General features: G+C 55.9%; 56 protein-coding genes and 1 riboswitch (1 of these 57 running past the window's edge). Of the genes, 34 read left to right on the plus strand and 22 right to left on the minus strand.

Going from position 1 to position 50,704, the window contains the following annotated elements; all coding sequences use genetic code 11:
• From TW80_RS16025 to thiD, 9 genes are all read left to right on the plus strand, one after another.
• Window positions 1-680: the 3' portion of an aldehyde dehydrogenase family protein gene (locus TW80_RS16025; protein WP_045998468.1), read on the plus strand. Its footprint begins 700 nt before the window's first position; the window shows 680 of its 1,380 coding nt (coding positions 701-1,380); the start codon falls outside the window, past its left edge; the stop codon is at window positions 678-680.
• Window positions 680-1,825 carry an iron-containing alcohol dehydrogenase gene (locus tag TW80_RS16030; protein WP_045998469.1) on the plus strand — a complete coding sequence of 382 codons (1,146 nt, stop codon included), beginning with the start codon at window positions 680-682 and terminating at the stop codon, window positions 1,823-1,825. The genes TW80_RS16025 and TW80_RS16030 overlap by 1 nt, the downstream gene beginning before the upstream one ends.
• A gap of 136 nt (window positions 1,826-1,961) precedes the next feature.
• Window positions 1,962-2,082: riboswitch (TPP riboswitch) on the plus strand.
• Between the two features lie 97 nt (window positions 2,083-2,179).
• The gene (thiC, locus tag TW80_RS16035) at window positions 2,180-3,976 is read left to right on the plus strand and encodes a phosphomethylpyrimidine synthase ThiC (protein ID WP_045998470.1); all 1,797 of its coding nucleotides are present in this window, start codon (window positions 2,180-2,182) and stop codon (window positions 3,974-3,976) included.
• The gene (locus TW80_RS16040) at window positions 3,973-4,926 is read left to right on the plus strand and encodes an FAD-dependent oxidoreductase (protein ID WP_045998471.1); all 954 of its coding nucleotides are present in this window, start codon (window positions 3,973-3,975) and stop codon (window positions 4,924-4,926) included. The genes thiC and TW80_RS16040 overlap by 4 nt, the downstream gene beginning before the upstream one ends.
• A complete protein-coding gene (gene thiS / locus TW80_RS16045) occupies window positions 4,910-5,107 on the plus strand; it encodes a sulfur carrier protein ThiS (RefSeq protein WP_045998472.1) in 198 nt (65 codons plus the stop codon). The genes TW80_RS16040 and thiS overlap by 17 nt, the downstream gene beginning before the upstream one ends.
• A 2-nt stretch (window positions 5,108-5,109) precedes the next feature.
• Complete coding sequence (locus TW80_RS16050; protein WP_084625830.1) at window positions 5,110-5,877, plus strand: thiazole synthase; 768 nt, start codon at window positions 5,110-5,112, stop codon at window positions 5,875-5,877.
• On the plus strand, window positions 5,877-6,470 hold the full coding sequence (locus tag TW80_RS16055; protein WP_045998474.1) for a thiamine phosphate synthase: 594 nt from the start codon (window positions 5,877-5,879) through the stop codon (window positions 6,468-6,470). The genes TW80_RS16050 and TW80_RS16055 overlap by 1 nt, the downstream gene beginning before the upstream one ends.
• Window positions 6,458-7,432 carry a HesA/MoeB/ThiF family protein gene (locus tag TW80_RS16060; protein ID WP_342585912.1) on the plus strand — a complete coding sequence of 325 codons (975 nt, stop codon included), beginning with the start codon at window positions 6,458-6,460 and terminating at the stop codon, window positions 7,430-7,432. The genes TW80_RS16055 and TW80_RS16060 overlap by 13 nt, the downstream gene beginning before the upstream one ends.
• Window positions 7,432-8,154 carry a bifunctional hydroxymethylpyrimidine kinase/phosphomethylpyrimidine kinase gene (gene thiD / locus TW80_RS16065; protein WP_045998475.1) on the plus strand — a complete coding sequence of 241 codons (723 nt, stop codon included), beginning with the start codon at window positions 7,432-7,434 and terminating at the stop codon, window positions 8,152-8,154. Before TW80_RS16060 ends, thiD begins: the two co-directional genes overlap by 1 nt.
• A gap of 236 nt (window positions 8,155-8,390) precedes the next feature.
• Here thiD and TW80_RS16070 read toward each other — a convergent pair whose 3' ends face one another.
• The 4 genes from TW80_RS16070 to TW80_RS16085 are packed head-to-tail and all read right to left on the minus strand — an operon-like array spanning window position 8,391 to window position 11,272.
• Window positions 8,391-8,999, minus strand: coding sequence for a pyridoxamine 5'-phosphate oxidase family protein (locus TW80_RS16070; protein ID WP_045998476.1), 609 nt, complete (start codon window positions 8,997-8,999; stop codon window positions 8,391-8,393).
• A complete protein-coding gene (locus tag TW80_RS16075) occupies window positions 8,977-9,720 on the minus strand; it encodes a lysophospholipid acyltransferase family protein (RefSeq protein WP_045998477.1) in 744 nt (247 codons plus the stop codon). Before TW80_RS16075 ends, TW80_RS16070 begins: the two co-directional genes overlap by 23 nt.
• Window positions 9,717-10,601 (minus strand): cell division protein FtsX, encoded by an 885-nt coding sequence (locus tag TW80_RS16080; RefSeq protein ID WP_045998478.1) that lies wholly within the window; start codon window positions 10,599-10,601, stop codon window positions 9,717-9,719. The genes TW80_RS16075 and TW80_RS16080 overlap by 4 nt, the downstream gene beginning before the upstream one ends.
• Window positions 10,598-11,272: a cell division ATP-binding protein FtsE gene (locus TW80_RS16085; protein WP_045998479.1), complete on the minus strand. Its 675-nt coding sequence runs from the start codon at window positions 11,270-11,272 to the stop codon at window positions 10,598-10,600. The genes TW80_RS16080 and TW80_RS16085 overlap by 4 nt, the downstream gene beginning before the upstream one ends.
• 168 nt (window positions 11,273-11,440) lie before the next feature.
• Between TW80_RS16085 and TW80_RS16090 the strand changes: the two genes are divergently transcribed.
• Window positions 11,441-12,313 carry a zinc-ribbon domain-containing protein gene (locus TW80_RS16090; protein ID WP_052701028.1) on the plus strand — a complete coding sequence of 291 codons (873 nt, stop codon included), beginning with the start codon at window positions 11,441-11,443 and terminating at the stop codon, window positions 12,311-12,313.
• A gap of 5 nt (window positions 12,314-12,318) precedes the next feature.
• Here TW80_RS16090 and TW80_RS16095 read toward each other — a convergent pair whose 3' ends face one another.
• From TW80_RS16095 to argH, 5 genes are all read right to left on the minus strand, one after another.
• A complete protein-coding gene (locus tag TW80_RS16095) occupies window positions 12,319-14,925 on the minus strand; it encodes a DUF4175 domain-containing protein (protein WP_045998480.1) in 2,607 nt (868 codons plus the stop codon).
• A gap of 46 nt (window positions 14,926-14,971) precedes the next feature.
• Entirely contained in the window at window positions 14,972-16,237 is a 1,266-nt protein-coding gene (gene lysA, locus TW80_RS16100) for a diaminopimelate decarboxylase (RefSeq protein WP_045998481.1), read from the minus strand.
• A 72-nt stretch (window positions 16,238-16,309) separates the two neighbouring features.
• Window positions 16,310-16,648: a DUF2834 domain-containing protein gene (locus TW80_RS16105; RefSeq protein ID WP_045998482.1), complete on the minus strand. Its 339-nt coding sequence runs from the start codon at window positions 16,646-16,648 to the stop codon at window positions 16,310-16,312.
• Window positions 16,648-16,821, minus strand: coding sequence for a hypothetical protein (locus tag TW80_RS18325; protein WP_204218522.1), 174 nt, complete (start codon window positions 16,819-16,821; stop codon window positions 16,648-16,650). The genes TW80_RS16105 and TW80_RS18325 overlap by 1 nt, the downstream gene beginning before the upstream one ends.
• Window positions 16,818-18,206, minus strand: a complete 1,389-nt coding sequence (argH, locus tag TW80_RS16110) for an argininosuccinate lyase (RefSeq protein WP_045998483.1) — start codon at window positions 18,204-18,206, stop codon at window positions 16,818-16,820. Before argH ends, TW80_RS18325 begins: the two co-directional genes overlap by 4 nt.
• A 13-nt stretch (window positions 18,207-18,219) precedes the next feature.
• Between argH and TW80_RS16115 the strand changes: the two genes are divergently transcribed.
• Entirely contained in the window at window positions 18,220-18,780 is a 561-nt protein-coding gene (locus TW80_RS16115; RefSeq protein WP_045998484.1) for a TlpA family protein disulfide reductase, read from the plus strand.
• On the opposite strand, the gene TW80_RS16120 is transcribed toward TW80_RS16115, so the two are convergent.
• Window positions 18,777-19,346 carry a YqgE/AlgH family protein gene (locus tag TW80_RS16120; RefSeq protein ID WP_045998485.1) on the minus strand — a complete coding sequence of 190 codons (570 nt, stop codon included), beginning with the start codon at window positions 19,344-19,346 and terminating at the stop codon, window positions 18,777-18,779. The two genes, TW80_RS16115 and TW80_RS16120, sit on opposite strands and share 4 nt — an antisense overlap.
• A gap of 104 nt (window positions 19,347-19,450) precedes the next feature.
• On the opposite strand from TW80_RS16120, the gene TW80_RS16125 reads away from it, so the two are divergent.
• Window positions 19,451-20,251, plus strand: a complete 801-nt coding sequence (locus tag TW80_RS16125; protein WP_045998486.1) for a protein-disulfide reductase DsbD domain-containing protein — start codon at window positions 19,451-19,453, stop codon at window positions 20,249-20,251.
• Here TW80_RS16125 and TW80_RS16130 read toward each other — a convergent pair.
• Genes TW80_RS16130 through TW80_RS16145 form a run of 4 tightly spaced genes read right to left on the minus strand, consistent with a single transcriptional unit; the run spans window position 20,244 to window position 26,469 of the window.
• Complete coding sequence (locus TW80_RS16130; protein ID WP_045998487.1) at window positions 20,244-23,636, minus strand: efflux RND transporter permease subunit; 3,393 nt, start codon at window positions 23,634-23,636, stop codon at window positions 20,244-20,246. The genes TW80_RS16125 and TW80_RS16130 overlap by 8 nt on opposite strands.
• Window positions 23,636-25,093 carry an efflux RND transporter periplasmic adaptor subunit gene (locus tag TW80_RS16135; RefSeq protein ID WP_045998488.1) on the minus strand — a complete coding sequence of 486 codons (1,458 nt, stop codon included), beginning with the start codon at window positions 25,091-25,093 and terminating at the stop codon, window positions 23,636-23,638. Before TW80_RS16135 ends, TW80_RS16130 begins: the two co-directional genes overlap by 1 nt.
• A 57-nt stretch (window positions 25,094-25,150) precedes the next feature.
• A complete protein-coding gene (gene moaB / locus TW80_RS16140; RefSeq protein WP_045998489.1) occupies window positions 25,151-25,693 on the minus strand; it encodes a molybdenum cofactor biosynthesis protein B in 543 nt (180 codons plus the stop codon).
• The gene (locus tag TW80_RS16145; RefSeq protein ID WP_045998490.1) at window positions 25,690-26,469 is read right to left on the minus strand and encodes a uracil-DNA glycosylase; all 780 of its coding nucleotides are present in this window, start codon (window positions 26,467-26,469) and stop codon (window positions 25,690-25,692) included. The genes moaB and TW80_RS16145 overlap by 4 nt, the downstream gene beginning before the upstream one ends.
• Window positions 26,470-26,614: 145 nt before the next feature.
• On the opposite strand from TW80_RS16145, the gene TW80_RS16150 reads away from it, so the two are divergent.
• The 6 genes from TW80_RS16150 (at window position 26,615) to TW80_RS16175 (ending at window position 30,951) form a co-directional block, all read left to right on the plus strand.
• On the plus strand, window positions 26,615-27,571 hold the full coding sequence (locus tag TW80_RS16150; protein ID WP_045998491.1) for an aspartate carbamoyltransferase catalytic subunit: 957 nt from the start codon (window positions 26,615-26,617) through the stop codon (window positions 27,569-27,571).
• Window positions 27,572-27,577: 6 nt separating this feature from the next.
• Window positions 27,578-28,102, plus strand: coding sequence for a hypothetical protein (locus TW80_RS16155; RefSeq protein ID WP_045998492.1), 525 nt, complete (start codon window positions 27,578-27,580; stop codon window positions 28,100-28,102).
• Between the two features lie 40 nt (window positions 28,103-28,142).
• On the plus strand, window positions 28,143-29,423 hold the full coding sequence (gene pyrC, locus TW80_RS16160; protein WP_045998493.1) for a dihydroorotase: 1,281 nt from the start codon (window positions 28,143-28,145) through the stop codon (window positions 29,421-29,423).
• A complete protein-coding gene (gene plsY, locus TW80_RS16165; protein ID WP_045998494.1) occupies window positions 29,423-30,031 on the plus strand; it encodes a glycerol-3-phosphate 1-O-acyltransferase PlsY in 609 nt (202 codons plus the stop codon). Before pyrC ends, plsY begins: the two co-directional genes overlap by 1 nt.
• A 131-nt stretch (window positions 30,032-30,162) precedes the next feature.
• A complete protein-coding gene (locus TW80_RS16170) occupies window positions 30,163-30,594 on the plus strand; it encodes a hypothetical protein (protein WP_157033310.1) in 432 nt (143 codons plus the stop codon).
• 12 nt (window positions 30,595-30,606) lie between these two features.
• A complete protein-coding gene (locus TW80_RS16175; protein ID WP_045998496.1) occupies window positions 30,607-30,951 on the plus strand; it encodes a hypothetical protein in 345 nt (114 codons plus the stop codon).
• A gap of 17 nt (window positions 30,952-30,968) precedes the next feature.
• Here TW80_RS16175 and TW80_RS16180 read toward each other — a convergent pair whose 3' ends face one another.
• From TW80_RS16180 to TW80_RS16195, 4 genes are all read right to left on the minus strand, one after another.
• The gene (locus tag TW80_RS16180) at window positions 30,969-32,339 is read right to left on the minus strand and encodes a glutamate--cysteine ligase (RefSeq protein ID WP_045998497.1); all 1,371 of its coding nucleotides are present in this window, start codon (window positions 32,337-32,339) and stop codon (window positions 30,969-30,971) included.
• 64 nt (window positions 32,340-32,403) lie between these two features.
• Window positions 32,404-32,922, minus strand: coding sequence for a hypothetical protein (locus tag TW80_RS16185; protein WP_045998498.1), 519 nt, complete (start codon window positions 32,920-32,922; stop codon window positions 32,404-32,406).
• Window positions 32,915-33,754 carry a GNAT family N-acetyltransferase gene (locus TW80_RS16190; protein ID WP_045998499.1) on the minus strand — a complete coding sequence of 280 codons (840 nt, stop codon included), beginning with the start codon at window positions 33,752-33,754 and terminating at the stop codon, window positions 32,915-32,917. Before TW80_RS16190 ends, TW80_RS16185 begins: the two co-directional genes overlap by 8 nt.
• 88 nt (window positions 33,755-33,842) lie before the next feature.
• A complete protein-coding gene (locus tag TW80_RS16195; protein WP_045998500.1) occupies window positions 33,843-34,565 on the minus strand; it encodes a 16S rRNA (uracil(1498)-N(3))-methyltransferase in 723 nt (240 codons plus the stop codon).
• Window positions 34,566-34,576: 11 nt separating this feature from the next.
• Here TW80_RS16195 and ubiA point away from each other — a divergent pair, with 11 nt between their 5' ends.
• The 3 genes from ubiA to TW80_RS16210 are packed head-to-tail and all read left to right on the plus strand — an operon-like array spanning window position 34,577 to window position 37,870.
• Window positions 34,577-35,542 (plus strand): 4-hydroxybenzoate octaprenyltransferase, encoded by a 966-nt coding sequence (gene ubiA / locus TW80_RS16200; RefSeq protein WP_045998501.1) that lies wholly within the window; start codon window positions 34,577-34,579, stop codon window positions 35,540-35,542.
• 56 nt (window positions 35,543-35,598) lie between these two features.
• A complete protein-coding gene (locus TW80_RS16205) occupies window positions 35,599-37,551 on the plus strand; it encodes an OmpA family protein (RefSeq protein ID WP_045998502.1) in 1,953 nt (650 codons plus the stop codon).
• The gene (locus TW80_RS16210; RefSeq protein ID WP_045998503.1) at window positions 37,538-37,870 is read left to right on the plus strand and encodes a hypothetical protein; all 333 of its coding nucleotides are present in this window, start codon (window positions 37,538-37,540) and stop codon (window positions 37,868-37,870) included. Before TW80_RS16205 ends, TW80_RS16210 begins: the two co-directional genes overlap by 14 nt.
• Here TW80_RS16210 and TW80_RS16215 read toward each other — a convergent pair.
• Window positions 37,867-38,817: an L-threonylcarbamoyladenylate synthase gene (locus TW80_RS16215; protein ID WP_045998504.1), complete on the minus strand. Its 951-nt coding sequence runs from the start codon at window positions 38,815-38,817 to the stop codon at window positions 37,867-37,869. The two genes, TW80_RS16210 and TW80_RS16215, sit on opposite strands and share 4 nt — an antisense overlap.
• 114 nt (window positions 38,818-38,931) lie before the next feature.
• On the opposite strand from TW80_RS16215, the gene TW80_RS16220 reads away from it, so the two are divergent.
• Together TW80_RS16220 and TW80_RS16225 are read left to right on the plus strand one after the other, a co-directional pair.
• Window positions 38,932-40,635: an acyl-CoA dehydrogenase gene (locus TW80_RS16220; protein ID WP_045998505.1), complete on the plus strand. Its 1,704-nt coding sequence runs from the start codon at window positions 38,932-38,934 to the stop codon at window positions 40,633-40,635.
• Window positions 40,635-41,672, plus strand: coding sequence for an MBL fold metallo-hydrolase (locus tag TW80_RS16225; protein ID WP_045998506.1), 1,038 nt, complete (start codon window positions 40,635-40,637; stop codon window positions 41,670-41,672). The genes TW80_RS16220 and TW80_RS16225 overlap by 1 nt, the downstream gene beginning before the upstream one ends.
• A gap of 18 nt (window positions 41,673-41,690) precedes the next feature.
• On the opposite strand, the gene TW80_RS16230 is transcribed toward TW80_RS16225, so the two are convergent.
• Entirely contained in the window at window positions 41,691-41,936 is a 246-nt protein-coding gene (locus TW80_RS16230; protein WP_045998528.1) for a DUF6356 family protein, read from the minus strand.
• A 104-nt stretch (window positions 41,937-42,040) separates the two neighbouring features.
• On the opposite strand from TW80_RS16230, the gene TW80_RS16235 reads away from it, so the two are divergent.
• The 4 genes from TW80_RS16235 (at window position 42,041) to TW80_RS16250 (ending at window position 43,805) form a co-directional block, all read left to right on the plus strand.
• Complete coding sequence (locus TW80_RS16235) at window positions 42,041-42,502, plus strand: Lrp/AsnC family transcriptional regulator (RefSeq protein WP_045998507.1); 462 nt, start codon at window positions 42,041-42,043, stop codon at window positions 42,500-42,502.
• 14 nt (window positions 42,503-42,516) lie between these two features.
• Window positions 42,517-42,987, plus strand: coding sequence for a DUF6173 family protein (locus TW80_RS16240; RefSeq protein WP_045998508.1), 471 nt, complete (start codon window positions 42,517-42,519; stop codon window positions 42,985-42,987).
• A 65-nt stretch (window positions 42,988-43,052) separates the two neighbouring features.
• Complete coding sequence (locus TW80_RS16245; protein WP_045998509.1) at window positions 43,053-43,187, plus strand: aa3-type cytochrome c oxidase subunit IV; 135 nt, start codon at window positions 43,053-43,055, stop codon at window positions 43,185-43,187.
• A 6-nt stretch (window positions 43,188-43,193) separates the two neighbouring features.
• Window positions 43,194-43,805 (plus strand): hypothetical protein, encoded by a 612-nt coding sequence (locus TW80_RS16250; protein WP_045998510.1) that lies wholly within the window; start codon window positions 43,194-43,196, stop codon window positions 43,803-43,805.
• Here the strand turns inward: TW80_RS16250 and TW80_RS16255 are convergent.
• Window positions 43,792-44,124, minus strand: coding sequence for an AzlD domain-containing protein (locus tag TW80_RS16255; protein ID WP_045998511.1), 333 nt, complete (start codon window positions 44,122-44,124; stop codon window positions 43,792-43,794). The genes TW80_RS16250 and TW80_RS16255 overlap by 14 nt on opposite strands.
• On the minus strand, window positions 44,121-44,843 hold the full coding sequence (locus TW80_RS16260; RefSeq protein ID WP_045998512.1) for an AzlC family ABC transporter permease: 723 nt from the start codon (window positions 44,841-44,843) through the stop codon (window positions 44,121-44,123). The genes TW80_RS16255 and TW80_RS16260 overlap by 4 nt, the downstream gene beginning before the upstream one ends.
• Window positions 44,844-44,903: 60 nt before the next feature.
• Here TW80_RS16260 and TW80_RS16265 point away from each other — a divergent pair, with 60 nt between their 5' ends.
• The 7 genes from TW80_RS16265 to TW80_RS16295 all read left to right on the plus strand — a co-directional run bounded on the left by TW80_RS16265 (window position 44,904) and on the right by TW80_RS16295 (window position 50,550).
• Window positions 44,904-45,785 (plus strand): formate dehydrogenase accessory sulfurtransferase FdhD, encoded by an 882-nt coding sequence (locus TW80_RS16265; protein WP_045998513.1) that lies wholly within the window; start codon window positions 44,904-44,906, stop codon window positions 45,783-45,785.
• Window positions 45,782-46,369 carry a molybdenum cofactor guanylyltransferase MobA gene (gene mobA / locus TW80_RS16270; protein ID WP_045998514.1) on the plus strand — a complete coding sequence of 196 codons (588 nt, stop codon included), beginning with the start codon at window positions 45,782-45,784 and terminating at the stop codon, window positions 46,367-46,369. The genes TW80_RS16265 and mobA overlap by 4 nt, the downstream gene beginning before the upstream one ends.
• Complete coding sequence (mobB, locus tag TW80_RS16275; protein WP_045998515.1) at window positions 46,366-46,875, plus strand: molybdopterin-guanine dinucleotide biosynthesis protein B; 510 nt, start codon at window positions 46,366-46,368, stop codon at window positions 46,873-46,875. Before mobA ends, mobB begins: the two co-directional genes overlap by 4 nt.
• Window positions 46,854-48,953, plus strand: a complete 2,100-nt coding sequence (locus tag TW80_RS16280) for a molybdopterin-binding protein (protein WP_045998516.1) — start codon at window positions 46,854-46,856, stop codon at window positions 48,951-48,953. The genes mobB and TW80_RS16280 overlap by 22 nt, the downstream gene beginning before the upstream one ends.
• The gene (locus TW80_RS16285; RefSeq protein WP_045998517.1) at window positions 48,950-49,528 is read left to right on the plus strand and encodes a GNAT family N-acetyltransferase; all 579 of its coding nucleotides are present in this window, start codon (window positions 48,950-48,952) and stop codon (window positions 49,526-49,528) included. Before TW80_RS16280 ends, TW80_RS16285 begins: the two co-directional genes overlap by 4 nt.
• Window positions 49,529-49,647: 119 nt before the next feature.
• Window positions 49,648-49,839 (plus strand): hypothetical protein, encoded by a 192-nt coding sequence (locus TW80_RS16290; protein ID WP_045998518.1) that lies wholly within the window; start codon window positions 49,648-49,650, stop codon window positions 49,837-49,839.
• 87 nt (window positions 49,840-49,926) lie between these two features.
• Window positions 49,927-50,550, plus strand: coding sequence for a TetR/AcrR family transcriptional regulator (locus TW80_RS16295; RefSeq protein WP_045998519.1), 624 nt, complete (start codon window positions 49,927-49,929; stop codon window positions 50,548-50,550).
• The last annotated feature ends 154 nt before the right edge of the window (window positions 50,551-50,704 follow it).

A 50,704-nucleotide genomic window follows, 5' to 3' on the forward strand; every position in this document is an offset into this window, starting at 1 on the left:
CAGGTTACGTCATGGAAAACGCTGATCTAGATGCTGCCGTTGATACCCTCATGGATGGGGCGATGTTTAACTCGGGTCAGTGCTGTTGCGGGATCGAGCGGATTTACGTGCACGAGAGCCTGTTTGATGCCTTTGTGGAAAAGGCGACTGCACTGGTGAGCACCTACAAACTCGGCAATCCGCTGGATGCAGAAACCACCATCGGTCCAATGGCGCAGGTCCGCTTTGCTGATGGCGTGCGTTCGCAAATCGCAGAGGCTGTTGCCGCAGGGGCAAAGACCCACATTGATCCGGCGCTATTCCCCAATGACGGCGGTGCCTATCTGATGCCACAGATCCTAACCAACGTAACCCACGACATGCGCGTCATGCGCGAAGAAAGCTTTGGCCCGGTCGTTGGCATTATGCCCGTCAAATCCGACGCAGAAGCCATCGCGCTGATGAATGACTGCGACTACGGGCTGACGGTTTCCTTGTGGACGCCAGATGTCGAACGGGCCGAGGCAATCGCCGATCAGCTCGAAACTGGCACCGTGTTCATGAACCGCGCCGATTATTTGGACCCGGCGCTATGCTGGACCGGCTGCAAAGACACCGGACGCGGCGGCGGCCTGTCTGTGATTGGGTTCCACAACCTGACACGCCCCAAATCCTACCACATGAAGAAGGTCACGAACTAATGTCGATCACTGCGAACTGGTCTTATCCCACGGCTGTCCGTTTCGGCCCCGGCCGCATTGCCGAGATTGCCGATGCCTGCGCCGCTGCGGGTATCAAGAAACCTCTGCTGGTCACCGACCGCGGGCTGGCAGAGATGGCGATCACGACAAAGACGCTCGACCTGCTCGAAGCTGCAGGGCTGGGTCGTGCGATTTTCGCTGATGTAGACCCGAATCCGAATGAAAAGAACGCCGCAGTAGGTGTTGCCGCCTATCGCGACGGTGGGCACGACGGTGTCATCGCCTTTGGCGGCGGTTCTGGCCTTGATCTGGGTAAGGTCGTGGCCTTCCACGCGGGCCAATCCCGCCCGCTGTGGGATTTTGAGGATATTGGCGACTGGTGGACGCGCGCGGATGCAGACGCAATCGCGCCAATCGTTGCTGTACCCACCACGGCCGGCACCGGGTCCGAGGTCGGTCGCGCTTCGGTTATCACGAATTCCGAATCCGCAGAGAAAAAGATCATCTTTCACCCCAAGATGCTGCCAGCTGTCGTCATCTGTGATCCCGAACTGACGGTCGGCATGCCCCAGTTCATCACGGCGGGCACCGGACTGGATGCTTTTGCACATTGTGTCGAGGCGTTTTCATCCCCGCACTACCATCCAATGTCGCAGGGTATCGCGCTTGAGGGGATGCGGTTGGTCAAAGATTACCTGCCCCGCGCCTATGCCGACGGCACCGATATCGAAGCCCGCGCCAATATGATGTCCGCCGCTGCAATGGGCGCGACCGCCTTTCAAAAGGGCCTAGGCGCGATCCACGCGTTATCGCACCCGATTGGCGCGATTTATCACACGCACCACGGCACCACGAACGCGGTGTGCATGCCAGCCGTTTTGCAATTCAACAAATCTGCCATTGCTGAACGGTTTGATATGGCAGCCGCTTATCTCGGGATTGACGGCGGCTTTGACGGGTTTTGCGCCTTTGTTGATGACCTGAATGCATCAATGGGCATTCCAAAATCGCTGGCTGATTTGGGTATCAAAGACCCTGACATCGACCGCATTGTCGCGGGTGCGATGATCGACCCGAGCACTGGCGGTAACCCTATTGAAATGACTGCGGAAAACACGCGCGCTCTGCTGCTTCAGATCGTGTAATTACACATCATATTCGATTGATCGCGCCCCCAACACCGGGGGCGCCTTTACGGCCACAGTGTTCCACGCATAGCGTGTTGATAGCTGACGCATACAGATAATTTCATTTGCAAATCCCAAAACCGCTGGCTAACCATGACCCACGCAGGGGAGTCCCACCGAGGGGACTGAGAGGCTGACAGGGCAATTGCCCGGCGACGCGACCCTTTGAACCTGACCCAGTTGATACTGGCGTAGGAAGCAAGGACCGAGCCGGGATTGATCCCGCTCGTAATCCGTCGACCGGGCGTGCCCGGTGTTTCCCGGCCTTACTCACCTGGTGTCTTTTTGAGTATTGGCTTGAGGAGCACCAAGATGAATATCCATACCCCCAAAGTAACCACGGGCGGCTTGCCTGCATCGCGCAAAGTTTACGTGCCCGGCACGCAATTTGCCGACCTGCGCGTGCCCATGCGCGAAATCGCATTGCACGAAACTGCCAACGAAGAACCAGTCACCGTCTATGACACATCAGGGCCCTATACAGACCCTGATATTCAGACCGACATTCACCGGGGCCTCGCCCCACTGCGCCAAAATTGGATCGAGGCACGCGGTGACGTAGAATCCTATGCAGGGCGCGCCGTGAAACCAGAGGACAACGGCTTTGTGTCCGGCGATCGTCTGACACCGGCATTTACACAAAACCGCCTACCCTTGCGGGCCAAAGCGGGGCAAGCGGTCACCCAGCTGGCCTATGCCCGCGCCGGAATCGTGACCCCCGAGATGGAATTCATCGCAATCCGCGAAAATCAACTACGCGAAACAATAGAACCACGCGACGGCGAAGACTTTGGCGCGAACATTCCTGATTTCGTGACCCCAGAGTTCGTCCGGGATGAGGTCGCCGCCGGTCGCGCAATTATTCCCGCCAACATCAATCACCCAGAAATCGAACCGATGATTATTGGGCGTAATTTTCTGGTCAAGATCAACGCGAATATGGGAACCTCTGCGGTGACATCTTCGATGGAAGAAGAGGTCGAAAAGCTGGTCTGGGCGATCCGCTGGGGGGCTGATACTGTCATGGACCTTTCGACCGGGCGCAACATTCACAACACGCGTGAATGGATCATTCGCAATAGCCCCGTCCCCATCGGCACAGTCCCGATTTACCAAGCGCTCGAAAAGGTAAACGGCATCGCCGAGGACCTCACATGGGAGATCTTTCGCGACACGCTGATCGAGCAGGCCGAACAGGGCGTGGATTACTTTACCATCCACGCTGGCGTACGCCTGCATATGGTGCCGATGACCGTCAACCGTGTGACTGGCATCGTCAGCCGTGGCGGGTCAATCATGGCCAAATGGTGCTTGCACCACCACAAAGAGAGCTTTCTTTACGAGCACTTCGACGAAATTTGCGATATCTGCCGCGCCTATGACGTGAGCTTTAGCCTTGGTGATGGGCTGCGCCCCGGATCAATCGCTGACGCCAATGACGAGGCGCAGTTTGCTGAACTCGAGACACTTGGCGAGCTAACCAAGATTGCTTGGGCCAAGGATTGTCAGGTCATGATCGAAGGCCCCGGCCACGTCGCCATGCACAAAATCAAAGAGAACATGGACAAGCAGCTTGCCTGTTGTGACGAGGCCCCATTCTATACACTTGGCCCGCTCACAACTGATATTGCGCCGGGTTATGACCATATTACCAGCGGGATTGGCGCGGCCATGATTGGTTGGTTCGGTTGCGCGATGCTGTGCTACGTCACCCCCAAAGAACACCTTGGCCTGCCCGACCGGGACGATGTCAAAACTGGAGTGATCACCTATAAGATCGCTGCCCACGCGGCGGATCTGGCCAAGGGGCTTCCCGGCGCGCAACGGCGCGACGATGCGCTAAGTCGCGCACGGTTTGAATTCCGCTGGGAGGATCAGTTCAACCTCGCACTCGACCCCGACACCGCGCGCGATTTTCACGACCAAACGCTGCCCAAAGAGGCTCATAAAGTCGCGCATTTCTGTTCGATGTGTGGTCCCAAATTCTGTTCAATGCGCATTAGCCACGACATCAGAGCCGAAGCCCAGAAAGACGGAATGGAGGCGATGGCCGCCAAGTTCCGCGAAGGCGGAGAGCTCTATGTGCCGCAAAAAGACGACAAACCATGATTACAATCGCAGGGGCCGGGCTTGCGGGGTTAGCATCGGCCTATGAACTCGCCAAACGGGGCGTGCCTGTGCGGATCTTTGAGGCGGCGGATCAGATCGGCAGCGCAAGCGCCGCGCGCTATGCGGGCGGAATGCTCGCCCCGTGGTGCGAGGCCGAAAGCGCCGACGAAGCGGTCATCAGCCTTGGCAAGACAGCAGCGCAGTGGTGGGCGCAAATCACCAAAGTCACGCGCAGGGGCACTTTGGTCGTGGCGCCCCCCCGCGACAGCAATGAATTGCGTCGCTTTGCCGACAGAACCGTTCAGCACAAACAGTGTGACGGGTCAAAGATTGCCGTCCTCGAACCCTCGCTGGCAGGTAGGTTTTCATGCGGGCTGCATTTCGATCAAGAGGCACATTTGAACCCACGCAGAGCTTTGGCCGATTTGGCCAGAGCGGTGCAAGCGCTTGGCGTTGAAATTACGTTGGGCCGCCCTGCCCCGGCTCGGGTTGATCTGAACTGCACAGGCATTAAGGCAGGTCTAACTGAACTGCGCCCAGTGCGGGGCGAAATGGCGATCTTGCGCGCACCAGACCTACAGTTAACCCGTACTATCCGCCTGCTGCATCCGCGGTTCCCGCTTTATGTCGTGCCACACGGCGACAATCACTACATGGTCGGGGCGACCATGATCGAAAGCAATGCGACACGCCCGCCCACGCTGCGGTCATTGTCGGAACTGTTTGCTGCCGCATACACGCTCCACCCCGGTTTTGCCGAGGCTGCGGTCATCGAAACTGGTGCGGGTCTTCGCCCTGCGTTTCCCGACAACCTACCGCGCCTCACGTGGGAGGGCGGGACACTCTATTTCAACGGGCTTTATCGGCATGGTTTTCTGCTTGCTCCTGCCTATGCCGCGCAGGCCGCTACGCAACTTATTTCGGAGACTGCACATGCGCATCTTTGTTAACGCAACACTAAACAATGTTTCTGCTGGTTCGCTTTCCGAAGTTCTGAACGAACTTGGTTATAACGATGCCGCCATCGCGACGGCCGTGAACGGAACCTTTGTCGCAAAATCTGATCGCGCCACCGCCACCATTTCAGACGGTGACCGGATCGAAATCCTTGCGCCAATGCAGGGGGGCTGATGATGCAATTATACGATCAGACAGTAGACAGCCGGCTTTTGCTAGGGACAGCACAATATCCATCACCGGACATTTTGACCCGCGCCATTGGGGAATCTGGAACCGAGGTGATTACCGTATCACTACGCCGAGAAACGGCTGGTGGCTCTGGCACACGATTTTGGGACATTCTGCGCAGTCAAAACAAACGTATCTTGCCCAATACAGCCGGATGCCATACCGCCCAAGAGGCCATCACCACCGCCAAAATGGCCCGCGATCTGTTTGAAACAAACTGGATTAAGCTAGAGGTCATCGGAAATGCCGATACTTTGCAACCTGATGTCTTTGGCACAGTTGAGGCCGCAACCGCACTGTGCGCGGATGGGTTTGATGTATTTCCCTACACCACCGATGACCTGATCGTCGCAGAAAAGCTGGTTGATGCCGGATGTAGGGTTCTGATGCCATGGGGGGCGCCAATTGGTTCTGGTCAGGGCATTCGCCACCCCGATGCGTTGCGGGCGATGCGCGCGCATTTCCCTGACATCACACTCATTGTCGATGCCGGGATCGGCCGCCCATCCGACGCCAGCAAAGCGATGGAACTGGGCATGGATGGCGTTCTGCTCAATACTGCAGTGGCCAAGGCTGGAGATCCCATCGCTATGGCGCATGCCATGTCGCTCGCGATTCAAGCCGGGCGAATATCTTATCAAGCGGGCGCTATGGAACCGCGCGACATGGCCGTGCCGTCGACACCGATCCTTGGCCTTGCTGAGCTTGTCTGATGGAGCGGTTCTATCTCATCGTTGGCGATGTCGCTCTGCTGTCACGCCTCGTCCCGCTTGGGGTACGGCTCGTCCAACTTCGGATCAAGGACCAGCCGAAAACGGAAATTCGCCGTCAGATCACGCTCGCTCGTGAAATATGCCGCGAATATAACGCGCAGCTGGTGGTCAACGACTATTGGGAGCTCGCGATCGACCTTGGTTGTGATTTTGTGCACCTTGGCCAAGAAGATATGGATAATGCGGATTTCGATGCGCTGCGCAGGGCCAATATCCGGTTTGGCCTTTCCACCCATGACGATGACGAACGCACGCGGGCGCTTTCCCTTGAGCCCGATTACATCGCGCTCGGTCCGATTTATCCGACCCTGCTCAAGCAAATGAAATGGGCACCACAGGGACTGGAAAAAATCACGCGCTGGAAACATGAATGCCAAGACACCCCTTTGGTGGCCATTGGTGGCCTGACAATTGAACGCCTGCCCGGCGTATTCGGTGCCGGGGCCGATAGTGCCGCCGTGGTCACCGATATTCAGCAAGCCCCAGACCCGCAGAGCCAGACCAGGAAGTGGATCAGCGCGTGCAAGACATAGGCCGATATCACCGCCAGATGATCTTGCCCGAGGTCGGCACAAAAGGACAACTGCGCCTGCAAGACGCACATGTGCTGGTCGTTGGTGCAGGCGGGCTTGGCTGTCCAGCACTCCAATATCTTTCGGGTGCGGGCGTCGGCCGTATCAGCATTATCGACCACGACCATGTCGAGTTAAGCAATCTCCACCGACAGCCGCTCTTTGGGATGGCCGATCTCGGGCAGCCCAAGGCCGAGATCGCAGCCAACAAATTGCGCGAAGCCAACCCCGCAACTGTAGTCACGCCTCATGTTGCAGCACTCACTCCTGCGAACGTCACCAAGCTTTGCGATGGCGTCGATGTCGTTGTGGATGCCGCCGATAGCTTTGCGGTCACCTATACGCTGTCTGATCACTGCCACCGCCAAAGAATGCCACTGATCGCGGCCAGTGCGCTGGGGCTATCGGGATATGTGGGTGCATTTTGCGGCAACGCACCGTCATTGCGTGCCGTTTTCCCATCTGCGCCGGGCACCAGTGCGCGCTGCACGGATAGCGGCGTGTTGGGCCCCGTTGTCGGAATGATCGGCACGATGCAAGCGCAAATGACTTTGCAGGTCTTACTTGGGCATCAACCGTCGCCGCTGGGTATTTTGGTGAATATAGACATGCGCACACATCATTTTTCGCAGATCGATTTTTGCAACGCTCCCGAGCCGGACGTTTTATTCCCATTCATCAGCATATCTGACATCGCCGAAACCGATCAAATCATAGACCTGAGACCCGAGACAGAATCACCGACGCTCGCCCACCCAAGAGCCGTCCGCTGGTGCGGACCCCTTGCCGATTATACCGAACTTTCCACATCTCGCCGCACGGTGATATGCTGCAAATCAGGTCTTCGCGCATGGCGCACAGCAGAACAGTTAGCAGAACGTGGTCTCACAAACATCTGCCTGCATGCAGCTGAGGAGAGTTAATGAAAACGCTTCTCGCAATTGGGGGCACAGATAGCAGTGGCGGTGCAGGACTGACCCGCGATGCTATCACGGCGGCTGATCTTGGCTTTGCAATCAAGCCCATCGTGACGATGGTCACTGCACAATCAAATTCGGCAATGTCACAAATGACGCACATGTCATGCGGACTGGTCAGGGATCAGATTAAATCATCATTCGACGATCATGCGCCATGCTCAGTCAAAATAGGCGCGTTGGGGCGCCAAGAGATCGCACAGGCTGTCGCAGAGGAATTGATTCAGTTTCGTGGGCCTATTGTTCTCGATCCTGTGCTTGCGTCCAGTTCCGGCGGGCGGCTCTTTCTCGGACAATTCCCATCGCTACTTTTGAAACAAGTGACACTGATTACGCCGAATTTAACCGAAGCTGCGATCTTGACGGATGAGCCGGTCGCGCAAACTTTGGATGATGTGACACGTCAAGCGAACGGCTTGCTAAGGATGGGCTGCCACGCTGCCCTGATCAAAGGCGGGCACGCCACCGGCGAACAATCAACCGACTACCTGTTTACCGGCCAACAACGATACACCTTCTCTGCGCCGCGCCAAGCCTCTGCGCCCAGAGGCACAGGCTGCACCCTTTCCACAGCGATTGCCTGCATACTCGGGCAGGGAAGCAACCTCCACGACGCATGCAGCAAAGGGAAAGAGTACCTAAATGGACTGTTTTTGATGCAGCAATGAGCTATTGGATAAGATCACGCCGTGATGGCTGTGTCGGTTCGAATGTTGATGTCAAAGCGGCGGACGACAACGGACAGACCGTGCTGCGGTAAGCCATGACCTTGGGTAATCTTAGCCATAGGGAGACCTATCATTTCTTATAAAGATCGGGCACAAATCAGTCACATGTGTCAATCGCACCAAACCACATCGGATGACGACATAAGAGCCTAGTTCTGCAAAGAAACCTTTGAACGTTACCACATCGTCTTGGCGGCGCGTGCGTTCCAGCTTGCGTCGTATTCGGCACCGTCAAAGCCGTTCTTTTGCTCAGTGAGCAGTTCACCCACGGTTGGCAGGCCTGTGCTTTCGTCTTCGCCTGACCACAGTTTGGCGCGCATAATAGCCCGCGCACATTGGCTGTAGACCTCTGCCACTGAAATCACGGTGACACTACGGGGCTGTTTTCCATTCTGGTCAAACCGCGCGCTTAGATCTGGGTCTAGCGAAATAACTGCGGTCCCATTGATGCGAACCACATTGTTCGACCCCGGAACAAAGAGCATCAGGCTGACACGTCCGTCCTCGACGATGTTACGCAGAGAATCCATCCGATTATTCCCGCGCCAATCGGGCAACAGCAATGTTTTGGGGTCAAGCTCTGTCACCACTGGCCCGTCGTCACCACGCGGGCTGCCATCGGTGCCTGTCGCACCAACCGTGCTAAGTACGCAAAAGCGCGATGCATTGATCCATTTGCGATAAAGTGGGGTAATATGATCCGCCACTTTGATCAGCGAGGCCTCGCCCGGTTGGCCGTATAACTCTTCTAATGTGGCAACATCAGTTACTATGTGTCCGTCCATTAAATCCTGCCTCTGCGTTCAAACGGTCGCACGCGGTTTCAATGTCGTTTTCCAACCGCTTCATAAATTCATTTACTTCTAGACCGGGCTCGATGCGCGGCAAAAATTCAAATACTGCCGTTCCGGGCTTGCGATAAACACCGCGCTTTGGCCAGAACAGGCCCACATTGGTCGCGACTGGCACGACGGGCTGGTCTAGCTCGCGGTATAACGCCCCGGTCCCGATCTTGTACTTTGCGCTTACCCCGGGGGCGATGCGGGTGCCTTGCGGATAAATGATCAACTGCCCTGGCAAAGCACGCCCGGCAGTCACATCCGCCAGCATCTTTCTGATCGCTTGACCGCGCTTGCCGCGATGAACGGGGATGCAACCAATCCGTAAGCCGAACCAGCCCAAAATCGGGGCGTATTTCAAGATCGCTTTCATTATGAATTTGCCGCGTGGGATCGCGTGATAAATTCCGATTACATCCATGAATGACTGGTGCTTAGCGGCGACCATCACCTCGTCCGTTGGTGGCGTGCCGCGAATTTCAAAGCGCAATCCAATCATCCATTTCGCAGACCATTCGATATACCTGCAATAGGCGTGACAGGCGGCAATTGCGCCCTGACGGGAAATGAGAGCAGCCGGGAAATACAGTACCCCAACGACCAACATGGCGACATACATCTGCAAGTTAAAGAAAAGCGACCGCAGCCACTGAATTGCATAGCTCATGTTTGCTCCTTTAACCTCGCAAATGCGGCAGAACGCGTCGCGAAAAATCCGACCACCGCGGCCAGCAGTGGGATGATCAACGGCCAGACCCAACCGAAACCCACAAAGCCGATTTCAGAAAAGAACCCTCCGCTATCGGGCAGAACCTGCAACACAATCAACCCCAATACAACGCCCGCAATCGCCCCAAGGCCTGAACGCAGCGTGTAACGCTGCACAAATGCCCGTGCGATGTAAACATCTCGCGCCCCAACCAGTCGCAAAACGCGGATGACCTGTGCGTTCGCCGACAGTGACGCCTGCGCTGCCAAAGTGATCATCGCGGCAACACTTGCGCCAATCAGCAAGATGACCGCCCAACCGATGAACCGGACTCGCTTAGCCGCCGCCAATAACGGCTCTCTCCAACTGTCGTGCTCATCAAGCACGGCCCCCGGAATTTCTGCGGCAAGGCGTGCGCGCAATCCTTCAGGGTCATAGGGTGCGTCATCCGCGACGATCTCGATCAATTGCGGGATCGGCATGGTATCCAGCAACAGATCATCACCGAACCACGGGGCCAAGAGTTCTTGCTGTTCTTCACTAGAAAGCGCCCTTGCAGAGGCAACCCCGGGCGTAGTTTCGAGAATTTCCAAGGCTTTCAACAAATGGGCGCTGGCGCTCTCGGGATCAGCCGGCAAGCGTAGTGTTGCAGCTTGGGATAATTCGTCTGCCCAGCGATCCGCGACCCGCCCTGTCGACAGAGACAACGCCAAGGCAATTACAGCCAACATAGCCATGACTGCCGAGACAAATATGGTAAGTTTCGCCGTAATGCCCGTCGGTGGGACGACGCGATCTGCCTGCGGATCACCCATGATCAATTCTAGCAAAGCGGTCATAGCACAGCCCCTGCAACTGTAAGCTGCCCGTCTTTCAGTCTGAGCACACGCGCATCAACATCAGATTTCAGCGAGCGGATCATGGTTAAATCGTGGGTCGCGATGAGCACGGTCTTACCCATGCGGTTCAGTTCAACGAGCAAGGCAAGCAACCGCTGCGACATTTCCCAATCTACGTTGCCAGTCGGTTCGTCGGCAATAATGACATCGGGCGACATGATTACCGCACGCGCAAGCGCAGCACGCTGCCGTTCACCACCTGACAGCTCGGGCGGAAAGCGGCCAGATTGTTTGGCAAGCCCAACCCACGACAACAACTCTTTCAGATTTGCCGCTGCTTCAGAGATGCGCCCAGCAACCGTCAATGGCAGCGCGATGTTTTCGGCGACGCTCAGATGATCCAAGAATTGGCAATCCTGATGCACCACGCCAATCCTTCGGCGAGACATCGCCACCCCATCACGATCTAGGGTTGAGATATCCTGCCCGAATACCCGTACCTTGCCACGTTGGGCGCGCAAGTCCGCGTAGCACAAGCGCAACAATGTCGTCTTTCCTGCGCCAGATGGACCCGTCAAGAATTGAAACGATCCCGGCGCAAGCTTCAGATTTAATTGAGAAAATAGCGCCGAGCCATTGTGGCCATACGACACATTATCCAGTTCGATCACGGTTTTTCCTTTGCGTCACGCGCATGTATTGCCTAAATCAGCGCACGGTTACAATGACCGCCAAAGTCACAATCACGCAAAAGCTTTGCGTTTGGGGCTATGATTGCTAAATTGCGCACGGATTTAGTGATTTTAGTAGTTTTGTGTAGGGCAGAAGGATAACAAATAATGCGGCTGATTTGCCCCAAGTGTAATGCGCAATACGATATTGCCAGCGATGCAATTCCAGAGGGCGGGCGTGACGTTCAATGCTCTAGCTGTTCGCATACGTGGTTCCAAACCGAAGAAACCCGACCAGCCGCAAGTACCGTTGCTCCGGCTGCAGCCGCTGCCGCGTCCAAAGTCGCCGCCGAAGTTGAATCCGCCATCAAAAAGCGCAAGCCGCTCGATTCCTCCATCGCCGACATTTTGCGCCAAGAAGCCGCCCGCGAAAACGCCGTCTTCGACGACGAGGCGCCTGCAACTGCGCCAGACATCCGTGAACCTGCGCTAACCCGCCCAGCGAATCCGCCAGCCGCCCAAGTCAACGCCGATGAAACCCGTCGCCGCGTATCCATGATGGCAGCAGAACTGGCCGAAACTCCGGCTTCTGTCGCCGCCGCTGCGACCGGGGCCGTCGCAATGGAAGCTAACCAGCGTACAGTGCCAAGCATTGACGAAATTAACGAACAGCTACGTGCCCGCGTCCAAGAACCTGACGGCATTCGATTGACCGAGCAGGAACAAGAGGAAATCGTACAGCGCCGCGGTTTCCGCCGCGGCTTTGTGACGATGTTGTTGCTGTTGGCTGTGGCGATTGCGCCTTACTTCTTTACAGAGCAAATCATCGCCCAGTTCCCGCAGGCGGCAGAACCAATGCAAACCTACGTCGAAACCGTGGATGGCTTGCGCCTGTGGCTGAACGACCAGTTCAAAGCAGCTCGCACAATGATCGAAGGTTTCACCGGCGGCGAAGCAACACCAGCATCAGGCGCTCCCGCTGCGGACCCAACTGTCGTTGAACCTACACCCGCTTCGGCACCGAACACCTCTTTGGATTAATGTAACTAGAACTGATCGAGCAAGCGGCGCAGATAGTCGCGCTCGATCTCGGGGCGTTCCTGATCACCAGAGCGGCGGCGGATTTCATCTAGCAACTCTTCGGCGCGGCGGTTGATATCTTCGCCGCCCAACAATTCCTGATCAGTGCCTGACAAACCGCTGTTCCCGACATTTCTGCCCAACGGATCGCGTGCGCCGGGTACGGGGCGTCCGCCCGCTTCGCCTTGCTGGGTACCTTGTCCCGGCTCACCACTGCCGTTTTCGGCCAAAGCTTGCTCAAGTTCACGCATTCCATTGCGCAGCGCATCCATTGCCTCGGCCTGCCTATCAATCGCTTCTGCCAGATCACCGTCGCGCAGCGCTTCTTCTGCGCCTTCCATTGCGCCTTCGGCCCGCTCTAGGGAACGCCTTGCGATGTCACCCGCCTCGCCGTTCAGATTCGGCAGTCCCTGACGTTGACGTTGCAATTCATTGCGCAGTGCCTGTTGGCGTTCAGCAAGGCTGCCACCCTGTCCGTTTTCACCTGCGTCATCACCTTGGCTGCCTTGACCGGTTGAATTTTCTTGCCCGCCTTGCCCATTCTCACCGGGTTCTTGGCCATCTTGGCCCTGCTGCCCTGACTGTTGACCGGGTTGCTCGCCATCTTGGCCTGATTGTCCTTGCTGCGGTTGCTGGCCTTGTTGACCCTGCTGGCCGGGATTGAACTGCTCTTGCAAATCACGGAAAGCGTCGTCAGACAGGTCCTCTTGATCGCGCAGAGTTTCAGCCAAATCCTGCATAGACTGCTGGCCCGGCATCTGAGGCCCGTCTCCACCCTCACCTTGGGTGACGCGCATGTTCTCCATCATCTCGTTCAGGCGTTCCATCAGCTCTTGCGCCTCGGCCATACGGCCCTCTTGCATCAGTTCTTCGATACGATCCATCAGCGCCTGAAGCTCATCCATGGATAGCTGCATGGTGTTCTCGCTGTTGTCAGCTTGGTCGGTACCGTCGCTCGGCTCCATTTCCTCGGCAAGCATCCGCATGTAGTCGTCAGTCGCTTCGCGAAGTTCTTGCATGAGTTCCGCAATTTCCTCATCAGAGGCACCGTTGCGCATAGCTTCGGCAAGGCGTTCTTGGGCGCGCTCAAGCCGCTTGCGCGCATCGGCAAGGCGGCCATCTTCAAGCTGCACCGCAAGTTCCCACAAAGCCTCGACAATCTCGGCCTGGCCTTCGTCATTCATCCCAAACTCTGCCATCCGGTCAAGCTGACGAATAATCGTCCGCAAGCGCAGATAAGGTGCCTCTTCGATCGACAGGTCCTCTGGACGGTTCGAAAGCGCGCGCAAGACTTGATCCACGCGAACGACATTTTCTTTGGACCACATCAGGTCGCGCCGCTGTTCGATCACGGCCTTTGCAAAGGGACGAAAGAACCGACGCCCGGGCAAGATCATTGGCTCGGCAGGTGCAGTGGTGACCAGACCGGCATCATCGACCACCTCTAACTGCATGGTCACAGGCAAATTCGCCAATGAATGCTCGCTCAGATTTTCAATCAGGAATTCTTCGAAATCTGTTCTGTCGCCAGTGAATGGCATCGGCAGATCCAGAACGACGGGTGCAATCGGATCAGGATCAATCTGCAATCCGTAGATCCGATCAACCGCTGGCAAATCCAATGCGATTGTTGCTGTACCGCTTGCCACCCCATAGTCATCCAGCGCCATAAACGGCTGTGACAGTTCACCCATCGCGTCAGATTCGATTGGTCCAGTGAGCTCAACCTCGGGCGGCGTATCGGCGACAGCCGTAATATCCCAAGTGATACCATTGTCACCAAGTACAGATAGCTGTCCGGTTTGCGTGACTTCGAATTCTTGCTGCGGCTCTGTCGTGTTGGCGGCATCAGTTGCACGCCCTGACACAGTTTCCGAAACCGTCAGCGCACCCACCTCACCATACAGGCGCAAGGTGACAACGCTGCCTTCGGGAACAGATAATTCACCTGCCGGAATATCATTAAGGTAGATCACCGGCTTTCCCGTATAGGCAGGCGGATCAAGCCACCCTTCCCATACGGGGCCAGCAACAAGATTTGGCCCGCCCCCTTGCGCGACATCAGCGACTGTCGCAACCCGCAGAATTGAACCGAACAACAAGGCAACGACAAAGCATAGCAACGCGATAAAGCGTAGACCGAATGGGTCCCGATCCGTGAGCGTCAGGTCGGGTTCGACCGCGCGCGCCTCTTTGGTACGGGCCGCCATCCGTGCGATATGTGCGTCCCAAACCTGTTGAGACTGCGGGTCATGCGCACCAATCGCCTGCGTATCCGCAATTGCAGCAATTGGGCGACCCGGCATAACAGCATCAACGCGTGCGATCGCTTGGGACCGCGTTGGCAAATGCAGCCGACGCACACCCCAGATAAGTGCGGCAAAACCCGCAAGGCCCGCAACAGCAGCAGCAGCAGCCCAAAACACCTCGGTTGAAAGTAGCTCGTGCCAGCCCATCGCGAGCGGTGCAACAGCCAACAACAACACTGTCCATAGCGGCCAAAATGCCCGCATGGCTTGTTCTGCGATCATGCCCAGCCACGTTAGCGTGACGGGGCGACGCAGGTGACGCAACTGGTCGGTGTGATGCTTCAGTGGGCCTCTCCTGTGGCGATGGCAATCAGAGCCATGAAGGTACTGTATCGCGGGCAATCATCTCTTCATAGGTGGGACGTTTACGGATAACCGCAAATTGATCCCCATTGACCAAAACTTCGGGGATAAGAGGACGCGAATTATATTCCGATGCCATCACTGCACCATATGCACCAGCAGAACGGAACGCGATCAGATCATCTGGGCCAACCGCAGGCATTTCGCGTGCCTTGGCAAAGGTGTCACCGCTTTCGCAGATAGGGCCAACGATATCGTATTTTGCGCGTTCTGCGCCGGGTACGGGTTCGATCAGCGGCACGATATCATGCCATGCCTCATACATCGCTGGGCGGATCAAATCGTTCATTGCGCCATCAATAATCAGGAATTTGCGATCCTCACCAGATTTCACATAGATCACCTTTGAGACCAGCAAACCCGCATTCCCAGAAATCAAGCGACCCGGCTCAATTTCAATTTCGCATCCCAGATGCCCCACTGTGCGCTGCACCATCGCACCATATTCGGTCGGTAGCGGGGGCGCTTCGTTTGAACGTGTATAAGGAATGCCGAGTCCACCACCCAAATCCAAACGGGTGATTTCGTGGCCATCATCGCGCAGCTGCTGCGTGAGTTCGGCAACCTTTGTATATGCGGCCTCAAACGGGGCAAGCTCGGTCAATTGAGAACCGATATGCACATCGATCCCAACAACCTTGATCCCCGGCATCTTGGCAGCCATCGCATAGACCTCGCGTGCGCGAGAGATCGGAATGCCGAATTTATTCTCGGACTTGCCCGTTGCGATTTTGGCATGGGTTTTCGCGTCAACGTCTGGATTTACCCGCACCGTGATAGGCGCAACAAGCCCCAAGGACTGCGCCACCTGATCCAGCATCGCCATCTCTGGCTCGCTCTCAACGTTGAACTGACGGATGCCACCTTGCAAAGCTTGGCGCATTTCATCGGCAGTTTTACCAACGCCCGAGAAAACGATCCGATCACCGGGTACGCCCGCAGCCTTGGCCCGCAGGTATTCACCGATAGAAACGACGTCCATGCCAGCACCTTCGTTTGCTAGCACTTTTAGCACCGCTTGGTTCGATAGCGATTTCATCGCAAAGCAAACCAGATGGTCGCCCCATGACAGCGCTTCGTCAAAGAGGTTGAAGTGACGTTTCAGTGTCGCCGTTGAATAGACGTAAAACGGTGTGCCTACCTCGGCTGCAATATCAGCCAGAGCTACATCTTCGGCATAAAGCGCGCCGTCGCGATACAGAAAGTGATCCAAACCTGTCTTCCTTGTCCCAAACCATTCATGGACATATCAGATCAAGACCAAAGACCAACCCTTGTTTCGCGATTACAGTGTGCGAACTGTGTGGGCGTCACGCGCATAGACCACGCGATCACGCAAATATAGGTAGAGCGGCAAACCGCAGCTCACGCCGATGCAAATAGTCGCTGCGATGGCCCATAGCCCAAGGACGTTCCGCGTTTTCGACACTTCGGTCAGTATCCAGAGGATCAGGGCGATCGCAGCGATTGTCACATCCCACATCAAGCCAGTAGAGGCGAAATTCGCCTGCCATCCCGCGATCAATGTCGTCAGACTCAGCCCTTCGGACAAGAACCAGCGCACAAAGAAATACATCGGGTGAACGGCACCCCAAATTGCCAGCAATAGGAACAAGATCCGCATTAAAAGCTTGCCCCCACGCTCACAGTCCCATTGGATGCACCGATGTTGGTGCTTGTACTGACACCACCAGTCCCCACGCTAAGCCCGACATTCGCCGATGGCCGCCAAGGCGCACCATCAGCGCCACAGCTAACAAGTGCGGTGACCGATAGAATCAATACAATGCGCTTCATCCAAGTACCTCTTTCCAATGCGCGACTTGCGCGCGAACCTGCTCTGGGGCTGTGCCGCCAAAGCTCATCCGCGAAGCGACAGAATTTTCCACCCCAAGCACATCAAATACATCGGCGCGGATACCCGCGTGAACAGATTGCATATCCTCAAGGCTCAGGTCTGGCAGATCGCATTCTTTGCTTTCAGCCATCGCCACAAGCGAACCAGTCACATGATGTGCGTCACGGAACGGTAACCCAAGTTCACGCACCAGCCAATCGGCAAGATCAGTCGCGGTCGAAAATCCGCTGGATGCCGCCGCCTTTAGGCTTTCGCGGTTGGCCGTCATATCACCAACCATTCCAGTCATTGCAGCGAGCGCCAGCATCAAATTGTCAGCGGCATCAAAGGTTTGCTCTTTGTCTTCTTGCATGTCTTTTGAATAGGTCAGCGGCAACCCCTTCATGACCGTCATCAACGCAACATTTGCGCCGAAAATCCGACCAATCTTGGCACGGATCAGTTCTGCGGCGTCTGGGTTGCGCTTTTGTGGCATGATGGATGATCCAGTAGACCATTTGTCTGACATCTTCACAAAGCGGAACTGGGCAGAGGACCAGATCACCAATTCTTCGGCCAAGCGTGACAGGTGCATCGCGCAGATGCTGCTCGCCGCAAGAAATTCGAGCGCAAAGTCACGATCAGAAACCGCGTCCAGAGAGTTGGACATTGGCCGATCAAATCCCAGTGCCTCGGCTGTCATATGGCGATCAATCGGGAAAGACGTCCCAGCAAGAGCTGCCGCACCCAATGGGGATGTATTCATCCGCTTGCGGGCATCGGCAAAACGCGAACGGTCACGTGCGAACATTTCAACATAGGCCAGCATGTGGTGGCCCCAAGTCACAGGCTGTGCCGTTTGCAAATGTGTGAAACCGGGCATCACCCAATCCGCACCAGCCTCGGCTTGCCCCAACAAAGCATTTTGCAAAGCTGCCAATGCTTCGTCTGCTTGATCACATTGGTCACGGACCCAAAGGCGGAAATCGACGGCAACCTGATCATTCCGCGAACGCGCAGTGTGCAAACGGCCAGCCGGTTCACCGACCAGTTCCTTAAGACGTGCCTCGACGTTCATGTGAATATCTTCGAGAGCAGTCGAAAACTGAAACTTTCCTGTTTCAATCTCTGACAATACGGTGACTAGGCCTTCCTTGATCGTGTTTGCATCACTATCACTAATGATGCCTTTGGCGGCCAGCATGGTTGCATGGGCGAGTGAACCATTGATGTCTTGGGGTGCTAGTCGGCGGTCATAACCAATGGATGCGTTGATCGCCTCCATAATCGCGTCTGGTCCGGCGGCGAAACGTCCGCCCCACATCGAGTTTGCGGTCTTGGTCATGAGGGAAAAGCCTATGCGAAAGTTACTATCAGCCCTGCTTTATACGGCCCTAGCTGTTGTTGCAAACACTGCGACCGCAGATACAGCCGCCGTCGAGGCCCTGCGCGAAGGTAACATGCGCAAGCTGATGTTTCACGAGGCCCCGATGCGTACAGCGGACACACCGTTCGTCGCCGAAGACGGCAGTCAAATGACGCTCGCCGATTATTCTGGAAAATACGTTGTTTTGAATTTTTGGGCGACGTGGTGCGCACCTTGCCGGGTTGAGATGCCACAGCTTTCGGCGCTTCAGGCTCAATTGGGTGGCGACAGGTTTGAGGTCGTGACAATTGCAACCGGGCGCAATCCGCAGCCCGCAATTGACCGGTTCTTTGGCGAAATCGCGGTTGATAACCTACCCAAACATACTGATCCACGGCAGGCACTCGCCCGGAACATGGGTGTCTTGGGGCTTCCGGTCACGATTATTCTGAACCCAGAGGGTCACGAAATCGCCCGCATGCAAGGCGAGGCAGACTGGTCCAGCGACAGCGCAATTGCAATCATGCAAGCGCTGATCGGTAGCCAGAGTTAAGCGCGCCCAGCAGCACCCGACAGTAACAGCGGATCAATCCCCATATGCTTGAGCGCGGCTGTCCATTTATGCTCATTCGCACGGCCAAAAACGATGTCATTTCGGGCGTCGCAAGTCAGCCAACCGTTATGCGCAATTTCAGCTTCTAGTTGTCCAGGCCCCCAGCCGGCATACCCCAACGCTAACATCGAGGTATCGGGTCCCTGCCCTTTTGCGATATCTTCGAGAACAGTCATCGTCGCGGTCATCGCGATACCGCCAGAAACCTCAAGCGTTCCCGAATCGGTCGCGTAATCGCCTGAGTGCAGAACAAACCCGCGCGACTGATCCACTGGGCCCCCAAAATGCACGCGAATATCGCGTACACCCGCCGCTTTTTTGATATCCATTTGATCAAGCAAATCGGAAAACTGAATATCTGGCTGGGGTTTATTAACTATAATCCCCATGCCGCCATCGTCGGAATGGGCACACATATAGATGACGCTATGGGCAAAGCGCGGATCATCCATCTCGGGCATAGCAATTAACAGTTTTCCCGCAAGGGTTGATTCTTGTGCTCTCATATTTCCTTAATCGGCCATGAACCGCGACTGATCAAGTCACAACGTTGCAATGGATCGCCCGAACGTGACTTCCCATTGCAGCCGGAATCGATAATTTTAGGGTCATGCGTAAGACTTCACTCATCATTCTAGGCATGTTTGCTTTTGGCCATCCTGCTATCGCTTCGCCAACAGGTCGGCTCGCGCAGGTTGAAGTCTTGCCAGGTTGGCGGGATAGCAACGGCAACCATATTGCTGGGCTGCGCATTACGCTCGCTCCGGGGTGGAAAACCTATTGGCGCGCGCCCGGAGACGCGGGCATTCCGCCGACATTTTCGTTCAATGGCTCTGAGAACATCCAAGCGGTTGCGCCACATTGGCCTGTACCCGATGTCTTTGACAGCAATGGCATGCAAACGATTGGTTACCACGACGGTGTCGTCTTTCCGTTGACAGTATTCAGCGCGACACCTGATCAGCCAATGCAGATGAGCGGGCGCATCGAAATCGGCATCTGCGAAGAAATATGCATCCCGGTTACATTGGATTTTGATGCCGCTCTGCCGATCACCGGATCACGCGACACAGCAATTACTGCCGCATTGATCGACCGCCCTATGTCGCAGGCCGAGGCTGGCGTTGGCAAAGTGACCTGCGCAATCGCCCCAATCCATGATGGGCTGCGCATGACGGCCCGGTTTGATCTGCCCCCAATCGCAGACAAAGATGTCGTCGTTATCGAAGCGGGCGCGCCGGATATTTGGGTGTCAGAGGCACAAACGCAGCGTGACGGCGCGGAACTAAGCGCGACTGTCGATATGGTGCATCACAGTGGTACGGTCTTTGGCTTGGACCGCTCTAAGATCAAGATCACCGTGCTTGGCGATCACCAAGCCGTCGAAATCAAAGGCTGCTCCGCTAGCTAAGCTTTCTGACACTGCTGGCAGTCACGGCCAGATACAGCAATATCAGCACCGCAAATAGCACCACGACATAAACCCCCATTGCGACCGCAAAACCGCCGTAGGCAAGGGCCGGAACAATCGCTGCAACGCTCGGCCACGGTGCCCCATGCAGCAACAGTGGCGCAATGAGCGCTGCAAATAGTCCTAATGCGACCCCACCCCCGATTGCAGCCGGAACGAACACGCCTGCATTGCGCCCCCTCAAAGCGCGCTTGGCGGCCTTGATCTGGCTTTGGATATCAGCTTGCATCGCCATCACTGACGGCACCACGAGCAGCACCAAAAAGAACCCGAAGGCCAACCCAAAGACCAGCGTGATCACGGTCGGCTTCAGGAACTCTGCCTGCGTTGACCCCTCGTAGAGAAGCGGCGCCAGCCCCAACACCGTTGTAAGCGTGGTAAGCATGACAGGGCGCAATCGGTCTACGGTGCCGTCAACAATCGCAGGAATTAGCCCGCGATCTTCGGCGTATTCGTCGATGGTGGTGACCAGAACGATACTATCGTTAATGATAATCCCGACCATCCCAATCAACCCAATGACCGTGAACATGCTCATCGGTATTCCCCATTGGTTGTGACCATAGATGGTCCCGACCAATGCAAAGGGGATGATCGACATAACGACCAACGGGCGCGTCCAACTACTAAAGATCCACGAAAGCGTCAGGTAGATCCCGAGCAAGGCCAATATCAGGCCTGCACGAGCATCGGACAAAAATTCTCGTTCCTGTTCGCTTTGCCCCGATAGCTGCGTATCAATGCCAAAGTTGCTTTCGATCCGGGGCAAGATATCGTCGTTAATCAGCGTCTGGATCTCAGTTGCGCGGGCGGCGTCGTCGCTATCGAGATCACCGGTGACGGCAATCAATTGCACACCATTTTCGCGCCGTACGGTTGAAAACCCTGTCCGCGTTTGAACGGTGACAACATCTGACAACGGAACATATACGCCGTCCGATGTTCTGATCTGCATCCGCTCTAGGAAATCAGCAGCCAGTTCGGTTTCTGGCAGCTCTACTTGGATCGACGCGGAACGCGTTCCATCGGGGTAAGTCGCTGCCTCAATCCCGCCAAGCCGGTTTTTCAGTACAACGCCCAATCCGTCGATGCTCAGCCCTAGGCGCTCGCCTTGCGGGGTTAGCTCTAGGATCATTTCTTCTTTGTCGTAAGCCAAGGAATCTTCGAGCGCAGACACCTCTGCAAATTGGGACAATTCGGTTTTGAGCGCCTCAGCGGCTGCCTTGAGCGTATCGCTATCAGCCCCAAACATTTGGACCGATAGGCTATCACCACCCGGTCCATTTCCCCACCGGCGAAAGCTAACAGTTTCAGCAAGAGGATGCTGCTGGATACTGTCTTGTAGGGCGCTCACAAATGTGGCGCTGCTATATGGGCGGCTATCGCGGTCAATCAATTCGATGGTGATTGCGCCCAATTGATCCGCATCTTTGGTGTCTGACCCAGCAATGGCACGACCAGAGTTACCGCCAATTTCTGCGACGACGTATTTCAACGGGTTGGTTCCGTATTCCGCTTCGTATTCCGCGCCCAGCGCCTCTGTCGCGCGTTGCATTTCGCGCATCATCTCGATGGTGTCTTCGCGTGTTGCACCGGGGAGCATCGCAAAATTACCTGTCACTTGGCTTTGTTCAGGCGAGTTAAAAAACCGCCAACTTACGTCGCCGCGAATAAACAGGGCCACTTGCGACGCCAGTGCGACTAGGGCCAAGGCAAACACCGGATAACGCGCCCAGACGACAAATCGCATAAAGGGCCGGAATAGCGTTTCCCGGAACCAAACGAACCCGCGATTCACAAATCGCGAAGGTAGATCATACCAGTGTTCTTTGGCCGAATGTCCGATGGTATGAGACAGGTGATTTGGCAGGATCAAGAAACACTCTGCCAAGCTTGCAATCAGTACCACAATTACTGTGAACGGGATATCGCCGATCATATCGCCAAAGCGACCGCCGATCATCACCAACCCATAAAAGGCAATGACCGTGGTAATCGTCGCCGATAGAACCGGGCTAAACATGCGTCTCGCTGCATTTTCCGAGGCAACAACTGGATGTTCGCCCAAATGACGCACCCGATAATCCGCATGTTCTCCAACCACGATAGCATCGTCCACAACGATCCCCAGCGTAATGATCAACGCAAAGATCGAGATCATGTTAAAAGTGATGCCGGACAAATACATCAGCGATATCGCAGCAAGCATCGCGACCGGAATTCCCGCAGCGACCCACAGTGCAGTGCGCGCATTTAGGAACAAAAACAGCAGCACAACCACGAGCAAAAGCCCCGTTGCCCCGTTCTCCATTAGAATTTCAAGGCGCGCAGTGATCAGTTCCGCCCTGCCATTTGTCAGCTGAATAGTAACCCCTTCGGGCAAGGATGCGCTTAACTCTGTTGCGACCTCTTGGACTGTGTGCTGCAATTTGATCGCATCACCCTGTGCCGATCTGGTGACCTTCAGTTTGATCGCAGGATGTTCATCGACGTAATAAGCGCGTTCGCGATCCGTGCCCTCAACGCGGACAGTTGCAACATCAGAAATCAAAAGCTGTGAGCCGTCTTCGTTAGAACGTAGGACAATTGCACCGATGTCTTCAGCGCTACGTTTTGCAATCCCCGTCCGTACACGCGCATTGCCGGAAACATCACCCGCGGGATCGGCCGCAGCCTCTTCGGCGATGCGTGATGCGATGTCGCTAAGTCCGATGTCGTATTCGATCAACGACAGCGAAGGCACCTCAACAATGGTCGAAGGGGCCGCAACCCCTTGCACAGAGACTTGCGTCACCCCCGCAGCGAACAAACGGGTCGATAGTTCATCCGCAAAACGCGCAAGCTGATCAACACCGACAGGTCCGGTAATGACAACATCGGTCACCGTGTCAGACCATCCGCCACGCCGCACATTTGGGTCTTCGGCATCGGCGGGTAGCCCGCTGACGCTATCAACAGCAAGCTGCACATCTTCGGTGCCGCGTTCGATATCATAGCCCGGTTCGAATTCCAGCCGGATCGAAGCACGCCCCTCAACCGATGTCGCACGCGATGATGTAACCCCTTCGACAGCGAGCAAAGTAGGCTCTAACACTTGGACAATTGCGGAATCGACGTCTTCTGCACCCGCCCCCGACCAAGCGACCGATAGGGTCAGGTCATCAACCACAACATCGGGAAAATACTGCGCGCGCATCTTTGGCAGGGCCAAAATGCCTGCCGCCAACATCAGGACAAGCAGCAAATTCGCTGCGGTCTTGTGACGTGTGAAATAGGATAGAACGCCGCCCGCGCTCTTGCTGAGTTGTTCGCCACCGGTTTTCATCAGCTGCCCATCCGACTTTCGAGACGCGACACTGTTTCGGATGACACCTCGTCTTGTTCGAGTTGACCGATGATGCGCGCCTTAACATCGTCCGGCATTGGCCCTGACGACACAAAGGCAATCAGGCGCGCCCGGCGTTCAGGGTCTAACGCAACCATTTCAGGCTCTAACACTGCGATTTCTTCGCCTTCTGGCATGATGGGGCTGACCTTGATGCCCGCCCCCAACAGCGGCGAACGCTCTGCGACAATCGCCTTACCGGCGAATTCTTCGACACTGACGATCACGTTGTCGCCCTGTCGTCGCAGCAGTTTAACTTGACCCACCGACAACCGCTGATCATCCCCAATCAGCAAGACTGTTTGATCGGCTGCGACTGCGGTAGCGGGGATCAATGCGACATTTTCCAGCGCGGGTTCATCAATGCTCACGGTCACGAAATCGCCGGGCCTAAAGCCCAAAGCAGTGTCTAACTTGGCGAAAAGCAACCGCCCTGTCTGACCGCTAGCGACCGAGGCGCTTTCGCGGGTAATTGTGCCCGTTGTCTGAAGATCGACACCGCCAACATCCAACATGACCCTTACGGGTGACTGTACCAATTCGCCGCGACCATCCAAAAGCCGGGCATACTGCGAAGTCGACACCCGGAACGAAACCTCAAGCTGCGTCGGGTCTATCAATTGGCCAAAGCTTTCGTTCGCGCTGACACGCCCGCCTTCGGTGACGGTGACTGCGGACAATTGGCCATCAAACGCGGCCAGAACTTCGGTATCGGAAAGGTCGCGCTCTGCCTCGGACAAATTGATCTGTTGCCGGGCAAGGCTAGTCGTCGCCTGGTCAATCCGTGCCTGCGCAGATGCGACCGACTGGCGCTGCGTCAAAACCGCTGCCTGCGCCGAAGACGAGGCAAGCTCTGCCGTTTCAACCGCAGCCGCTGTGCCAACGCCACGATCCGCCAAATCACGCGCGCGGGTCAACGCCTGATCACGCAATGTCGATTGCGCGCGCGCTGCGCTTAGCTCATCTTCGGCCAAAACAAGCGCCCGTTCAGCATCACGCAACTCTGCCTCTGCATCTTGAAGATCGGCGCGCACCCGATCCAGCGCGGCCTCGGCCACCGCCGGATCAATCCGCAGCAACAATTCGCCACGGGTCACGGTGCCACCATCGACCAGCGCTGTGCTGACCTCTTGGACAATACCGCCCGTTGCGCTGCGCAGATCAAGGCTGCGCTGGCTGCGCAATTCACCAAATGCGGTCAGCTCGGGCACAATGGTCTGCGGGTCTAACACGGCGACATTCACCGACAAAACCCGTTCGCGTTGCGGAAAGCTGCGCGGCTCTTGGTTCATTTTGGCAACGACAGCCCCACGGATCATACTGCCCGCCCAGGCCAATAAGACCAGCGTAATCGCCAGTAGAAAGATGCCGGTAAGGCTCCGTCGCAAAAAACGCATTATGATATCCTTGAGCTACACTCGCGAGCAATTTGCGAGGTTATACGGAACTGAAAACTATTTCCGTCGCAGATGCTCATCTAAACGTGGCATTATCTCGACAAAGTTACAGGGCCGGTGCCGATAGTCGAGCTGTTTGCACAAAATTTCATCCCAAGCGTCCTTGCATGCGCCCGGACTGCCCGGCAAAGCAAAAAGATATGTACCCTTTGCGACGCCTGCTGTCGCGCGGCTTTGCACTGCGCTGGTGCCAATCTTTTGCATACTAACGATGGTGAAAACGGTGCCAAAGGCGTCGATTTCTTTTTCGTAAACATCACGATGTGCCTCGACGGTGACGTCACGCCCAGTGAGTCCTGTTCCACCCGTCGAAATCACCACGTCGATCTGATCATTCGCACACCACGCGCGCAACTGATCCGCGATCTGCACCCGTTCATCTGCGATAATCTTGCGATCCACCAAAATGTGCCCGGCCTCACTGATGTGATCGGCAAGCGTTTGACCCGATTTATCTTCTGCCATCTGGCGCGTGTCACTTACCGTGAGCACCGCAATGCGGACAGGCACGAAATCAAGCGTTTCATCAATGCGACTCATGTCTTCAGTCTCGCGTTTATTTCCAGCAAGTCTGCCCAGGCCTCGCGTTTTGCAGCGGTGTTGCGCAATAGATAGGCCGGGTGGAACATCGGCAGGCAGGGCTTGCCCAAGACTTCGGTCCAATTTCCGCGAATGCGGGTGATCCCGCTTTTACGGAGCAAAGCCTGACACGGCGTATTGCCCATGAGAATGATCACCTCGGGATCAGCCAATGCGATATGCCGCTCCAAGAATGGCAACATCATCGCGATCTCGGCAGCTTCGGGGGCGCGATTTGACGGCGGCCGCCACGGCAGCACGTTGGTGATGTAAACCGACTTTGCCGCGTCTTCATGACCACGCCCAAGTTGAATTGCATCAAGCATACGGTCCAGCAACTGCCCAGCCCGTCCAACAAATGGTTTGCCAGCCCGGTCCTCGTCACGGCCCGGGGCCTCGCCAATAATCATGACGCGCGCATCGACATTGCCGTCGCAAAAGACGAACGACCGCGCGCCGCGTTTGATCTCGCAATGTTCAAAGGCCTGCATCGCTGCTGCAAGCTGTTCAAGATCGGCTGCATTTTTCGCGGCGACACGTGCGACCGCGACGGGGTCGACTTCTGGCTCTTGCTGTACAGGTGGCGGCGGGGCAGAGGCATCTGGCTTTGCCTTGGGTTTTGCGGCCTCTAACGCATACCGGTCAATGGGCGCGTCTTGGATGGCTTCGTCAGCCCCCAATTCCACCTGCCATTCCAGCAGGGCGCGGTCATCCCAATATGTGTTCCCCGAATCCATGCGCCTAGACTACGCGGGATTTCAAAGGATGTGCAGTGGCTTGTGCAAAATCTGCAAATTGTGACCCGACCGCAAAGGCGCGGCATGGATTGATGCCTCAACGCTTCCTGCTATAAGCACTTTAAACCGTGACAAGGGACCGACTATGACATTCCGCGCAAAGCATCTTTTGGGCATTGAACATCTGCACCCAACGGAAATTACCACGCTTTTGGATTTGGCCGATAGTTACGCAGAGCATAACCGCAAAGGGATCGCCCATCGCGATGTTCTGGCGGGGCTGACCCAAATCAATATGTTCTTTGAAAACTCCACCCGGACGCAGTCCAGCTTTGAACTTGCTGGCAAACGTTTAGGCGCGGATGTCATGAACATGGGGATGCAGGCATCTTCGATCAAAAAGGGCGAGACCCTGATCGACACCGCCCTGACACTGAACGCGATGCGCCCAGATCTGCTGGTCGTGCGGCACCCCCATTCAGGCGCGGTGGATCTGCTTGCGCAAAAGGTAAACTGTGCCGTTCTTAACGCAGGTGACGGCAAACACGAACACCCGACCCAAGCCCTGCTTGATGCGCTAACCATTCGCCGGGCCAAGGGCCGCTTGCATCGTCTGTCGATTGCGATCTGTGGCGATATTTCCCACAGTCGTGTGGCGCGTTCCAACATCATGCTGCTCGGTAAGATGGAGAACCGCATCCGCCTGATCGCACCACCGACGCTGATGCCATCGGGCATGGCCGACTTTGGCTGCGAGGTCTTTGAGAACATGGAAGAAGGGCTAAAAGACGTTGATGTCGTCATGATGCTGCGCCTTCAAAAAGAACGCATGGATGGCGGCTTTATCCCGTCCGAGCGGGAATATTTCCATCGCTACGGGCTGGATGCCGAAAAGCTCGCGCATGCGAAATCCGATGCCATCGTAATGCACCCCGGCCCAATGAACCGTGGCGTGGAAATTGACGGCACCATCGCGGATGACATCAACCGCTCCGTGATCCAAGAACAAGTCGAGATGGGCGTCGCTGTGCGCATGGCTGCAATGGATTTGCTGGCGCAAAACTTACGCGCAAGCCGATCAGCCCAAACGCAGATGGTGTGATATCTGATGCAGATCATTATCCCCGCAACTGATCACGGCCAAATCCGGGTCTTCGCGACCGACATGCCACTATCAGCAGATGTCACTGGCAAGACGGAAACCGGCATTGCCGCTCTTTTGGGTGCCTCTGTCGATGTGACCTATATCGATGTGGTTTGTATCTCTGATCTGGGCGCGATGACCCTAAGCGAATATATCGCCTCTGGTTATGACATGCTGCCTGACGCAGTGGATAAGGCTGCGGTCGATGCGATCACTGGCTATGCGATTTTGTTGCTCTCACGCGCGACTGCCGGAAAAGAAGTGGCATTGAACCTCGCCCCCGGTTTACGGCATGTGACCACCTATAGCCCCACCCTGCGGATGGCGCCCCCCGCTGATTTGCCGTCAGACGCGGCAGAGGGTGTACTTCCGCCGCCCCAACCCGCCAAAGCCCCGAAATCTGACGCGCGGATCAGTGGCATGGTCGCGACTGCGGCACTTGTCGTGATGTTTCTGATCGTCGGAATGATGATTTGGATCGCCGGATGACCAAAACCGCGCTGCAAGACTATGAAACAGGACCCTTCGCATGACTGATCTGCTTTTTACGAACGCTCGCCTGATTGATCCGGTGGCCCTGACAGACAGCATTGGCGCGCTGCACGTGCGGGATGGCAAAATCGTCGAAAAGTTCGAAACGACACCCGCAATCGAAGGCGCGACCGTGATCGACTGCGACGGCAAATGCCTTGCCCCGGGTATTATCGACATTGGCGTTAAGGTTTCTGAACCCGGCGAGCGGCACAAGGAATCCTTTAGCTCTGCGGGGCGGGCGGCCGCTGCTGGCGGCGTAACAACCATCGTAACGCGCCCTGATACGATCCCCTCAATCGACACGCCCGAAATTCTAGAATTCGTCGAACGCCGTGCCCAAGCGGACGCCCCGGTTCACGTTCTGCCAATGGCCGCCCTGACCAAGGGCCGCGAAGGTCGCGAAATGACCGAGATCGGATTTCTACAAGACGCCGGGGCCGTTGCCTTTTCAGATGCAGACCGGGTGATCACCGATACCAAAGTGTTCAGCCGCGCATTGACCTACGCACGTAGCCTAGATGCGTTGGTGATCGGCCATACCCAAGATCCGGGTCTATCGAATGGGGCGGCAGTCACCTCTGGCAAATTTGCATCCTTGCGTGGTTTGCCCGGTGTGTCACCGATGGCAGAGCGGATGGCACTTGATCGTGATATTGCCCTGCTCGAGATGACGGGCGCGCGCTATCACGCAAGCCAAATCACAACGGCCCGTGCCTTGCCAGCGCTGGAACGCGCAAAACGCAACGGGCTGAACATCACGGCAGGTGTTAGCGTACACCACCTGACCCTGAACGAAATGGATGTCGCGGACTATCGGACATTCTTTAAGGTCAAGCCGCCGCTGCGCAGCGAAGAAGACAGGCTCGCCGTTGTTCAAGCGGTCGCGGACGGACTGATTGACATCATCTGTTCGATGCACACCCCACAGGACGAAGAAAGCAAACGGCTGCCATACGAAGAGGCGGCAAGCGGCGCGGTCGGGCTAGAAACGCTGCTACCCGCAGCGCTTCGCCTCTATCATGCAGAAATGATCGACTTACCGCGCCTATTCCGCGCGCTGTCACTGAACCCGGCACGTTTGTTGCAGCTTGATGCAGGTCGTCTTCTCGAAGGAGCGCCTGCGGATTTGATCCTTTTTGATCCCGATGCGCCATTCCAACTGGATCGCAGCAAGCTTTTGTCCAAATCCAAGAATACCCCCTTTGACGGTGCGCGAATGCAGGGCAAAGTGATCGGGACTTGGGTCAGTGGTGAACGTATCTGGGGGAACGCATAATGCCCGTATTCGAAAGCGGCCTTGCCGTTTTGTGCCTTTGGGCGGTGGTCGGCTATTTGTTTGGGTCGCTGTCTGGCGGCATGCTGATGGCACGCGTGATGAACCTTGGCAATCTACGCGAAATCGGTTCTGGCAATATCGGCGCGACGAACGTCTTGCGCACTGGCAATAAAAAGGCGGCTGCGCTGACCCTTCTATTTGATGCCGCAAAAGGGGCGATTGTCGTCCTGCTCGCACGTGCCTTTGCTGGCGAAGACGCGGCACAAATTGGTGCGCTCGCTGCATTCATTGGTCACTGTTTTCCAGTATGGCTCAAGTTCAAGGGCGGCAAAGGAGTCGCGACATATATCGGGATTATTCTTGCGCTGGCTTGGCCGATGGGTCTGGTTGCCTGCGCGATATGGCTCGCGACAGCGGTGGCGTTTCGATATTCATCGCTGGCTGCCTTGGTCGCTGCGGGCTGGACGCCGATTGTGATGGGATTCACCGGGCATGGCGCGATGTTCTTTCTCTCCATCGCCCTAGGTTTGATGATCTATTTCCGGCACTGGGACAATATTCAGCGTTTGAAAAACAATACCGAGACCAAGATCGGCGCCAAGGGTTAAGACCCCAATCAGGAACGATACGCGGGCGTAGCCAAAGTTGGCTGCGCCTTTTTTGTTGCTTGATATTGACATAACAGTTTATTCAGCTATTTCTGTCTCTACAGAAATTAAAGTCAATCACGGTGATTCCAATGACCTGTGCAAGCAACTATCTTTTCGACAGACCCCAGCGCCTGCGCCGATACTCCGTAAACCCAATGGCCTTTGTCGCGGCGCTGATCCTCGCGCCTTGCATCGTGACATTACTGACCTGCTGGACACTGATCGGGCTGTTCGCGCCAATTTTCGGGGTAATTCCCTATCTGGTAATTGGCACCCCAATCCTGTTGTGGGCGGTCGGACATATAAGACCTGCGTTCTGGCCCTATGCAGCACTGGGATTTGCCGCGAATTTGTTTTGTCTGATTGCAGCCAAAATTTGTGCCGCACTCAATGTCTCGGCAGACGCCGACGACTTCATCTTTATCTTTGCGTTCGGACTTGTCTTTGGCGCCTTATACGCAGGGGCATTTGGCAGCCTCTACGCAAAGTTTCACCCTAATCTACATGTGCTAGACGTTTGAAAGGAGCACAAAATGTTCAGCTACCTAGTCGCATATTTCGTTCCGTCGATGGCAATCGTAATGGGACTGGCGTTTATGATCTTTAAGATCGGAGACCGCCTGTCAGATTGCCCTGCCTCTAAGACAGCAGCCAAAGTCGGGGCGATGACGATCGCGACAAGCTTTGTCACCATTGGATTTGGCGGAGTATTGATCATTGCGGCCTTTTGCATCGGGCTGATGCCCGAACGACTTCATGTCGTACTGGTCCCGGCGCTTGGACTTGCCGCGCTATGTCTTGGATTGGGATTTACCCACGCGGTGGCTTCGCTGCGCGATATCACAGCGCGCGCAGCAAACCCAGTGATCGCAGAATAACCATAGGCCTAAAGCGGTTAGTAGCTATATTCGCTATAGACCCGCTTTAGGTCGCCCCCCCAATCACCATTATAGTGATCAAGCAATTCATCGGCCAAAGTCTTGCCGGTTTCGATGCTTTCCTTCAACGCGTTCAAGAAATGGGTTTCATCAGGGATCAACCCACCTGCACCAGGCCGCGCGCGGTTCTTAAGACCCGTCTCTGAAATCGCGACCACCTCGCGGGCGAGGTCATGCATATTGATACCATCAACCTGCGCCTGAAGCCCATCAACTGATGCCGCAACACGAAGCGCCTCGCGCTGCTCAGCAGTCCAGTCTTTGCAAAGGTCCCACGCCGCATCAAGCGCGGTTTGATCATAGGTCAGGCCCGTCCAAAACGCGGGCAGCGCGCATAGGCGCCGCCAAGGCCCACCATCAGCACCACGCATTTCAATGAACTGCTTCATACGCGCCTCGGGGAAGACCGTTGTCAGATGGTCCGCCCAATCAGACAAGAGAGGTTTTTCACCGGGAAGAGCAGGCAATTCACCTTTCAGGAAATCGCGGAAAGACATGCCCAGCGCATCAATATATTTGCCATCGCGATAGACAAAATACATCGGCACATCCAGCACCCACTGCACCCAAGCCTCAAAACCAAAACCTTCGTCAAAGACGAAGGGGATCATGCCCGTGCGCGACGCATCCAAATCACGCCAAATGCGCGAACGCCAAGATTTGTGCCCATTCACCTTGCCCTCAAAGAATGGCGAGTTAGCAAACAGGGCCGCCGCCACGGGCTGCAACGCAATCGCGACGCGCATCTTTTGGACCATGTCGGCCTCTGATCCGAAATCAAGATTCACCTGCACGGTACAGGTCCGGCGCATCATTGCGGTGCCCATGCTGCCGACCTTTTTCATATAGGCATCCATCAGCTTGTAACGCCCTTTGGGCATCAGCGGCATTTCTTCGTGGGTCCATTCTGGGGCCGCACCCAAACCGATAAATTTCACACCAATCTCATCTGACACGGCTTTGACTTCGGCCAGATGGGTATTCACCTCGTCGCAGGTCTGGTGAATGGTCTCGAGCGGAGCACCCGACAATTCCAATGCGCCACCCGGTTCAAGGCTAACATTTGCGCCGTCTTTCGTCAGACCGATGATGTTCCCATCTTCTTCGACACGGCCCCAGCCGAAACGGCTTTCTAGCCCTTCAAGAACAGCCTTGATCGAACGTTCTCCGTCGTAGGGCAACGGGCGCAGACTATCCTGACAATAGCCGAATTTCTCGTGCTCGGTCCCGATGCGCCATTGGTCCTTGGGCTTGCACCCCTTCGACAACATCTCGGCCAGTTGGTCGTGATGCTCGATTGGGCCACCACCGGACTGAGGAATAGACATGGCGCGCGCTCCGTGCTTTGTGCGTTTTTCGAATTTCTATCGGTGAACTGCCGCAAGGCCCATGTCAATGCAAGACAGGACGAACCCGCGACCAAATCGTAACGCGCGCATCAGGTGTGCGTGAAAGCACGGTCAACATATCGGTGGTCTTGATGCCGGGTAACCCTGCAAAGACGTCAAAGAGCGCCTCTGCCCCGGCAGCATTGACTGGGATGGATAGATTCTGACCGCCGACACCCGTCAAAACCCAATTCGGGTCGGGATGCGCACTGGGGTCCAGCTCGAGCTTGGTGAGATCTGCAACATCCATCACCCCGCCGTCTAGCGGACCAAAGTATGACAATCTGCGCTCATTGATCTGAACAACGCCGGCACCTTCGCCTTGTTGGCGAAAGCGGGCGCGTTGCGCACCTGCAAGGGCGAAAACGACACCAATAAACGCAATGACATAGCCGATCCAACCGACTGTTCCGACCGCACGCGCACCCCACCAAGCCCCACACAGGAGCAATGCACCGCCGATCAACACGTCGCGCCAGCGCCACAAAAATGCACGAACCTCGGGACGTAGAAAATCAGACATGAACCACCTGCGGATGTTCGTTGATCACGATTGCAAACTCACCGATCTGCCGAAAGCCGATCGCCTCATAGGCGCGCGCGGCGTTGGTGCTGGCCGCGAACAAGATCGCTTCTTGCACCCCCGCTTCGCCCGCCTCTTGTAGATGGAGACCAACAGCCCGCCGCGCAAGACCACGCCCTCGCAACTCTGGCGGCGTATAGACGCCACCCACTTGCACAACGCCGGGCACTTGCGCGTTAAATCCTGTCATCGCAACAGCGGTATCCCCTTGAAATAACACCCGATGAGTTCCTGCCTGCAGGTAGCCTTCGATTTCATGGCGCGCCTTTGCGGCGGTATCTTCGCCCGGAACTTTCAGCACCTCGTTCAAATAAGCCTCGCGCCATTGCAGCACTGTTTCAATGGGTGCCGTAGATAGATCGCGAAGCGTAAATTCACTGCAATCGGGCAGTCTCAGGTCTGATAAGTGTAGGTGATAGAGCGGTTCAACCTTTGACACAGCCGCCGGATCACGCCACCCGAGCGCGCGCTGTAAACCTGCGACCTGAACTGCATCGCCAATGATCCCCTGTATCGGCCGCCCATCCAGAATTGCCCGCACTGTCGACCAAGGATGGTTTGGACATTGGGGAAACACAAACCCTTCCTCTGAGATCGTCAAGACATCCGTGACTTGCCCTGCTTTCCAATTGACCCAACAGTTAACAGCCCTCGGATGACCGCCCTGCATCCCGTGTTTGCGCAGATTCGACAGCGGAAACATCGAGGTCGCAATGTGATCAGTCAAAAATGCCTCAAGCGCAGGTCTGTCAGTCTCTGTCGCGGGGATCATGATCTAGCTGTTATGCTGATAGCGCATGCCTGAAAACTCACTTCACATGAATGTCTACCCGGCCTGTCGCGTAACAAATGAAGTTTGCTCACTCCCAATCTCCGAGAGCCTGCTGCCAAACTGTAAGTGCTGCAACCGCGGCGGTATCCGCGCGCAAAATGCGTGGGCCAAGACTGATCGGGTGTGCAAACGGCAGCGCCAACAGCATTTCACGTTCTTCGGGGGAAAAACCGCCCTCGGGGCCAATCAAGATAGCCCATGGGCCTTTTTCTTGGGGCAGATCGATCGGCTCGCCGATCTTTGTCTCGTCGCAAAACATTAGCTTTCGGTCTGTCGGCCAGTCGGCCAACAACCGGTCCAGTTTCGCTAAATCCGCCACCGCGGGGACAAAAGTGCCCCCGCATTGTTCTGCGGCCTCAACGGCATGTGCTTGCAGCTTGTCCTGACGAATCCTGTTCGCGGACTGCGTATAGTTTGTCTGAACTGGCAGAATACGCGCAGCACCCATCTCGACGGCCTTTTCGACGATAAATGCGGTGCGTTCCTTGCGGATCGGCGCAAACATAAGCCAAAGGTCGGGGGGCAATTGCAGTGGGCGCGTTTGGGTCGTGCAGAGTAAGATGCCGCCCTTCTTGCCTGCCTTCACAATTGTCGCATCCCATTCCCCATCGCGACTGTTTATCAGTGACAGAACCGTGCCTTCGGACAACCGCATTACCCCAAACAGGTAATGCGCCTGATCTCGATCAAGCGGAACTGATTGCTCTTCACCCAGCGGGTGATCTACATAAAGTCGAACCTTGGAAGCCATAGGCGGACCATATGACCCAGAACGCCCCAACACCAGAGCCAACAGGCATCGTTTCTGATGCAGTTTCGGGAAACTGGGTCGATACAATCGCCCCAACCTTTTCGCGCCCATATCTGCGGCTGTCGCGGGCGGATCGCCCGATTGGGACTTGGCTGCTTTATATGCCGTGCCTTTGGGCCGTTGGGCTGGCGATGCTCTCTACGCAGATGGCATCATGGAATGACCTTTGGATCGCAGTCGCCTGCGGGATTGGCGCGTTTTTGATGCGTGGCGCTGGCTGTACATGGAACGACATCACTGACCGGAACTTTGATGGACAGGTTGCGCGCACGCGGTCGCGCCCGATCCCATCTGGGCAAGTAACTGTGAAAGGTGCCGCCGCTTGGATGGTGGCACAGTCTCTGGTCGCTTTCGCAATCCTCTTGACGTTTAACACAACCGCGATTGCTCTGGGGGTGCTGTCGCTGTTGCCCGTCGCGATCTATCCCTTTGCTAAACGGTTTACGTGGTGGCCGCAGGTTTTCTTGGGGCTGGCGTTCAACTGGGGTGCGTTATTAGCGTGGGCCGCCCACACGGGCAGCATCGGGCCTGCATCCTTTGTCCTTTATCTGGCCGGGATCGCATGGACGCTGTTTTATGATACAATCTACGCCCATCAAGACACCGAAGATGACGCATTAATCGGCGTTAAATCCACGGCACGTCTGTTCGGCGATAAATCGCGTCAGTGGCTGCGCCTATTCCTGACGTTGACGGTTTTGCTGCTTGGGGCGGCTGTCGTATTGGCCTGTCAGGATCGCAGCATCCTATCACTTGTCATCGCACTTGGTGGACCTTGGGCGCTGGGGTGGCACTTAACGTGGCAGCTTGGCCGTTTCGACGCTGACGACAATGACGTGCTACTCACGCTTTTCAGATCAAATCGAAACGCTGGGCTAATCGTTTTGCCGTTTTTCGCTGTTGCCATGTTCGTGTGATTGATCAACCTCGCCGCTAGTCCTATGCAGGACACCAATCAACAAAGCAGATAAGCATGCGCCTTTCAGCAGTCTTCATTCGTATCGCCGCTTTTGCCATCGCTGGGATGGCCTCTATCGGTGCAGCCCGAACCACCGTTTCCGTCGTCGAAGAACGATCCGTCGCCGGAGTGCAAGAAACCCTTATCAATCAGGGTTATTTATGGGCCAGCGTGCTGGGTGACGGCCTACAGGTCATTATCGAGGGGCAGGCCCCAACCGAGGCCGTCAGATTCCGCGCGATCTCGGCTGCGGGGGGCGTGGTGGATGCAAGCCGTGTCATCGACAACATGTCCGTCACCGATTCGGAAAAAATCGCAGCGCCCGAATTCGCCATCGAAATCCTACGAAACGACAGTGGCGTGTCCTTGATCGGGCTGATCCCTGTATCAACAGATCGTGAGGCGCTCGCCGATCAGATCCGCGATATCGCTGACGGTCAGCCGGTCACCGATTTGCTCGAGGTCGCCGATTATCCGACACCCGAACATTGGCGTCAGTCGTTGAACTACGGTTTCCGTGCGCTTGAGATGTTGCCCCGTTCGAAAATCTCGGTGAATGCGGATCGTGTGATCGTGAATGCGATCTCAGACAGCCCCGAGGAAAAACACCGGCTCGAAACCAGCTTGGCCAGAAATATGCCGAGCGACGTCGAGGTCTCTATCGACATTAGTGCCCCGCGCCCAGTTATCTCGCCGTTTACCGTTCGGTTTGGGATCGACGATGACGGCCCAATGTTCGATGCCTGCGCTGCCGACACGAGCGAAGCAGTAAGCGCGATCATCAAAGCCGCGACTGACGCAGGTTACGCAGAACAAGTAAACTGTACATTGGCGCTTGGTGCGCCGTCCCGCCGCTGGGGCGAAGCAGTCGCGCTGGCGATCAATGCTGTATCAGAACTAGAGGGCGGCACCGTCACAATCGCCGATACGGATGTAACTCTCTTGGCGCCGATGGGCACCGATCCGAGGAAATTTGACGATGTCGTTGGTGCATTAGAAAACGCGCTGCCAGATGCCTTTGCTGTCACCGCAGAACTGCCTGTTATGCCCGAAGCATCACCCGATGGCCCACCACGTTTCACCGCGACCCGTAGCCCCGAAGGGCAGGTCCAGCTTCGCGGCCGTATTTCCGATGCGCTGACCAATACGGTTGCAGAAAACTTTGCCAGTGCGAAATTTGGACAAGGCAATATCACAATGGGGACGCGTATCGTCGAGGGCCTACCAACCGGCTGGTCTGTGCGCGTCCTAGCCGGGATCGAGGCATTGTCCGAACTTTCCAACGGTGTGGTTGTGGTTGAACCCGATACGATTGAAATCCGTGGCAATACCGGAAACGAAGCCGCAAGCGCCGATATCTCGCGGTTGTTAATCGAAAAGCTGGGACAAACGGCGGACTTCGACATTGATGTGACTTACGTCAAACAGCTTGACCCTATCGCCAACCTACCAACGCCAGAAGAATGCATCGAACAAATCAAATCGGTCACCGCTGACCGCAAGATTACATTTGATCCAAGTTCTGCAGATATTTCCGCAGGTGCGGTTCCCTTGATCGACGATATCGCCGAGATTTTGAAAAAATGTGGCGACTTGCGTATTCAGGTGGCAGGCTACACAGATAGCCAAGGTCGCGAAGAGATGAACCAGCAATTGTCGCAACGCCGTGCTGACGCTGTTTTGACAGCCCTACGCGCGCGCCGTGTTCCAGTCTCGACGTTCGATTCAATCGGCTTTGGCGAAGAAAACCCAATCGCAGACAACGACACCGAAGAGGGCCGCGAAGCAAACCGCCGGATCGAATTCAGCCTGATTGTGCCCGAACCGATCCCCGAAGAAGTAACCACGCTGGAAGAAATCGCCGGCGAGGAGCCGTTGCCTGCAACAACCGAAGATACACCACAGCAAGAGGCCACCGAAGAAGAAGCCTCGGAAACAACAGAAGGCCAAGACGTTGAACAGAACTGAATTCATCATCGCCACAGCGATCATTTTGTTTGTGGCCTTTGCTTTGGGCTGGTTCGCAAGCTGGCTGGTCAACCGCTTTACCCGCGTCACCAAGGCCGAAATCGGCGAATTGGATAAGATGGCGCAATCGCTTCATGAGGCCGAAGAAACCCGTGATCAGGCGATTACCTATCTGCAACAACGCGAAGCAGAGATGACAAACCAACTGTCCCAAACCGAGGCCGAATTACGCGCGGCGATGGACGGTCTACGCGAGGCGCGCCGCGAAGCAGAAGAACTCCGCGCTTATGTCGAGCGCGAGAATAGCGGCGGGTCTTAGTCGCGCGGGGCAGCAGCCCGGCGCAACCTATCATTGATCGCGCGGCCCAGCCCGTGATCCGGAATTGGCGAAACCGCAATGTCCTTGGCGCCCATTGCGTCTAACTGATGTAAACAATCAAACAACCGTGCCGCAGCCTCTGTGAGATCGCCAGCAGGTGATAGGTTCAGCGGCGCATCAACCGCCCCAAAACCCAACAGAACCTCGTGTGGCGCAGCCTGATCGGCGTTTAGTCGCACCCGCCCTTTGGGCGCATAATGCGAGGCAAGCTGCCCCGGTGACATTGGGGTATCAGGATCGTCAGGCATCGCAATCTGACGACCCAGACAGGCGGATATCGCCTCGACTGGGATACCACCTGCGCGCAACATCGCGGGCGCGCCAACGCAGCTAATGATCGTCGATTCAACGCCTACCCCACATGGACCACCGTCCACGACCGCGTCGATCTTGCCATTCAGGCCCGCCATCACATGCTCTGGCGTGGTTGGGCTAATCCGACCTGATGGGTTCGCCGAAGGCGCGGCGATGGGACCGCCAAATTGGCGCAATAGCGCCTGCGCAATAGCGTGATCAGGCACCCGCACAGCGAGCGTGTCCAATCCTGCCGTGACGAGTTTGGACACGCGCGCCTGCGGGCGCAGCGGCAAAACAAGCGTTAACGCGCCCGGCCAAAATGCATCCGCCAGTGCACGCGCATCATCGTTGAATTCACAATATTCAGCGACGTTTTTCTGATCGGCCAAATGTACGATCAGCGGGTTGAAACTCGGGCGGCCCTTAGCCGCATAGATTTGCGCGACAGCCGTGTCGTTACCCGCATCTGCACCAAGCCCATAAACCGTTTCCGTCCCAAAGGCGACGAGCCCGCCGCCCCGCCATATTTGCGCCGCTTGCGCAAAGCCTTGCGCGTTAGGTTCGATTTTCAACGTAGAAGCATTAGTCATGACGTGGCGTTTCAGTTGATGGGTCGGCATGCACAGGTAGGGTATAGCCGAATAACTGATGCATAGACGCGGCATCTGTCTTTGCCAAGCGGATGCATAGAGTGGAGAATACCAATGCCTTATCGTGCCCCCGTCAACGATTTTCGCTTTCTGATGGACCACGTCGTCGGCTTTGGTGAGGTGACCAAGACCGAAACCTTCGCCGAAAGCACGCCAGAGATGGCCGATGCAATCCTAACCGAAGCCGCAAAACTCTGCGAAGAGGTGATTGCGCCCCTTAACCGCGCAGGCGATTTGCACCCAGCCAAACTGGAAAACGGCGTTGTGCGAACATCGCCGGGTTTTGCCGATGGCTATCGTGCGATCGCTGATGGCGGCTGGATCGGCATGTCCGCGTCGCCCGATTTCGGCGGAATGGGCCTGCCAATGACGCTCACGACTGCTGTGAATGACATGATGTCAAGCGCGTGCCTCTCGCTTCAGCTTAATCCGCTGATGTCCCAAGGCCAGATCGAGGCGCTCGAACACCACGGTTCAGACCAAATCAAAGAACTCTATGTTCCCAAGATGATTTCCGGCGAATGGTGCGGGACCATGAACCTGACCGAACCACAGGCTGGGTCGGATGTTGGCGCGCTGCGCACAAAGGCAGAGCCAAATGGTGACGGGTCCTATGCGATTTCCGGTCAAAAGATCTATATCACTTGGGGCGACAACGACTTCACCGAAAACGTCTGTCACCTTGTTCTCGCGCGGCTGCCTGATGGTGTCCCTGGCACCAAAGGTATCAGTCTATTCATGGTGCCCAAATTCATCCCTGACGCAGACGGCAACCCCGGTAAACGCAATGAACTGCGTGTCGTTAGCCTTGAGCATAAGCTGGGCCTGCATGGGTCTCCAACAGCGGTTATGGAATATGATGGGGCAACCGGTTGGTTGGTTGGGCCAGAGCACGGCGGCATGGCTGCAATGTTTACGATGATGAACAACGCCCGGCTTGGGGTTGGCGTACAGGGTATCGGCATCGCCGAAGGCGCGTACCAACAGGCGCTCGCCTATGCCCAAGAACGCAAGCAAGGCAAAGCAGGCGGTTCAGGTGCCATCGTCGAACACGCCGATGTGCGTCGGATGCTCGCCGCGATGAAGGCCGACACATTCGCTGCCCGTGCTATCGCGCTGATGAACGCCGTTGCAATTGACATGACCACAGCCACAGCTGACGCAGGGTGGAAAGCACGTGCAGCGTTGCTCACCCCGATCACTAAGGCATTTGGAACCGACGTCGGCATGGAAGTCGCAAGTACCGGTGTTCAGGTGCATGGCGGCATGGGCTTTATCGAAGAAACCGGCGCGGCGCAGTATTCGCGTGACGTCCGCGTGACTGCCATCTACGAAGGCACCAACGGCATTCAGGCGATGGATCTCGTCGGTCGCAAGCTGATGGACGGTGGCGAGGCCGCGTTCCGTCTGCTCGAAGAAATCGAAGCAGGCGCAGAAGCCGCCAAAGGCACCTACCCTGAACTGGCCGAAGCCGTCTGGCAATCCGCAGAGTCCCTGCGCGAGGCAACAGAATGGTTGGTCGAGCAGTCAGACTTTAACCAACGTTTTGCAGGTGCGGTCCCTTACCTTCGGGCATTCGCCCGTGTATTAGGGGGTCATGTACATCTGACTTCTGCGATGGCCGGGGATGAAACGCGCGTGAAACTTGCAACCTTCTACATCAAACGCCTGCTTCCAGAGCACGTCGGCTTGCTTGCACATGTGCGCGAAGGTGCGGATGATTTGCTGGCGATCACTACCGAGGATCTGGTTGCGTAATGGCAGATGGCGTCAGCGGGATACGCTATCCGTTTGACGCCCCGCCGCGCGAGGGCGAAGCGATCACAGTCGCGCCCGGCATCTTGTGGATGCGCCTGCCACTGCCGATGGCGTTGGATCATGTGAATGTTTACGCGCTGGATGAAGGCGATAGCTGGACGATTATCGACACCGGCTTTGCCTCTGGCAAAACACGCAAAATCTGGCAAAATCTGCTAGACGGCCCGCTGTCCGGGAAACCCGTCAGCCGGGTCGTGATTACCCACCATCATCCCGACCACGTCGGCCTTGCCGGGTGGTTCATTGAAAAGGGCGCAACGCTCTCTATGCCGCGCACCGGTTGGCTTATGGCACGTATGCTAACGCTCGATGTGCAAGATAAGCTACCAGAAGAGACTTTGCTCTTTTACCGTCGTGCGGGAATGGACCCCGACGAGTTGTCGCGCCGCTCTGGCGAACGCCCGTTTAACTTTGCCGATTGCGTCGCGCCCCTGCCGCTGGGTTATCACCGGTTGCAACACGGCGGGACAATTCAGATGGGCGGGCGCACATGGGACATTCGCATGGGCGACGGACACGCCCCTGAACATGCCACATTCTGGAGCCGTGACGACAACCTTGTGATCGGCGGCGATCAACTGCTTCCCTCAATCAGCGCCAATATCGGTGTGTACCCCACTGAACCCGAGGCCGACCCTCTCGGCGAATGGCTGCGTAGCTGCCAATTCCTTGCGCCATTTGCCACAGAGGATCAGTTGGTTCTGGGCGGGCATAAGCTGCCGTTTACCGGGCTACCCCTGCGGCTACAGCAGATGATCGAAAATCATCACGGTGCGCTCAGACGGCTACGCACGCACATTGCGACACCAAAATCGGCTGGAGAGTGCTTTGCCCCGCTATTCAAGCGGCAAATCGGGCAAGCAGAGTATGGGCTCGCCTTGGTCGAAGCCATCGCGCACCTAAACCACCTCTACGTAAAGGGCCAAGCAAACCGCACCCTGCGCGATGACGGCGCATGGGCGTATCAGGCGTTGTAGGGTGGATTTAAATCCACCCTACGTGGCGTGGCGATTGTTGATCCGGTCTGACATACGCAAGACGATACGGCTTGCCGTTGTTTCGCAAAGCGCGGGAATGACCGCATGAACAAGCGCCGCGCAGCCCGCCACACTAAGCCAAAATGCAAACCCCAGCGCAAACCTCATGTGCTGGAAATATGTTTCGCTGACCTTGGCCGGGTGATCGAGGAACAAGTATCCAAGCAGTGTTCCGCCGCGTTTTGTTTGCGCGTTTTGTGACATCTTCGAGCCTTTCTTGTGCTTTGCAGGATAGATACACACGCCCGACCCAGAATTTGTCCCATATGCCATTCTCAGGGCAGGAATTTTGGGATATAATCCCAACTATGATCAATCAAATCGACGAAATAGACCGCAACATACTGCGCATTGTACAAAATGACGCCAGCCTCTCGGTTGATGAGATCAGCGCAAAGGTCCACCTGTCGCGCAACGCCTGCTGGCGACGGATAAAGGCAATGGAACAGGCCGGGGTGATCACGGGTCGTGTCGCACTTGTTGATCCGGCAAAGGTTGGCGCGCCCCTGACCGCAATGGTGCTGATCCGCACTAACGCGCATGACCCGACTTGGATTGCCAAGTTTCAGGCAGTGCTGCAATCCTTCCCCGAAGTTGTCGGGGCCTTTCGGATGACTGGTGATCTCGACTACGTATTGCGCGTCAGGGTCGCCGATGTTCCGGCTTATGACGATTTTTATAAACGCCTGACCTCACGTATTTCTGTCTCGGACATTTCTGCTAGTTTCGTTATGGAAGAGATAAAAGACACAACCGCGGTACCCCTATGACACAAGAAACGCCTATGCAGATGAATATCGACACCTCAGCCGAACTGATGGAGAACGATATTTTGCCAACAACCCGCGAGGTTCATACCGACCCGAATGTGCCCTGCCCCTCGACAGCGGACCTGCCCAAAGCAATGGCCGAACCAGTTACCAAGAAAAGTCCAGCGCAATGGGCCTATGAGCGGATCATCATGTATATACAAAACTTTGAAAAGCAGCTGGATAACGATCACGAAGTTGGTGTCGGACTTGCAGGCGGGCTGACAGGTGTGATCCGTATCGAAGGTCTAGGCTATTATGACCCCGACATTGTCACCTACTACGGCACCAACGAAGCGGGTGCGAAAACCCAGCTGATCCAACATGTTTCGCAACTAAACGTCAGCTTGATCGCGAGCCCTAAGAACGTTGATCAACCTGAACCAAAACGGATCGGGTTCCAATTGGCTGCAGCGCTTGACCGCGAAACGGATGTGACCACCTGACCGGGTGACAGCCCAACATTTATCGGTTATCCGAACTACAAACCTGCATACGAAGGATTCTAGGCATGTCTGAACATAAACACGGCGAAATGGACATCACCGCACAGGAAAAAGCATTCAATGGCTTTATGAGCATGGTGACCAAAGGAACAGTAGTCATCATCGTTGCTTTGATTCTGCTGGCATTGGTCAACGGCTAAGCTTTCATGGATCGCCGTCAGTTTATGTTGGGGCTTCCGCTCGCGCTATCGGCGTGCTCGGGAACCGAAATTTGGGCGCCCGATGATGTGGTGTCCCGCGCGATCTATCGCGATCCGCAATCAACATATCTGACGCTTTTCACGATGAAAAACGTGGGTTCTGACAACGGGGCCCACACTGCGTTGCTGATCAACGCCAGCCAAAGGGTTATCTTTGACCCAGCAGGGTCCTTTGAACAAACCCGCATGCCAGAACGCAATGATGTCCTGTTCGGGGCTTCACCACAGCTCGAGGCATTTTATGTCAGCTACCACGCGCGTGTGACATACTATGTGGTTGCCCAAACCGTCCCGGTCAGTGCCGAGGTCGCCGAAACCGCCCTTCAACTTGCGTTGACAAGCGGCCCAATCCCGCAAGCGCATTGCGCCCGTTCGACGTCACGTTTGCTGCGCCAACTTCCGGGGTTCGAGAACATCCGCCAGACGTGGGATCCAAACCGCATTTCCGAGGATTTTGAGGCCCTGCCCGGCGTCACTAGCAAGACATTCCGTGAAATGGACGCAGACGATAAATCTGTCGCCGCAGCCCAGATCAATGCAGCCCTTACAGCGCAGTAATTGCTAGCCCGGCGTAGAGCGTCGCGACACCACCCGCGATGGCCCACAGCACATTCCGCGTCCAAAGCCCAACAGCAACCGTGACTAACGCGGCCAGAATGCGGGTGAGGTCTGGCTGCCCTTGGGTTGCGGCAGGCCACAGCACCAGTGGCGCGACCATTCCCGGCAAAACGGCAACTGGCGTAAACCGCAACAACCGCAGCACAAATGGATGCATCGGTCGATCGCCAATCAGCCCGAGAAATGAAAACCGGATCAGAAATGTTCCGACTCCAAGCACCGCAATGATAAGCCAGATTTCAGCACTGCTATAGGTCATTTTGTGCGCCCTTCGGTCCATGTTTCAACAATTGCGCCTGTCAGCATCGCCACACCAGCCGCGATTAATAGACCTGTCCCTGAAGGCAATCCAATCAGGGCAAGCGCCACAATCACAGAAGCCGCAGCCGCCGCGATATGCGCAAGCGATTTCATCATTGGCGCAACCATCGCCAAGAACATAATCGGCATGATGAAATCCAATGCCCATGCTTCGGGGATTGCAGTCCCTGCCATAATCCCAACAAGCGTCATACCAATCCATGTCGGCGTGATCGGCGTCGCCACCCCGAAAAAGTAGGCCACACGCTCTGCCACGGTCATTTCAGGGCGCGATTCGTAACGGGAAACAGACGTGATGTAAGTCTGATCAAAATTCAAATAGGATACCGCCGCGCGCTGCCACAACGGCGCATTACCAAGATAAGGCACCAAAGACGCCGAATACATCGCCATCCGCAGGTTCACCGCGAGCGCAGCCAACAGCACAAAGGCGATTCCTGCATTCTCTGTGATCATCTGGATTGCGGCAAACTGTGATGCGCCAGCGATCACAAGAACGGAAAAACCCATCGCCTGTCCGACGCTTAGCCCTGCGTCCATCGCAACGACGCCAAACAACAATGCGAATGGGGCCGCCATAATCAGAAACGGCAAGCCATCCCGAACCCCGGCCCAATAGACGGAGCGCGCCGTTTTTTTGACGGTGGAAGTCGTCATCTCTTTCCCCTAGCTTCGGTGTGATACAACAGGCTTAGACCCGCAAACTGGGAATGACAATTGGCGACAAATGACAACATTTCAGAGTATTTGATCGCTCCGCGACCTTCGCGGACGGGATTGACGCGCGGGGTAACCGGAACCGACCAAAATGGCGATAAAATCGACCTAAATGTCGTCGAAGAGCGCCCTTTGACAATTTATCTGAATGCGCAAGAAATCGTAACAGCCATGACAATTGGCGATTACCCCGAATACCTCGCGCTGGGTTTTTTGCGCAATCAGGGCATGTTGGATGATAGCGAAACCGTAACTCGGGTTGATTACGACGATGAATTGTCGGTCGTCGTCGTACGCACAAAAAGCAAGACAACGTTCGAAGATAAACTGCAAAAGAAAACCCGCACGAGCGGCTGCGCCGTTGGCACAGTTTTTGGCGACATGATGGACGGGCTGGATCAGGTGAAACTACCAGATGTGAGGACCAGGACCTCTGATCTTTATACGCTAGCTGCCAAAATAAACCGCACCCCGTCGCTATATCTTCAGGCAGGCGCCATCCACGGCACAGTCTTGTGCCAAGGTGACAGACCGCTGGTCTATATGGAGGACGTGGGCCGCCATAATGCAGTCGATAAAATCGCCGGATGGATGTTTTCCCAAAAGGTCAGCGCTGATGACAAAATCCTTTATACGACCGGGCGGCTGACCTCTGAGATGGTGATCAAGACTGCGCTGATGGGCATACCTGTTCTAGCGTCGCGTTCAGGATTCACCGCGTGGGGCGTTGAGATTGCCCAACAGGTCGGCCTGACGCTCATTGGTCGCATGAAAGGGCAGCGTTTTGTCTGCCTGTCCGGCGAAGAACGATTGCTGCGTGACGCAGATCCGCAATCAGTTCCAGACGAACCCCGTAAATCCGGTCGGAAAGGTCACAAATGAAACAGCCATTGGGCGTGATACTCGCTGGGGGCCAAGCCACCCGAATGGGCGGCGGTGACAAAGGTCTGTTACCGATTGGCGGCGGCACAATTCTTTCGCACGTGATCGAACGGTTGGAACCCCAAGTCGCCGGACTCGCGCTGAATGCAAACGGTGACCCAACCCGGTTCAGCGCCCTCAACTTGCCGATCGTTGCGGACTCAATCCCTGATTTTGCCGGCCCGCTATCTGGCGTTTTGGCGGGGTTGGACTGGGCCGCAGAACAAGGCGCATCACATATCGTGACAGCCGCTGCTGATACCCCATTCCTACCCTGCGATTTGGTGCCGTATCTGATGCTCGCCGCCGAAGGCACCAACATCGGTCTTGCACTGGCAAGCAGCCCGAACGGGCGTCATCCAACCTTTGGTATTTGGCCAGTCGCTTTGCGCGATGACTTGCGGACGGCATTGCAAGCTGGGCTACGCAAAGTGGTGCTTTGGACCGACAGCCATAACGCTGCAACGGCAGATTTTCCAAACGATCAGTCGTTCTTTAATGTTAACACCCCCGAGGATTTGGCCAAAGCGCAGGCAATGTTATGAAGATATTCGGTGTCGTTGGGTTCAAAAACGCAGGCAAAACCGGGTTGATGGAACGTCTCGTGACTGAAATCACCAAACGCGGGGTAAGTGTTTCGACGATCAAACACGCACATCACAATTTCGACGTGGATCAACCAGGTAAAGACAGCTATCGGCACCGCGTAGCAGGCGCACAGCAGGTCTTGCTCGCCTCGGGTGCACGCTGGGCGCTTATGACCGAATTGCGCGACGAAAAAGAACCACCTCTCGAACAGCTGCTGGCGCAACTCGCTGATGTCGATTTGGTATTGATCGAAGGATACAAACGCGACCGCCACCCTAAGATCGAAGCATTTCGCGCCGCGCCGCAAAATCCGCTGATCGCCAAAGATGACCCCACAATTATGGCAGTCGCAACGGATACCCCGCTTCAGATTGATCTACCCCAGATTGATTTGGACGACACAGTTACCATCGCTGATTTCATCCTCGATCAGGTCGGCCTATGCCGTTCGACAGCATCCTGATTGTCGACTGGTCGGGTGGCAATGATCGCGGGCCACGCCCCAAGTCCGACGCAATTTGGGCCTGCGTCGCGCGCGAAGGCAACGCAGACGAACCAAAATATTTCCGCAACCGCCAATTAGCCGAACAGTGGATCACCTCTTATCTACAAAGTGAATCCCACGCTGGTCGGCGGGTGCTGGCAGGGTTTGATTTTTCCTTTGGCTTTCCTGTCGGATTTGGCCACGCCCTAACAGGCAGCGATGATCCTTTGGCGCTGTGGGATTGGTTAGAGCAACACGTTCAAGACGGTCCATCCGCGAATAATCGCTTTGATCTCGCGGGACAAATCAACAGTCGTTTTCCGGGGATCGGTCCATTCTGGGGCAACGGGCTCAGGCGTGACATCCCGCATCTTCCGCGTAAGGGAAGCGAACGTACCTGCGATATTTTCCCCGAAAAGCGCGCAGCCGAGGCGAGTGCAAAGGGCGCATTTCCCATCTGGCAATTGTCTGGCGCAGGCGCTGTTGGATCACAGGTTATCATGGGGCTTCCCATGTTGGCGCGGTTACGGCGGGCGCTCGATGTTTCGGTTTGGCCATTTGAAAAATGCACATCAAGTGTCGTACTGGCCGAAATCTGGCCATCGCTTGTAGCCTCGGCCATCCGGGACACAATGCCCGAGCACGCGATCAAAGACGCACATCAGGTCCGCTGTATCGCGCTCGCGTTATCCGTCTTGCCTTCGGCGGATTTACAGCGCCTTATAGACGTAGATTATACACCCGAGGGCACAATATTGGGCCTGAACGCGCCTGAACTGCTGGAGAACGCTATCAAATCTTCCGCTTTGACACCGCCGCCGTTGCGCAACGACTGCTTTGCCATGCCACAAGGCGCCCATTGGACCCCAGTGGATATTGCGCTGGATCACCTACGCGACCACCTGCAACCTGTGACAGGCACCGAACAATGCGCGCTTGGCGAATGCATTGGGCGTTTACTTGCCCATGATGTCACGGCCCTGCGTTCGCATCCGCCTGCACCCAATTCTGCGGTTGATGGCTATGCCTTAGCGGGCCCTGCACCCGACGGGCCAACAAATTTGCCGCTCGTCGATGGGCGTTCCGCCGCTGGCCAGCCCTATCCCGGCCACGTTCCTGCGGGTCACGCGATCAGGATTTTGACCGGCGCCAATATGCCTGCGGGCACTGATACTGTTATCCTCCAAGAAGACGTTAACGCATCCGACTCCGCAATCGCATTTCATGGTCCTTTGAAACGTGGCGCGAACGCCCGCACCGCCGGAGAAGACATGAAAAAGGGCGAAGTCATCTTAACCGCGGGGCGCAAGATCACACCCGGTGATCTGGGTATGCTCGCCGCTGCCGGCGTAGGCACGGTGACCGTCCATAAACGTTTGCGCGTAGGAATATTGTCAACAGGTGATGAGCTATGTGAACCCGGCGAAACGGCAGACGTTGGCCAAATCTTCGACGCCAATCGCCCGATGCTGAACGCCACTGTCGCGGGCTGGGGTTATGAGGTTATCGACCTCGGTCGCGCCGCCGATAAACGTGAACCATTAACTAAAATTCTAAATAGTGCCGCCCAACAATGCGATGTTATCATCAGTTCGGGCGGTGCCTCGGCCGGGGACGAGGATCACATGTCCGCCCTGCTGCAAGGCACGGGATCCTTTGCACTATGGCGGATTGCAATGAAACCGGGGCGGCCGCTCGCATTGGGAATGTGGGAAAATACACCTGTCATCGGGCTACCCGGCAATCCCGTAGCTGCCATGGTCTGCGCGCTGATCTTTGCCCGCCCTGCACTGCAACGCATGGCTGGCGGACGATGGGAACGCACCGAAGGATATCTTTTGCCCGCTGCATTCGAAAAATCAAAGAAAGCAGGACGCCGCGAATACCTGCGCGCCCGCGTACAAGATGGCAAAGTTCAGATTTTTCCATCCGAAGGGTCCGGGCGCGTATCAGGTCTTAGCTGGGCGACCGGTCTCGTTGAACTTTCGGACGAGGCCCAAGTCATTACCCCCGGCGATCAAGTGTATTTTCTGCCCTTTGGGAATTTTGCGAAATGAAGATTTCAGTCGGAATCCCCGAAGCCAGCCGTGGCGAAGCCGCCGCCCTGTATTGGGACGCATTTGGGAAAAAGCTCGGCTTTACGATGGGGCCAAAATATCGGGCACTGATTTATATCAATCGGGTTATGCGATCAGATCACGGAATCTGCGCGCATGACGAACACGGCCGTTTGATTGGCGTCGCAGGTTTCAAGACAATCAACGGGGCGCTGGTCGGTGGGACCTTTACAGATATTCGCAAGGTTTATGGTTGGGTCGGGGCCGCGATCCGTGTCTGGCTCATGGGAACGCTCGAACGGGACACCGAAAACGAGCGGTTTTTAATGGACGGGTTATTCGTCGCCCCAGAAGCCCGAGGCGATGGCGTCGGAACGGCGCTTCTCGATGAAGTGGTCGCCGAGGCGCGGCGGCGCGGCTATCGTCAGGTAAGATTGGATGTGGTGGACACAAACCCGCGCGCGCGGGCACTCTATCTGCGCGAAGGGTTCCGCGAGATCGAGACCCATAACCTAGGCCTCTTGCGCTATATCTTTGGGTTCAACGCGTCCACAGTCATGGTCCGCGACGTCTAAACCCGCAGATATTGCTCTTGATCAGGCAAAAAGTGAACTATTTAGTTTAGCTACACTTGAAAACTAAACTAAACTGTTTAGTTCTTCGATTGTAAGTTAACACGTTATCAGAGAAACCCATGAAAAACGCACTTATCGCCTTCGCTTCTGCCTCTGCAATCTTGCTTGCTGCTCCTGCCTCGGCACAGTCATTTGGTCCGTTCTTTCCAAACCTGACGTTCCCACCAAAACCAGCCGCGCCAGTCACAGATCAATCTTGCATCGACATGACAAAACTGAACGACGCGACTTGCCAAACGCAGGAAAAATAACCTTTGGGCCGCGCTTCCCTTCGCCACGTCACGCTTGCCTGAACTGAACTGGCCAGTTTATAATATTCCCATTCGGGAGGTCCAAAAATGCCAGACGGCGCAATAGAGCCAAAAAAGGGTCGCAAGTTCGATCAAGTGTTGGATGGCGCGCGCAAGGTGTTCTTGTCTGACGGCTTCGAGGGCGCTTCAGTCGATGATATCGCTAAGGTCGCCGGGGTCTCAAAGGCGACGCTATACAGCTATTTTCCGGACAAGCGATTCTTGTTCTTGCAGGTCGCCAAATCCGAATGCTGCAAGCAAGCTGATCGTGCAATCGAAACCATCGACATGGACGCCCCCGTGGATAAGGTTCTGTTTCAGGCAGCTCGTGAAATCGGAGAGTTCATTACATCCGATTTCGGAATGCGGATTTTTCGTGTTTGCGTCGGCGAAAGCGGCCGTTTCCCCGAACTGGGCCGCGAATTCTATCAAAGCGGCCCCCTGCTCGTGCGTGACAGGCTCGTTGAATATTTCAAAAAGGCCATCGCAAAGAACGAGCTAAAGATCGACGATCTTGAATTGGCGGCAGATCAATTCAATGAATTATGCCGTGCTGATCTCTTTCCTCGGATGCTCTTTAGCATCGCAGATCGCTTTACGGCGGAAGAAAAACACCGGATCGCCAAAGGCGCGGTCGATGTGTTTATGGCGCGCTACGGCACCACCGCATAAAAAAGGCCCGGCATAAACCGGGCCTTTCTGCATCAATGCAACGGATTAAAATTCCACGACTGCTCGGATTGATTTTCCCTCGTGCATGAGGTCGAAGCCTTTGTTGATGTCTTCGAGCTTGAGCTTGTGGGTGATCATGGGGTCGATTTCGATT

The organism is Loktanella sp. S4079 (assembly GCF_000967725.1).
Classification (GTDB): domain Bacteria; phylum Pseudomonadota; class Alphaproteobacteria; order Rhodobacterales; family Rhodobacteraceae; genus Yoonia.

Excerpts from the sequence above, each read along its gene's own strand:
- TW80_RS16030 (WP_045998469.1), top strand. The coding sequence starts at position 680 with ATGTCGATCACTGCGAACTGGTCTTATCCCACGGCTGTCCGTTTCGGC.
- thiC (WP_045998470.1), top strand. The coding sequence starts at position 2,180 with ATGAATATCCATACCCCCAAAGTAACCACGGGCGGCTTGCCTGCATCG.
- TW80_RS16040 (WP_045998471.1), top strand. The coding sequence starts at position 3,973 with ATGATTACAATCGCAGGGGCCGGGCTTGCGGGGTTAGCATCGGCCTAT.
- thiS (WP_045998472.1), top strand. The coding sequence starts at position 4,910 with ATGCGCATCTTTGTTAACGCAACACTAAACAATGTTTCTGCTGGTTCG.
- TW80_RS16050 (WP_084625830.1), top strand. The coding sequence starts at position 5,110 with ATGCAATTATACGATCAGACAGTAGACAGCCGGCTTTTGCTAGGGACA.
- TW80_RS16055 (WP_045998474.1), top strand. The coding sequence starts at position 5,877 with ATGGAGCGGTTCTATCTCATCGTTGGCGATGTCGCTCTGCTGTCACGC.
- thiD (WP_045998475.1), top strand. The coding sequence starts at position 7,432 with ATGAAAACGCTTCTCGCAATTGGGGGCACAGATAGCAGTGGCGGTGCA.
- TW80_RS16070 (WP_045998476.1), bottom strand. The coding sequence starts at position 8,999 with ATGGACGGACACATAGTAACTGATGTTGCCACATTAGAAGAGTTATAC.
- TW80_RS16075 (WP_045998477.1), bottom strand. The coding sequence starts at position 9,720 with ATGAGCTATGCAATTCAGTGGCTGCGGTCGCTTTTCTTTAACTTGCAG.
- TW80_RS16080 (WP_045998478.1), bottom strand. The coding sequence starts at position 10,601 with ATGACCGCTTTGCTAGAATTGATCATGGGTGATCCGCAGGCAGATCGC.
- TW80_RS16090 (WP_052701028.1), top strand. The coding sequence starts at position 11,441 with ATGCGGCTGATTTGCCCCAAGTGTAATGCGCAATACGATATTGCCAGC.
- TW80_RS16105 (WP_045998482.1), bottom strand. The coding sequence starts at position 16,648 with ATGCGGATCTTGTTCCTATTGCTGGCAATTTGGGGTGCCGTTCACCCG.
- TW80_RS18325 (WP_204218522.1), bottom strand. The coding sequence starts at position 16,821 with ATGAAGCGCATTGTATTGATTCTATCGGTCACCGCACTTGTTAGCTGT.
- argH (WP_045998483.1), bottom strand. The coding sequence starts at position 18,206 with ATGACCAAGACCGCAAACTCGATGTGGGGCGGACGTTTCGCCGCCGGA.
- TW80_RS16115 (WP_045998484.1), top strand. The coding sequence starts at position 18,220 with ATGCGAAAGTTACTATCAGCCCTGCTTTATACGGCCCTAGCTGTTGTT.
- TW80_RS16120 (WP_045998485.1), bottom strand. The coding sequence starts at position 19,346 with ATGAGAGCACAAGAATCAACCCTTGCGGGAAAACTGTTAATTGCTATG.
- TW80_RS16125 (WP_045998486.1), top strand. The coding sequence starts at position 19,451 with ATGCGTAAGACTTCACTCATCATTCTAGGCATGTTTGCTTTTGGCCAT.
- TW80_RS16130 (WP_045998487.1), bottom strand. The coding sequence starts at position 23,636 with ATGAAAACCGGTGGCGAACAACTCAGCAAGAGCGCGGGCGGCGTTCTA.
- TW80_RS16135 (WP_045998488.1), bottom strand. The coding sequence starts at position 25,093 with ATGCGTTTTTTGCGACGGAGCCTTACCGGCATCTTTCTACTGGCGATT.
- moaB (WP_045998489.1), bottom strand. The coding sequence starts at position 25,693 with ATGAGTCGCATTGATGAAACGCTTGATTTCGTGCCTGTCCGCATTGCG.
- TW80_RS16145 (WP_045998490.1), bottom strand. The coding sequence starts at position 26,469 with ATGGATTCGGGGAACACATATTGGGATGACCGCGCCCTGCTGGAATGG.
- TW80_RS16150 (WP_045998491.1), top strand. The coding sequence starts at position 26,615 with ATGACATTCCGCGCAAAGCATCTTTTGGGCATTGAACATCTGCACCCA.
- TW80_RS16155 (WP_045998492.1), top strand. The coding sequence starts at position 27,578 with ATGCAGATCATTATCCCCGCAACTGATCACGGCCAAATCCGGGTCTTC.
- pyrC (WP_045998493.1), top strand. The coding sequence starts at position 28,143 with ATGACTGATCTGCTTTTTACGAACGCTCGCCTGATTGATCCGGTGGCC.
- plsY (WP_045998494.1), top strand. The coding sequence starts at position 29,423 with ATGCCCGTATTCGAAAGCGGCCTTGCCGTTTTGTGCCTTTGGGCGGTG.
- TW80_RS16170 (WP_157033310.1), top strand. The coding sequence starts at position 30,163 with ATGACCTGTGCAAGCAACTATCTTTTCGACAGACCCCAGCGCCTGCGC.
- TW80_RS16175 (WP_045998496.1), top strand. The coding sequence starts at position 30,607 with ATGTTCAGCTACCTAGTCGCATATTTCGTTCCGTCGATGGCAATCGTA.
- TW80_RS16180 (WP_045998497.1), bottom strand. The coding sequence starts at position 32,339 with ATGTCTATTCCTCAGTCCGGTGGTGGCCCAATCGAGCATCACGACCAA.
- TW80_RS16185 (WP_045998498.1), bottom strand. The coding sequence starts at position 32,922 with ATGTCTGATTTTCTACGTCCCGAGGTTCGTGCATTTTTGTGGCGCTGG.
- TW80_RS16190 (WP_045998499.1), bottom strand. The coding sequence starts at position 33,754 with ATGATCCCCGCGACAGAGACTGACAGACCTGCGCTTGAGGCATTTTTG.
- TW80_RS16195 (WP_045998500.1), bottom strand. The coding sequence starts at position 34,565 with ATGGCTTCCAAGGTTCGACTTTATGTAGATCACCCGCTGGGTGAAGAG.
- ubiA (WP_045998501.1), top strand. The coding sequence starts at position 34,577 with ATGACCCAGAACGCCCCAACACCAGAGCCAACAGGCATCGTTTCTGAT.
- TW80_RS16205 (WP_045998502.1), top strand. The coding sequence starts at position 35,599 with ATGCGCCTTTCAGCAGTCTTCATTCGTATCGCCGCTTTTGCCATCGCT.
- TW80_RS16215 (WP_045998504.1), bottom strand. The coding sequence starts at position 38,817 with ATGACTAATGCTTCTACGTTGAAAATCGAACCTAACGCGCAAGGCTTT.
- TW80_RS16220 (WP_045998505.1), top strand. The coding sequence starts at position 38,932 with ATGCCTTATCGTGCCCCCGTCAACGATTTTCGCTTTCTGATGGACCAC.
- TW80_RS16225 (WP_045998506.1), top strand. The coding sequence starts at position 40,635 with ATGGCAGATGGCGTCAGCGGGATACGCTATCCGTTTGACGCCCCGCCG.
- TW80_RS16230 (WP_045998528.1), bottom strand. The coding sequence starts at position 41,936 with ATGTCACAAAACGCGCAAACAAAACGCGGCGGAACACTGCTTGGATAC.
- TW80_RS16235 (WP_045998507.1), top strand. The coding sequence starts at position 42,041 with ATGATCAATCAAATCGACGAAATAGACCGCAACATACTGCGCATTGTA.
- TW80_RS16240 (WP_045998508.1), top strand. The coding sequence starts at position 42,517 with ATGCAGATGAATATCGACACCTCAGCCGAACTGATGGAGAACGATATT.
- TW80_RS16245 (WP_045998509.1), top strand. The coding sequence starts at position 43,053 with ATGTCTGAACATAAACACGGCGAAATGGACATCACCGCACAGGAAAAA.
- TW80_RS16250 (WP_045998510.1), top strand. The coding sequence starts at position 43,194 with ATGGATCGCCGTCAGTTTATGTTGGGGCTTCCGCTCGCGCTATCGGCG.
- TW80_RS16255 (WP_045998511.1), bottom strand. The coding sequence starts at position 44,124 with ATGACCTATAGCAGTGCTGAAATCTGGCTTATCATTGCGGTGCTTGGA.
- TW80_RS16260 (WP_045998512.1), bottom strand. The coding sequence starts at position 44,843 with ATGACGACTTCCACCGTCAAAAAAACGGCGCGCTCCGTCTATTGGGCC.
- mobA (WP_045998514.1), top strand. The coding sequence starts at position 45,782 with ATGAAACAGCCATTGGGCGTGATACTCGCTGGGGGCCAAGCCACCCGA.
- mobB (WP_045998515.1), top strand. The coding sequence starts at position 46,366 with ATGAAGATATTCGGTGTCGTTGGGTTCAAAAACGCAGGCAAAACCGGG.
- TW80_RS16280 (WP_045998516.1), top strand. The coding sequence starts at position 46,854 with ATGCCGTTCGACAGCATCCTGATTGTCGACTGGTCGGGTGGCAATGAT.
- TW80_RS16285 (WP_045998517.1), top strand. The coding sequence starts at position 48,950 with ATGAAGATTTCAGTCGGAATCCCCGAAGCCAGCCGTGGCGAAGCCGCC.
- TW80_RS16290 (WP_045998518.1), top strand. The coding sequence starts at position 49,648 with ATGAAAAACGCACTTATCGCCTTCGCTTCTGCCTCTGCAATCTTGCTT.
- TW80_RS16295 (WP_045998519.1), top strand. The coding sequence starts at position 49,927 with ATGCCAGACGGCGCAATAGAGCCAAAAAAGGGTCGCAAGTTCGATCAA.